A 57,671-nucleotide genomic window follows, 5' to 3' on the forward strand; every position below is an offset into this window, starting at 1 on the left:
GCATCGGCAGCATCGTTCTTGCCGCGCTTCACATAGGGCTTCACGTATTGCGGCGGCATCAGCTTCACTTCGTGCTCCAGTGCAGTCAGCTCACGCGCCCAGTGATGGGCCGAGGCACATGCTTCCATCCCAACGAGGCAGGGCGGCAGTTTCTCGAACAGCTTCACCAGCTGACTGCGCGTCAACCTGCGCCGAAACACAGCATTACCCTGCGAATTGACGCCGTGAACCTGGAAAACCGACTTAGCCAGATCCAGCCCAACAACCGACACTTGCTCCATCTCCAATCTCCTTTCCGGCTCATTCGCAGAAAATATCACGCGGGGTGGAGAGCCGTCCAAGACATCAATTGCGGACCTTTGCGTCACGTAAAGTGAAAGCTGCCTCACTTTCTGTGATCTGGCTTTCCTCGGGCGAGGCGGTGTAGACGTCACGAAAGCTGTCCGGCACCTTGATCTAGATGCGGAGCCCTTTCGCCAAAGACTTTGACTTGGAGAGGCTGACAATTCTTTTCGCGCGCCTGCGGCTATTCGTGATCGCGACAGAGATAAGTTCTCCTTTGAGTATTTATGTAACTCACTTAAGTGTTCCTTTCGAGAAGGCTCACCATGCCATGGTTGGGTGTTCGCCAATCGTGTCCGGGAGACGCTGCTTTGGCGCATCAGGCGGGGAAGGTTATGGCCGCTCGTATCGCCCTCTGCCCATCGCCTCGAACAGAAGCGCGCGCCCGGCGATGAGGAGCCTGAGCGTTTCGAACGGGGGTGCGTTGATCTGCCCGGAATCGATCGTGACATGGATGATGCCGGAAGCGGTGGGCGAGATGGCGATGGTCTGGTCACGACCTGGCGCATAGTCAGCGCCGAGATCTACCCCGACAACGGCGCTCGATGGCTTTTCGGCCACCAAGGCAAGGCCGCGCCTGGCCGTAACCAGCGCAATCTCATTGCCATCGGCAAGGTGCAGCCGCACCCTGACATCGCGGGCTCCCTGGCCGGATGCCATGTCGAAGACGCGCAGGCCCAGCCCACCGGTCCACTGGCTTTCGAGAAGGTCGCGGGCCGAGCGTGGCACGGGCAGCGTGCAAGCTGGAGGAAGCGCAGGCGGCGCAAATTTGGGCTCGGGCAGGCCAGCCTTGCGGGCGGCGTCGACGGCGTCCCATCTTGCTGCTTCCCAGACGCTCATGGCCTCGGCGGCAGTAAGACGGCCCGGCGCCCGATCCTTGTCGCCCGTCCCGTCAAACTCTGCAACGACCAGCTTTTCAGCGGTGGCTCTGGCAGCAATCGCGACGTTCATAGCCTTTGCCGCATCCGCATTCAGCGCTTCCGCACTGGGCGGAGAACCGGGGCTGTCCATCGCGATAGCGGGGGCAGCAGCGACATCAGTTGCTGCATTGAGGAAGGGGCAACGGGCGTAGACCTGCTCCTCGGCTTTCTCCTGCAGCCGCCGTAAGAATTCGTCTTCCGCAGCCTCGCTCCACGGCTCGACTTTACGGAAGGTGAACAGTGGCTTGTCTGTCGACGGCGAAGCGGTCCGCAGCACGATCGCATCCGGTTCGCGCGCCCAGGCGCCTTTTGCAACCTGATCCACCGCGCCATAGGACATGAACCATTCGAAAGTGCCATCTTCGCGCAGCAGGAGTTCCGAGCCGGTTTCCATCACGCCTGACAGGTAGTAGTGACCGACAAAGCCAGGATCGACTTTTTGGACGGCAGCATGGGTGGCCTGTGTCTCGTGCCGGTCCGTGGCTCGAGCAAGGGCTGGCGGTCCGAACAAGACCGTTGCGGTCAAAGCCGGCAGGATGAGCTTCACAGCGGTTTGCCCTCCTTGTCGATCAACTCGATCCGGTAGGAGCAACCGTAGAGCGTCTTGCCCCGATGGGTCGTCACGTTCGAGATGGTGCGGGCAATGGTGGTATGTGCTCCGAAGCTTTCGCCATCTGCCGGCAGCTCTGTCACGTCGACCATGACCCGCTCGCCCAAGAACTTGCGGAAAGGCAGGTCTGCTTCGATCGCGGCCCGGGTTGCCTTCCCCGATGCCACAATTTCCGCGATCAGTGGCTCGGGGTCGGCGGCATTGGCAATGCCTTCTGCCTTGGCCAGCGGAGCAGGATCGGAAAGGTCGAGAATGGCTAGCACGCCGGTGGACGAAAAGGCGATCCGGCGGGTGGTATAGGTCCCCGTCACGGCGATCGGTTCGGGCAGTTCGTACTCGTCGAGAAAGGCGTTGCCGGTGGCCACCTTGCGCCAATGACGCCGCCGTGCCTCGCCGTCATCACCGCCAACCGAAAAGGCAAAGCCGTTGTAGGTCGGCGCATCGAGATGGCAGTTGATTGCATCCACGATGCTCACGTCGGCGGGGTCGAAATCCTCATTGTCCTGCGCATGAGCAGGCCGGGCCATAAGCATCAGCGCGGCAGCGAGAAACAAGGCGCGGGCAGGCATCACGCGCGGCATGGCTTCAAACGATCGCGCGCGGATGAGGTGACGGGCTGCCCTTGAAACAGTCTCCCCTCGAACATCCAGTGTGCCGTTCGTAATGCTCCATGTGGGCTTTTTGGCCATCCTTGCCGGCCTTGTGGGCACGAACGCGTCCATGGCATTCCGGGCACCGCATCCGCCGGGTCTTAGGCATCTTGAGTGCCAGTTCGATCTCGATCGGCTGCCAGATCCCGTTGGCATGCAGCTCAGCAGCGATATCGGTCAATTCTTTCCTCTCCAACGGCACGAAGCTCATGGCAGAAAAAACGGCATAAATGAAATTTCCTGCGTATCTGCAAGAAACATACTCCTTCCCCCAGCACGCTAAACTGTACGGGGTAATATGGTGAGCTTCAGAAAGCATATGTGATTTTTGGGCAGAAGTTGCATATAAACTGCCCAAAACTTTAATTTAATGGCCAAATGCGCAAGCTTGCACCCTTCCTCATGAGCTGCAGTCGTCGCGCGCATGTTCTCGATCCCCAAGTTGCATGGAATGTCGATCGTATAACCACTAAGATTCGCGACGTAGGTTTGCATTGCCTTTCAATTCCGCGGTGTTGTTGAAGGACAGTTCACAGGAGCCGTAAGGCGACATCTACCTATACGATTTGTCGCCTTGGCCTGATCGATTTCCCGGCGGGTAGTCTTCCGGGAGAGGACGATGGGTTGTCTCGATGGCGAGGCATTGACGGCGATGAGTGTGCTGTTGAAGCAAGGGCATACGTAGAGTGCGGTTGCGCGACTGCTTGGGATTACAGAGGGCGCGGTCCGTTATCACCGCCGCCGGCGCGCTGAGGGTGCGGTGGATAGGCGGAGCCGGCAGATCGGCAAGGCGGCCGAATATGCTGAAGCGATCGCGCACTGGCGCGGCGGCCGTGGCGATGGTGCAATCGACATTCCGCGGTCCGGGGATTCGAGTCCCTCCTCTGGCGCCATATTTTCTTGAATTAAATCAGTAACCTGATAAAATTTCCTCTGGGCAAACTTTAACGTGTTTCTCAATTCTGTTTACCACGAAATCCGCCGATTCCCTTGGATTTACAGCGACTTTGGCAAGTCCGTGCAACATGGATGCAACATCGATTGCGCGCGTTTAGGCCGTCACTTTCTGGCGAGTGCTGAGATACGCGGCTGTCGCTCGCGCTCTTGCTCTTCTGCCTCTCGGCACGTCTTGCCTTATGCCGATTCATCCAGTGCCGCTCTGCCTGCCGTAGCGTTCTCAATACGTACGACTGGGCACTTGGGATCTATCGGTGCACGATGAGCGACCTCCTGAAGGCTCACAGCTAGAGCGGCCCGCTTGGGATTATTGCTGGCCTAATCCCAGACCAGCAGGCTCATCTGTCCGGGGTAGCGGATGGGTCACTACAGGCAGCTTAGCAAGCGAGAGTGAGATGAAAACCCCCGGCCGGTTTCAAGGGGAGCTGCGGCCGGGGGAGTGCGCTTGTGTCCGAGCGGTTCAAGACTGTGATCGCCGTTCGCATGATCAATTCGGGACCCTGGGTAGAGTTCCTGCAGAAAGGTTCTTTCGTTGGGGAAATCGGGCTATGATCGCAAAACCCCCCGGCGCGGCTGACGGACTGGGCTCCGGCCGGGGGTAGTGGCCACGCGACGACGGTCTTTGCAGTCCTGGCGGGTTCGATAGGGAAGTTGGCCTGCGCTCGCTGCGTCATATGTTGCAGGAATCCAGTAGTTGCAAACGTCAGGCGTCGTTCAAAGCCTGCATGACCGATGGCCATTATGCAGGTCATCGCGCACGAAGCATTTGCCGGTAAGCATGGTGATACGTCCGAAATGGTCATATCCGGCAGAGTCGGCCAAGGGTCATGCTGCGTCCGCCTTGCCAACGCGTTAAGCGCACTCCTCGGATGTCGATCCTAAGGGCCGTCTCTACAATGGCTGACTTGCGAAAAGGCTCTTGGATCGATCGTGGCGTGGAGGCGCTCAGACGGCGCTTCGCTGTCCCGGAGAGCTTTCGGCTTGTCGAGCAAGCTTCCGCCCACGCTTGCCGCTAGTGCGATGGCCTGCAGCGCCTTGGCGCCAATGCCAATCGCGGTGCCAATGCCCGGGATGAATGACGCGACCGTTGCGATCGCGCTGACTACTTTAGGGCCTTGCCAATCTTCTACTCCTCAAATCAGCGCGGTGATGTCCTATTGGTAGCCACGGCACTTAGTTCGGAGAGCGCCCACACCAGTGAGTCGGCTTGGTCTGGCGAGCCCTTCCCGACGTATCCAGCGCCGGTCATGGCGCAGATTTGGTCTTTGAGGTCGTTGAAGGCGCCGCAGTGGCTGACCTTGCCTTGTTCGTAGAGCGCCGCGATCGGCTTAGCCCGAAGAACGCTTTGGAGCGAGGCGCAATCCCCGCGTGAAACGGGCCTCTACGAAGCAGGAACCGGACAGCAAACTCGCCGCATAGCTTTAATCAACTGCGGTGAGGTATGTGTGGGTTTCGCAGAGCGGTGTTCGACTTGAGGTGCAGCGTGCCATTAAGCCGCTATGGAATGCTATGCTGACGGGCCAATGCTAGTCGATCAGACTGATAAGATCCGAGCCACAAATCCGCTCCCACCAAGGCGGCCGCAGACAGGCCATTATATTCAGCGCGGGGGGTGCCATATGCAAAGGTGGCAATGCGAGCGGAATTGATGTCGAGCTCACCGACCACCCAACCTCGGTGGCACAGCATGGAGTCAGCCTGACCGTTGACGATCTTGCGCAACCCTCCACACGCAGGTTCGTCGAGCCGCATTCCGGCCAGCAGAAGATGTCCTCCAGTCCAGTGGATATTGTCCGGCATGAAGTCGGGCGCGATGATCTGGGCAAGAGCGCGGCGCGTGTCGGTGCGATCGAACACGACGACTGCATGCCAGCCAAACGCGACAACATAGAAGCGGCGCTGGTCGGGATCGACCTCGATCCCGTTATTACCCGGAAGATCAGTGCCAGGAAGAAGTTCGAAGCTTCGGTCGGCAGGGCGGCGCTGCCAGACTGCGCCTGTCCTGCGGCCAAGCATGAAGTCGCCGATCGTGGTGCCGGGGCGGGTCAGCACAGTAACCAGCAGGGTACCATCGTCGAATTGCGCAACACTGTTGCCGACCTGCCCTTGCGGCATGAGCAGGCAGCCACGCCATTGCAGTTTCGGTTCTTCGCCCTGTGCCAGCGCAACATCGAAGGCCTCGATTGATTCACGCCCGCCGTGATTGACAACGAGCAGCCGGTAGCGGCTCTGCGCCAAGGGGCGGAGGGACAAGCCACGTGTGTTGAACAGGTCAGGATCGGGCGGGCCGGGGCAGTCCGGAAAGGCTTGCATATCGAGAGCGATCTGACCTTCCGTACCGTTGTACCATTGCCGATAGGTGCGAGTGGGGGTGTCGACCAGTTTGAGCCCGGCACCTTTCGAGAAGCCACTGGCTATCAGCAGCGACGTGCCGGGCAGGGCGAGCAGGTCTTCCGGCTTTTGCGCTCCGCAGATGTAGCCAAGCTCGGTGTCCGCGCTGCAATCGGCAGGCTGTGCCGCGGCAGCAGGAGAGGTGAGCCAGGCTGCGAACGCGGCGAAGATCAACCGGAGAACTGGGCGCATCAGTCCCTCGGGCGGCTAGACGCGGGACGGCTTGGCGCGGTGCCTCCGCGCAATAGCGGAAAGTCCTTGAGATGTGGCCAAGTTGTGATTGATGACTTTTCGCCGAGCCATACCAGTTTCGGACGGTCAGCCGAGAACGCGGGCCACGTGCCTAAGGTGGCGCTGGTTGGCACGCCGCTTCGAGCAAAAGAGAGCAAGGCGCCGGCCATCTCGTTCTCAAGTGACTGGTCGGCAGGTTCCCAGATGCGGGTCTGACGGAACAGGTTCAGGGAATCACGCGTGCGCAGCCAGTAGGGCACGTCGCCGGTGTGATAGGCACCAACAATGGCCGGGTCGTGATCGCTGAAGGTGATGCCAGGCGCGTAAGGCTGGCGGCGCGTGAACAGGTAGGCATAAGCGGGCGCCTTGCCAAACGTGGTTTGCACCTGTGCCCAGCGTCCCATTTGTAGCCCGACCGTTCCATCGCGGGCGATGTCTGCAGCCATGCGCGGCCCGCTTGATGCGTAGGCCTTGAGGATGGCATCAGCGGTTGAGGGATAGCGTTGACGCACTGAGGAAATGACGTTCGCGTTGGGCGCGAAGGACTGGAAGCTTTCGTCGCGGGTGTAGCCGATCAGGATGGGGACATCGGATTGCTGGCGCGCGGCAAAGACGTCTTCGTTCGATCCAATGACTACCTTGCCATCGAGGACGATGGGGCTGCGCGGGGTGGTGGCGGCAATGACGCGGTCACCGGGGAGGGAGCGCAGTTCGGTGAGCGAGGCAACGCCCAGTTCCTTCTGCAATGCGAGGCCCTGATCCTCTGCCTTGGCCAGCGGTATGGGGGCGAGCATACCGCCGAACGCACCCCCGCTCATCGCCACGGCCTTGGCGAACAAGCCCTTGGCCAACGGGGAGGCCTGCAGCAGCGAGACCGACATTGCTCCCGCCGACTGTCCGACGATGGTGACGTTGGCAGGATCGCCGCCAAACTTCGCAATATTGCGCTGAACCCATTGCAGCGCGGCAATTTGGTCCATCAAACCATAATTGCCAGAGGCACCGGCTTCGGCCGTAAGATCGGGGTGAGCAAAGAAGCCGAGCGCGCCGACGCGATAAGCAAGGTTAACGCGGACCACGCCGTCGCGCGCCAGAGGCGCGCCCGAGTAGTTCGCCATCGAAGCCGAGCCGACGTTGAAGGCGCCTCCATAAATCCACACCACGACGGGCGCGTTTGCGGCGCTCTTCGGCGCCCAGATGTTGAGATAGAGACAGTCCTCGCTGCTGGCCTCGTTGCCGAAGTAGTGGTTTTGCAGCGAACCACGCAAGGGCTGCAGGCATTCGGGGGCGAAGCGGTCAGCATGGGCCACGCCTTGCCAGGGCTGCACCGGCTGAGGCGCTTTCCAGCGCAATTCACGCAAAGGCGGCGCGGCGAACGGCACGCCGAGCCAGGCATCAACGCCTGAGGGGAGGGTGACGCCTTCAATCTGGCCACCATCAACCGCGATCGGTTCGGCATGGGCGGACGTTGTGGCGGCGATAAGGAGCAGCGGCGCGATCAACTTGCGGATCATTTCCGGGGCACGCCCAGCTTGTCGTGGAAGAAGTCGAAGGTCGCGTTCATCGCCTTTAACGAGGTGCGGCGGGTGTCATCAGGCGTCTGACCCATGAAGCTGTGGTCGGTGCCGGCATAGTAAGTGGCGCTGACCGGGACGCCTGCGGCCTTGAGAGCAGCTGCCAGTTCTTGCGACTGTGCAACGGGCACGACCCTGTCGTCCACGCCGTGCAAGAGCAGTACGGGAGAATCCTTGGCGTCGACGTAGTTGATCGGGCTGGCGGCGCGAATGGCCTCGGGCGTGCAGACACCGTCCTTGCAGCCGAGCAGGCGCTGTTCGGCAGAGTCCTTCTGCGTGATCCGCGGCATCGAGGCGAAATCATGGATGCCGTACCAGGCAGCTGTGGCCTGAACGCAAGTGTCGTCGGCCGAGGCCGGGTCGAGCTTGGCGTCTATCCTGCCATCGGTGCAGGCGAGGCCAGCGAGCGCGGCAAGGTGCCCACCGGCCGACCCACCGAATACGCCAACGCGTGCGGGGTCAATGTGATACTGCGCAGCATTCTGGCGCAGGAAGCGCAGCGCGGCAAAGACGTCCTTGGCCTGTGCCGGGAAAGCAGCCTCGCCCGACAGGCGGTATTCGACGCTTGCGACGGTAAAGCCTTCAGCGGCGAAGGCGGCAAGCATCTTGGGGAAGTTCTCGAAGGCACCGGACTGACGGGTGTGCCCGCCCATCCAACCACCTCCATGGATATAGAGGACAAGTGGATGCGGGCCCTTGCCGGAGGGTACATAGATATCGACAATCTGTGGGCGGTATCCGGGATTGACCTGATAAGTCACGTCGCGCCACGCCTGCACCCCACCAGGAAAGGCGACCGGCACTTGCGGGAACTTGTCGGCCATTGAAGGCTCTGGATTCACCAGGACGGAGCGCTCAGCCGGTTCCTTGGCGCTTGCGGAAGTCGCGGCGAGCGCGGCACAGGCGAGCGTTAGCAGCAGGGTGTAACGGGCCATCTTGTCCTCTCCTTGATCGGTTTTCTTTGATGTTCAGATGACGCGGTAGAAGCGGATGCGTACCGCTCGCTTGCCGTCTGGAAGGCTCACCGGATCGAGCGTGCCGACAAAGCAGCCCTGCGAGAGCCAATCGTACTTTCCCTGAGGTGCTTCGAAAACCGGGTGTGTGCGGACGACGGCCTTGGGGTCTTTGGCCCGGCAACTGACTCCGGTGTTGACAACGTTGATCACCGCACCGTCGTCGGTTCGCAGCATGTAGTCTGCCTTGATTTGCAGGCAGCCATCTGCACGGCGCAACTGCCAGTCCCAGCCGCCACCCATGATCGTGCCGCGGATGCGCGGTCCTTCAAAGGTGCCGCCAGTGATAGGCACAATGTTGCGCGTACCGACAGAGGTCGCGCCAACCAGCACGTCGGCATCGAGCATCACGGTCTCCTCGAAAGCGAATTCGAGTGTGGGTTCTGCAGCGTGGGCGGTAATCGGTGCGGCCAGCGCGAGCGCTGTAAGTGCGGTGGTAAAGCGCATTGGCTTCCTCAATCAATGAATTCGGGTTTGTGGCGGGCTTGCGCGGCTAGACGGATAGGGGCGTTTGCAGCGCCGTATCCTGCGTAGCCGCGACGTTCGACCACCTCAAAGAATACGCGGCGAGCAAATGCACGGCTGTAGAACTGGAAGTATTCGGCTTCGCCATCACGGTCATAAAGGATGCCGAGGCGAGCCATTTGTTCGATTAAGTCAGGCTCCAGACCCCAGCGCGCTTCGAGATCGTCGTAGTAATTGCGCGGAATGTCGAGGATGGGCAGACCGTCGGCACGTGCGGCCTCAGCAGCGGCAAAGACATCGGGCGTCGAGAACGCGATGTGCTGTACGCCCGCACCGAAGTAATTCTGCACGAAGCGAGAGGTGAGCGATTGGCTGGCGAGCGAGCCGTTGAGCGTGAACCGCACCGAGTGGTCGGCATTTTCCACCGCTTGGCTCTGGACAAGACCCATCGGGTCGGCGATTTCCAGCTGGGGGGTCTTGCCGACGTCGAACAGTGCGACGTAGAACAGCAACCAGCTCAGAAATTCCTCGTATTGCATCGTCTGAGCAATGTGGTCGACGCCCATAAGCAGCGGCTCTGGCGCGGTTTCCAAGGCATGCGGGAATTCGTGGGCCCACATCGCATCGCGGGTGGCTTTGTCTACAAAGTAGATCAGGCTGCCGCCAACGCCACGCACGCTGGGGATAGGCCATTCGTCTGGACCAACGGCCTGCGCGAAGCGTGGAACGCGCAAATGGTCGGCGCGGGCCAGCGCTGAGGTCACATCGGGCACGGCCAGCCCGAGTGCGCATACGGCAGCCCCGTGGACGATGTCGAAGCTATGGGCGAGGCCTTCGGGTTCACAATTGATGACAATGCTGGCCGAACCTTGCGTCCACCGGACGACATCCTTGCTGCGGTGGCGAGCGGTTGGGCGAAAGCCCAGGGGGCGCAGCATCGCGCCAAGCGCGTCGGCTTCTTCGTGGCTGGCGGCAAATTCGATGAATTCCACCCCGGTGGTCGCCGTGCGAGGGGGGAGGGCGATCGCAGCGGGAGACGGTTTGGCAATGCCACCTTCAAGCAAACGAAGCGAGCGATAGCCGTCCAGCGCTACGCCGCTCGCCGAGCCTGCACGGAAGCGGTCGTTGAATATCTCGAGGCTCCAGTAACCATCGTAGCCAATCTTGCGGATGGCTTGCGCCCAGTCATCAAGCGGGAAATCACCCTGCCCCGGCATCGAGCGGAAATGGCGGCTCCATTGGAGCAGGTCCATGTCTAATATTGGGGCGTCGGCCACCTGCACGATAAATAGTTTGTCAGCGCGAATGTCGCCGATGCTGGATGAGGGGATGCGGCGCGAGAGCGAATGGAAGCTGTCGAGCACCAGTCCGATGGCAGGGTGATCGGTGTCGCGCACGATGCTCCATGCATCGCGATGATCATTAACATGTCGGCCCCAGGCGAGCGCCTCGTAGCCGATGCGCAGGCCCCGCGCGTGGGCGCGCTCGCCTGCCTCATGAAGGTCGGCGATGGTGCAGGCCCGATCGGCGGAGGCAAGAGGGGAGCAGCTGGAGCAGAGCAGGAGCAGGTCGGTGCCGAGCTCTTGCATGACATCAAACTTGCGCTCTAGCCGGTCGAAGGCGCGAGTGCGTTGCGGCTCGGGCAAGCCGTCGAGATCGCGGAAAGGCTGGAACATTGTGCAGGCAAGACCAAGGTCGCCCATCATCGCGGCGATCTCACGCGCCGAGAGGTGTGTGGAGAGAAGGTCGTTCTCGAAGATCTCCGCTCCATCGTAGCCTGCAGCGGCTATGGCCTGCAGCTTGGCATCGAGTGTGCCGCTGATCGAAACCGTGGCGATTGACGTTTTCATGTCGGCTTCAGGCTCTCCGTCGCCTCGGCTCTTGCGAGGTTGACATATCTAAATGTTAGGGACTAGTTCGTTACACAAATGCGGTTTGGGCGCAAGGGGAGGATTGTGAACGGAAAGTCCGACGGGGTGCCCACTGAGGCGTTAACAGGCGGGGAAAACCTGCACGCGCGCCATGTCACGGGCAGACCGCAGTCGGAAATGCCGCTAGCATTACGTGGAACCGGGCGGGGCGCTTCAGGTGAAGTAGCAACGTCTCGTGTCTGTCGCGGAGAATGCCATCTTGCCTAAGACCGAACTTAATGGGCTGCGCGCCGAGGAGCTGGCCACGAAGCCAGAACGCCGCAGCCGAGCTGAGAGCCGCGAGCAGGCGATCAACCAGATCATCGACATTGCCACCAATGAGTTCGTCGAGAAGGGCTTGGCTGGCGCGCGCATCGACGAGATCGCGGGCAAGGCGACTAAGCGCAAGATTTACTACTACTTCGAAGGCAAGGACGAACTCTACCGCGCTGTTCTGCAGCGTGCCTATACGCGCGTGCGTGAGAGCGAGGCAGAAGTCGACATCAAAAGCGGAAGTGCCGTCGATGCCCTACGCCGCCTCATCGAGCATGACGTTCGTTATCATGCCCGCCATCCCGAACTTGTCCGGCTGGTGATGAACGAGAACATCCACCGCGCCGAGCATCTGAAGCAGATAGAGAGCTTGCCACAAGGCAACCGCAAGGTGATCGGCATTCTCGAGAGCATCATCGCGCGGGGGCAGGCAGAAGGTACGTTTCGTGACGGCATTGACCCGGTTGACCTCCATCTGAACCTTACAGCATTGAGTTTCTACAACGTCTCCAACCAATTCACCTTTGCGCACAACTTCGGGGTCGACATGACCAGCCCCGAAGCAATCGAGCGCCGGGCCGGGCAGGTGGCAGACATCATTCTGGCCTGGGTGACGAAGAAGGACTGACCGGGCGGGCAGCGAGAAGCTGCTCGTCCATGGATCGGCCGGACGTCTGCTCTTGCGCCAAAAGGAGAGGACGAATGGCACTTCCCCCCGCTAGCGCCCCGAGCGCCAAAGGCCCCGCGTCGTGGACGCGCACAGGGCTTGGGATCGTTGCACTGTGTTTTGCGATCAACATGGCCGATGGCGTCGACGTGACGATCCTGTCGTTCATTGCTCCTCGCCTGCAGACGGAGTGGAATATCGACTCCGGAACAATGGGCAACCTGTTCAGCGCAGGGCTGATCGGCATGGCGATCGGCGGCATGTTCATTGCGCCCCTGGCGGATCGGCTGGGACGGCGCGCGGTGATCCTTGCCGCACTTTGCCTGATGTCGGTGGGGATGCTTGCCAGCAGCTTTGCAGCTAGCGTGCCAATGCTGTTTGGAATGCGGGTCATTGTCGGGTCGGGCATCGGCACGGTTTTGGCGGCGATGGCGGCGCTGGCGGCCGAGAGCGCGCCACCGGCGCAGCGCAATCTGGCGGTGGGCGTGGTCCAGGCGGGCTATCCGTTTGCGGCAGTGTTTACCGGGCTTATCGTGGCTCACGCGCTGCCGATTCATGGCTGGCAAGCGATGCTGCTCGGCGCGGCGGTGCTGACAGCGGTGCTGCTTCCGGCGGCGTGGCTGGTTCTGCCGCGTGCGACACCGGCGATTGGTAGTGGATCATCTGGAGATGAAGCGCCAGCGGCGGGGAAGGTGGGCCAGTTGTTTGCCCCAGAACTGCGCGCTCGGACCATCGCGCTTTGGTGCGCGGTGTTCTTTGGGCTGATGGTGCTTTATTTCATCGTGAGCTGGATCCCGAAGCTGTCGATCGCGGCTGGCTTGTCGGAGACCGACGGGATCTATGCGGGCGCGCTCTACAATCTTGGAGCTTTCATCGGGACAATGGCGATGAGCTTTCTTGCCTTGCGCGTACCGCTGGGCAAGCTGGTTCCTGCGATGCTCACCTGCGCGGGGGTGGCGATGGTCGTGTTTGGTTCAATCGCGATGCCAGTTTGGCTGACATTGCTCGTGGCCTTTATGATCGGGGTGCTTCTGCAAGGCGGATATAACGGCGTGTGGCCGATTGCGGCGGGCGCCTATCCCGGTGAAGTGCGAGCGACGGGCGTAGGCTGGGCGATCGGCGTGGGCCGGGGCGGTGCGGTGATTGGCCCCATGCTTGGAGGCTATCTCATGGCCGCGAACGCCCCGCTTCCTGCGCTGTTTGGAGCCTATTGCGTGCCACTGCTAATTTGCGCGGGCGCCGCTTTCCTCGTTGAACGCTACAAAGTGTAACCAACCAGTCACAAGTTATTTGACAGGGACTAGTTCGTAACATAAATGAACCGCCGGTGAAGGGCGGCGAATCCAGCTGCCCGAGGAGGAGGATGACCATGACTTTGAGGGGCACTCGCCTTGCGCTTTCCGCGTCCCTGTTGACCCTAGCCGCGGCCATGGGCACGCCGGCATACGCACAGGACGCTGCGCAGGACCAGGCTGCGGATGAAGCGCCGCTGTCGGACAAGGAGATTATCGTTACCGGCTCGCTGATAGCGCGTCCTAACAATACGGCAGTCAGCCCGATCGTCAGTGTCGGCGAAACTGCGCTCAAGGAGACCGGGCAGGTCAATCTGCAGGACGCGTTGAACCAGTTCCCAAGCTTCACCACTGCTGGCAATGCCAACACTGGCGGGCAGGGCACTGGCGGGCGTGCCTCAGTCAACCTTCACGGACTCGGAACCAACCGCAACCTGGTGCTGCTCGATGGGAAGCGACTGCCGCTGTCCGACATCAACGGCAACGTAGATATCAACATCCTGCCTGAATCTATCATGGGTGGCGTCGACATCATTACCGGCGGCGCTTCGGCGATCTACGGTTCGGACGCGATCTCGGGCGTCGTTAACTTCAAGACGCAGCGCGCCTTCGATGGCGTGCGCATGGACGTCCAGAATTCGATCAGCGAACGTGGCGATGCCTACAAGTTCAACGGCTCGCTCGCCTTTGGCTCGAGCTTTGCCGAAGATCGTGGCCATGTCATGGCGGCGTTCAGCTATGCCCAGCAGGATCAGGTCAACGGTTCGACGCGCGACTTCTTCTTCGACAAGACGCCCTCGTCGTTCATCGGCAACGGTACTTTTGTGCCTAGTGCTACCAACGCACCAAATGCCGCGGTCGTCTCGGGAGTTTTTGCCGGCTATGGCGTCAACAACCTGCCGGCAAACTTCCAGCTGCTGAACCTCGGCTTCAATAATGATGGCACGTTGTTCACCCAGACCGGCGCACGCAACTACAAGGGGCCGAACGGCTCGAGCGGTTACCTTATTGTCGGCAATAACGTGCGCATGCCGGTTGGCCAGCAGATTGATTTTGCCAACGGCCTCAAGCGCAAGACCGCTTTCGTGAAGGCGGACTATGAACTGACGCCCGGTCTGACAGCCTATGGCCAGTTCATGTACGTAGACCTCTCGGTGAAGACGGCCTCTGGCGGCAGCCTTACCCAGTTCGGCAACCTGACGACCATTCCGGTCACAAACCCGTTCATTCCGCAGGATCTGCGCACGATCCTCGCCTCGCGCCCCAATCCTAACGCGCCATTTACCTGGAACGGCCGCTATGTAGGCGTGCCCTACAAGAATTGGGACGAGAACTACGTCGTCCAGCAGTACATGGCCGGCGTGAAGGGGGATATCACTTCGGGCTGGTCCTTCGATCTTTACGCATCCTACGATCAGTCGGTCCATGACCAGCAGCTCAACGATGCGGTGGTCAAGAGCCGCGTCCAGACACTACTCAATGCAGCGGATGGTGGCCGATCGCTGTGCACCGGCGGCTTCAATATCTTCGGCGATGCCAACGCCCGTTCGCTGTCGCAGTCGTGCGTCGATTACATCACCAAGACGGCATTCTCGAAGGAAAAGCTCTCCCAGACCCAGGCGCAACTGCAGGTCAATGGCAAGCTGTTCGACCTGGGCGCCGGGCCAGCACAGATCGCCTTCGTCGCGGGTTATCGCAAGAACAGCTACAACTTCATTCCGGACAGCGATCTTCGCGCCCAGAATATCGAATCCGTGATCGCCTCGCAGCCCGCCTCGGGTCGCATCTCCGTGAAGGAATTTGCTGCGCAGGTCGACGTACCATTGATCGCTGACAAGCCGTTCATCCAGGAATTCGGCATCGGTGGCGCGATCCGTTACTCGGATTATTCGGTGACGGGGGGTGTGACCAGCTACGAAGTTGATGCTCGCTGGAAGCCTGTGGAATCACTGCTGTTCCGTGGCAGCTACCAGCGCGCAGTGCGTGCGCCCAACATCGGCGAACTGTTCTCGCCGCAGCAGGGCAACCAGTTGGTGATCGGCACACCTCCGGGCGCTCTGGGCGACCCTTGCGACATCCGCTCGACAGCGCGCACCGGGGCCAATGGTGCGCAAGTCGCAGCGCTGTGCGTAGCGCAAGGCATTCCACAGGCAGCGATCTCGAGCTACACCTTCCCCACTACCGCCACGGGACAGCTGGTTTCTGGCAACACCAACCTCACGCCCGAACGTGCCGATACCTACAACTTCGGGATCGTTCTAAATTCACCCTTCCAGAGCGGTCTGCTGTCCGATTTCACGCTTTCGGTCGATTACTACAACATCTCGGTCAAAAACGTGATTTCGACGGTGCCTGGCCTAACCGTACTGTCGAAGTGCTTCAACCTGGATGGTTCCAACCCGAGCTACGATCGCAACAATCTGTACTGCGGTCTTCTCTCGCGCGATAACTCAGGGCAGCTTGTCAACGTCGCGACTCCCTTCCTCAACCTCGGCTCGGTCAAGACTGACGGTGTTGAGGCACAGGTTAACTGGACCGTCCCGGCTCCATTCCTGCGCGGTAACAGCGGCAGGCTCTTCGTGAACGCAGCTGTGGGCTGGCTGCACAACTACAAGCTGCAGCTTATCCCTGGTGCGGCAGAACTCGACTATACTGGCATCAGTAATGGTGCAGCTGGCGTCAGCAGCCTGCCTCCGCGCGCTACACCGAAGTGGAAGTCAGTCACCAGCTTTGGCTATCGTTCCGACGTGACCACGCTGGGCCTTCGCTGGCGCTACCAAAGCGCGATGAAGGACACGACGTCGGTCCTGACCCCTGCCACTGCTCAAGTGGGTGTTGGCGCCTATGCGCTCTGGGACATGTTCGGGACCGTTCGCGTCAACAAGTCGATCGAGTTTCGCGCAGGTGTAAACAACCTGTTCGACCGTGGTCTGCCCTTCGTGGCGAGCTCGCAGAACGGAACTGACGTTGCGCTTTACGATCCGATCGGGCGTTCGTTCTACCTCGGTGCTCGCGTCAACTTCTGATTCACCCTATGTCCCGGCATCTTTGTGGTGCCGGGATCTTTTAAGCAGGAATCAATGATCCGCTCAGGCCTAATAGGACGCTCAATCCTCGCTTCTCGCTCACCTGAGTTGCATGAGAGGGAAGCGCAGGCGCAAGGCCTCGAACTGACCTATGAGCTTATCGATTTCACGGATCGCGGTTGGCCGGATACCGATTTGCCTATTGTGCTTGATCGCCTCTTGGCTGACGGTTTCAGCGGCTTCAATGTCACTTACCCATTCAAACAAGCCATTTTGCCGCTGCTCGATGATCTCGACGATAGCGCAATAACGGTGGGGGCTGTAAATACTGTAGCGATCCGACAAGGCAAGCTGATCGGATACAACACCGACATGGCAGGGTTTCGAGACTCGCTGATCCAGGGTTTGCCGGACGCCAAGCTGGATTGCGTCATGCAGTTTGGTGCAGGAGGTGCCGGCGCTGCCGTTGCCAGCGCATTACTTTCTATCGGCGTGCGCCATCTTGCGCTTGTTGATGTAGATGAGGGCCGGGCCGTTGCATTGGCAGCTGATTTGGCGGTCCGCTTTCCGCTCGCAAAGATCACTGTAAGCCGCCCAGAACTGGCCGACACTGGGGCTGCAAACGGCATTGTAAATGCAACCCCGATCGGCATGAAGGACAAGCCAGGCTTGCCCCTTGCAGCCAATCTTATTCACTCAACTCACTGGGTGGTCGACATCATCTACTTTCCCCCCGAGACTGAGTTGCTCCACGCCGCAAGAGAGTTGGGATGCAAAACTTTAAATGGAATCGGTATGGTTGTAGGCCAAGCCGCGCGCGCCTTCGAAATTATAACCGGACATATCGCTGATAGTCGCCGGATGTCCGAGAGTCTTGCATAGCGAAACGTCAGAAAAGCTTGTGTTGGCCCCCAGCCCCACCGATGAAGGTAGGCAAACCTAAAGCTATGAGGATCATAGCATTGCCGCTGGTATGATGCGTAAGCTGCTTCAGGCACGATACCATGTGCAAAGCTCGTGCAAAGATCGATTTCATTAGTGCAATCGCTAATGACATGCAGCCTACGCCTCCTGCGTGCCTTCATTCATTTCCGGAGCACACCCTAAACGTTTGCGCTCAAAGACTTAAAAAAGAATAAGTTTATAATGAGCTGTGCGATATCATTTGTTCGTGCACTAGGGAAATGGCGCGTAGACCTTGAGCTCAGGCGCCGCTCATCCGGCACGCGCAATCTGGCTTCCTCAACGCTCTGAGGAAGGCCCTGAGGCTGTGATATCTCGACGGCGATTGTGGCGAGGTGGTTAGTGAAGACGGCTGGCCGACGATGGCGCTTGCCAAGTACGGAAGAGGTGCTTCGTAATTGCTGCTGAGCAGCAATTACGAAGTCATGGAAGCGCCCTCGGCAAGGGCCATATGATTCCTGCACTGTTGCTGCCAATATTCCCCTTACGGCCTAAGTGTGGTGTCGCGAGGCCCTCTCCAAGGATCCCCCAAGGCCATGCGATTGTACGAGCTTCCAACAACTTAACTCGAGGCATCCCAGCCATTTCGGAGACTGTTATAAGCCTCGACAACTAACCTGTTGAGCGTGACGAACGTGTCACGGGTGTTTCAGGGAAACCAGCCTCCAAAGCGGCCATGTCCATGAACACTTAAAGGATTGGCACCGCTTGGAATAACAGCAGTACATCCCGGGCCAAAATGAGGCCGTTATCATCCGTGGGATAAGGCAGACGCCAATGTCGTTTCCGCGCAACTCCTATTGCCGCAACACAAAAACTAATGCTAAGCGGCGCGGCCATCCAAGGCAGATACGCCATCGAGTTTTCAGCTAATGCAAAAAATCAAACTAGTCTCCTTGGTGGTCATCGCCAGTCTTTCAGGCTGCGCATCCCTTCCCAGCAGCGGCCCAAGCGGCAAGCAGATAATGCAGGGTTTCAAGGACCCGGAATCCACTCTGCCCGTCCAGCTTGTTGAGCTGTCTAGCGTAGCAGATTTGCCTGTGGCTGAGGCAAAGCCTTCGACATCTCCTCTACCTAGCCTCCTTCCTCCGCCAACAGACATGATTGGTCCTGGCGATGTTCTGGACGTGACGATCTACGAAGCAGGCGTTGCATTGTTTTCCGGTGCAACGGGCGGAGCTGGCGGTGGTCAGGCAGCTAGTGCATCGGTAAATCCAGGTGTGCAGGCGCAGAAACTCCCCCCAAGCCGGGTGGATGACAATGGCGATATTGTAATCCCCTATGCTGGCAAGCTGCGCGTGATGGGCCGGACCGTTGGCGAGGTCGAGAGTCAGATTCAGCGAGCATTGCGCGGCCTGTCGCAAAACCCTCGTGTCGTTGTGACGCTTAGCCAGTCTATTACGAACTCTGTCATTGTTAGTGGCGAGGTGAACCGACCAGGCCGCTTGGTCCTGCAGACCAATCGCGAGACACTTTCTGATGTAGTGGCTTTAGCTGGAGGCTACCGCGGCAACGCTAAGGACCTCACACTTCGCGTGGTCCGCCAGAACCGCAATGTCGATGTTCGATACAATGACTTAGTCGACAATCCTCTGCTGGACGTCGCAGCATACCCTGGTGATCGACTGATGCTGATCAGCAGCCCACGGTTCTTTTCCGTTCTGGGAGCGTCTGGGAAGGTTGATCATATACCGTTTGCCCGCACAAGAATGTCCTTGGCTGAAGCGATCGCCGCGGCAGGCGGCGTGAATGCCAATTCAGGTGATCCAAAGGCAATATTCGTGTTCCGTCAAAATCCAGAAGCCGGAGAAGATGCCAAACCTGTGGTGTATCATTTAAATATGATGCAGCCAGGCTCTTATATTCTGGCGCAACGTTTCACGATTGATGATCGTGATACATTGTATTTCGGCAATGCTGCCGCAAATCAGCCAGGAAAGCTGCTGCAGTTGGTTAGCCAATTGTTCACACCTCTGGTAACTGTAACTGCTGCCGTCCAGACCTTGCAGAACTAAGTGGCAGGCATGGTCGGGTCTCATTTACTTGGCTGTAGGTCCGACCTTGGATTGCGGCGCTCGCGGATGGCTGTGAGTGTTCGTTACAAAAGCGCTGTGGCCAAGCCACGTTGCGCCTTTGGCAGATAACAGCTTTAATTAGATGGTTTGAAGTCGTTTTCAGCGGATTTTGGCTGGGCTTGCAGCGGCAAGCTCATATGCAGCATCCCATTTCTGCTTTAGCAAACCTTGTTGCGCCGCATCTGAGCGGCCGTTTTCGCTCGTGGCCTGTGCGATCATAAGATTCATAAACTGTGCAAGGTAGGAACCGGTTTGTCGCGCTACAAAAAGCAGCCCGAAGAGCTGGCGGCACCTGAAAACGGCGGGATTTTCTTGCTAGCGTTTACGCGCTTCTGTGTTTGCGCATAAGGTGAGTAGCTAACCTACGGTGCTTTCAAACCTCTGCCGGGCTACTTCTCATCCAACGCAAACGGGCATTCGAGATAATTGCACCGACCAGATTCTGATTTGCTCAGCCCTCGGTAGCCGCTCCTGAGTCTGGTTCCCAATAAGCGGAAGCCACAGTTGTTGATCACGCAGGACAAGCGGCCCCTTGACCGTTATTGTCTCTCAATACCAACGCTTACCGTTGCTTGTCCCAGACTTCCAGCGACAGGCTCGTAGTGTTGCTTTCGGCCTGCCGATTAGTCTACGTGGAAGGGCTTCACCCTCATCACTGGCCGAAGCCTTTCAAATCTGGCGGTTTGGCTCGAAGACCTCATGCAAACCCTCTTTGCCAAGAGGAGCCCTGAAACGCGCAACGGCATGTTTAACTACTGTACTGATTGCAATATCTGAGAAAAAGCCACCAGGAATCAGGCACCGCTCAATCAGTACTCGGCGGAAAGCCTGAAAGATCTCCATGTCTGGGGGAGTGCGCTCCGTCCAGAACTTATCTAGTCCATCCTGACAAGTAATCCCCGCAATGTCATAAATCGCCGTTCCGAGCACGACAGCGGGAATGCCCATCGACAACCCGAGTGTTCCGCTAGTGCTGTTGATCGTAACCATGCCGAGTGATGCTTGCGCAACAGGGACGATGTCGCCGCTTGGCAGATAGTCAACGCGGTCGGCAACGCCAAAGCGCTCAGCTAGATCATGCGAGATCAATTCCCAATCGCGCACGCCATTATCAAGTGGATGCTCTTTGATGACTAGCCGTGTTTCCTTCGGCGCATTCTCGGCGAACGACGAAACCACCAGCTTGATTGCTTCAGTGATGCCAGCGAAAGGTGAGTGCAGGCGGATCTGGGCATCAGAGTCGAGCTGCAGTGGGAAGAGAAAGTAAGGAGACGCGCTCTCTTGCAGCCGCCTTATGAGCGCCGCACCCTGCTCTTCGCGCTTTTTGCGGCGGCGTAGCTTGCGAAGCCAGCCCATGCCTTCGACCAGAGGGTGCCAAGGACGATGATTGTCCCAATTCTTGTAATGCCACCGTGTAAACACGTCGGCAAAGTTATAGGCCAGCCCTTCCAGCGCGCGACGGCGAAATGAGGACGGTACCGGCGGATGCTGTTCCACCGGCGGTAGTTTTCCTGCCGTGTCGAGGTACCACTGTGGATCACGTGGCAGTGACGAATGCCCGTTGACGCCGCCACGTTCGAACGTGACCCAATCAGGCCGGATGTAGCCTTCTTCAAAGACGTGGACGGGGATCTTGAGTTCGCGACAAACCCGTGTCGCGATAATGTGGTGATCGCGACAATCACCGAAAAGCATGACGTCAGTAATCTGCTTGTCTGCGATGATTTGCGCTAAAGCTGCCGGCCATTCCTCCTGCGTGCCTAAAAAATCGACGCCGCCCGGCAAGCGCCAAAACAGCCGGTCTCCGCCATTGAAGTTCACCTTGTAAACGGTGTGGCCGGCCTTGGTCAGGCCCTGTCCTAGATGGCGGAACAGAGGACCCATCAGCCCTTGGAGAAGAAGAACACAGCGCTGCTGGCGCCGCGACGGTTCAGAATGCAACGGCAATACACTTGGTAACGACATTTCCCCGCCCTACCGGGAGTCACTCAATCGGTCGACAACAATTCCAACAGCAAATACACCGGCTTAGGTAGGGTGAGCAATCTAGCAATCGCTGCCAGGCCGGCATTGCAACAGCAAGTCATTGCTTGATAGGGGCAATGGAGGGCGGTCTGGGCAAGAGCGGGCGCGGTCGTCAACTTGCAAGACACGCAGAAACAAACACTAGAACACGGCCCCTATTCGACGCGTTGGTCGGCAGCTGGCAAGGATCTCGATCAGATCGAGGCAATTGGACCAGCGCCAGCGCCAGCGCAACCGGAACCGCAGTACTCAGTTCCGATTGCGGCGCAGCAGTCACAAGATCAGACAAGCCCACTGCTAACGAAATCTATGTAAGGACAACGCCAGCAGGCCAGTTGTCTTAGACGATGTGAGCGGTGCCGTAGCGCTTGCGACTTTCTGCATGACGCTCTTGAGTGCGATATCGGGCTTTGAGATCGGTGCGCGGCCGCATCAGTGCCCATTATCTGATTTGCCACAAGAAGCGATGCACCCTGCCTCCCATCGGCACGGAACAGATTTGTTCTGCACCCGAGTGAGCTTTCGATGATAGTCGGGGCGGGGCAGTGATATGCGATGAGGTACAATCAATGCCGCCGCCCGATGTAAAGGATAAAGGTCTCTACGCACAGTAAGAGGTCCGGTGTTGGAACTCAGTAAGTATGTAAATTTGGTCAGTTTTTTGGCAACTGCTATTTCAGCCTGTGCAAAATGAGCATGTGTCTAGCACATGGCATTTTAATTGTTTATTTGGTATCCTGAGAAAGTGGTAAGGTATGGAGGCAAGTTTTGGAAGATGGTTGGTGTCATCTACCCGTCCTCATCGAGAGGAGCAGTTCCTTTGATGTAACTCTTGCCATGGAGATTTTATCGGCGATGAACCCGGGCGAGCAAGTGTACCTCGATTTCGTGGACGCGGCTTCAGATGGAAGATCACCTTGGGTACGAGACGGCGCCAACAACAGGTTAGGCCGTATACCGGCTAGCCAATGGCAAAGGTTCTACCTGGTGCACGGTGACGACCAATCCACGGTGGGAGAGTTTGCAAGAAGGCTTGAATTTGGCTGGCTGCTGCGCTTGCCAGTGAAATCGCGCGGAAACCCTGAAAGGCTTTCGAGCATCCTGTAAGTTGCGAGCTTAGACACATCAGGTCATAACGTCGAAAACTTGTGAAGTGCTTGCTGTGCTACCCGTATTTTTAAAGCACTGTCGATTTTGATTGGGCTGAACGCGCGTAAGGCGACATTGAGCAAAATTTCTTAGATTTTGCAGTCTATTGTTAGGTGTTTGTTCGCCTTGAGTGAAGGTTATGAGAATGTTTAAAAGCGGTCGAAATTTTTGCGTCGACGCCATCTCAATAACTTCCTTGCAAACATTGCGGCAAGGCCCAAGGCCAGCAACCTCGGCCAGAACTCCGAAGAGAAAGCCGCAGGCGGATCAATCTTCCAATGCGTACCACCACTTTTTTGATACTTTTCGACGCGATTGGATGTTTGTTTTTTGCAGTCCGATACCTTCTTTGTTGAATTTTTCGACGAAGCCGTAGCTGTGCAGGAAGTGGAGCAAGCGATTTATACAACGGATATTAGCTGACGGGAGCAGCGAAAAACCGAGGCTGGGGCTACAATGTAAAAAGTTTGCTAGGCCTGTCCATTTTTGATTGAATATAAGCGCCAAAAAGGCAGCCAAGACAGTAGCTCCAAATTCACATTTGTATTAGCCCAAATCCAAGACGATACAGATGCCGATGCTGGCTCTTTTTAGCCAGAACAGACTTGGATTCTGCTAGTTCCGCGACCGGAAGGTAGGACCTCGATCTTCACCGGGATGCGCTCTTTAAGCTCCTCGACGTGGCTAATCACGCCGACGCGCCTGCCAGTCGCATGAAGGTGTTCGAGCAGAGCGACCGCCTGCCCCAAGCTTGCCGGGTCAAGCGCACCAAAGCCTTCGTCGATGAACAGGCTCTCGATCCGCACGCCGCTGACCGTCGACATCTCGGCAAGGCCAAGGGCCAGCGCGAGACTGACGAGGAAGCGCTCGCCACCTGACAGGTTGTGAAGCCCTCGAATTTCACCGCCCATGTCGTTGTCAAGTGCCTGGATCAACATGTCGCCCCCAAGGGCGCGCTCCAAGGTGTAGCGCGGCTTGAGTTCGGCGAGGCGTGTATTGGCATGCTCGAGTAGGCGATCGAGCGTCAGGCCCTGCGCAAAGCGGCGGAAGGTAGCCCCAGTCCTGTCGCCGATTAGATCGTTGAGGCGCAACCAGACGTCGGCTTCGGAACCACGCTTCTCGAGTTCGGCACGAAGCTGCGCTGTCTGAGACCGGACTTCGTTGTCGCGGCGCAAAACAAGATCAGCTTCGGAGCAGCGCTCGGCTGCCTGACGGCAGGCTTCGGCCGCGGCCTGTAATGCATGTTGCAAGCTTTCGCCAAGCAGGGCAGGGGCTTCGCTGGCGTTGTGCGCCACAAGATCCTGCTCGCGCTGGGTCAGCATGGCTTGCGCAATGGCGGCAGCCTTGTCGAGGTCCGCCAATGCCTTGGCCTCTATTTCAAGCGCTACAGCACCACCGCTAGCCACCCGGGCGACGTCATCAACAGTCAGATCGCTTTGGGTCAAGGAGGTAGCAAAGACCTTCGCGCGCATATCGCGATCAGCCTGGGCCTGACAAACAGCATCCCGGGCACTGTCGAGCCTGGCTGCGATCGCAGTGCGCTCGCGCGCAGTCAGTTCGCGGCGCTCTGCGGCTTGGCACTGCGTAGCTGCTGCGCGCTGCTGCCGGTCTTCAACGGCTCGCTCTGCATCAACTACCGACTGTCCGTCGAGCAATAATCCGCGCTCGTTCGCAAGCGCGGCGAGATCGGCTTCGGCAACGGCGAGCTTGTTAGTGCTGTCATCGGCCCGCTCGCGGCATCCTGTCAGAACTGCAGTGGCGCCCGCAGCCTCGGACTGAAGCGAGGGCAGGGCTGCGGTAAGGTCTTGTGCTTGTGCATTGCGCGACCGCCAGGCACTTGCATTGTCTGCGATCCAGCGGGGAGCATTGGTCAATGTTCGCCAGTCCGTAAGGGGCGCAAGATACCGATCAAGGGTAACGGCAAGGCGTGCGAGATCTTCCTCGCCTGCAGAAATTCGCTTGGCGTGCTCATCGACTGCGCGGCTTTGAAGAGCGAGTGTATCGCGAGCGGCGGCATTGCGATCCTGCGCTTGGTTCAGCGCCTGGCGTGCTTGCTGCTCAGCCTTGCGAGCCCGGTCGGCAGCTTCGCGCGCATCGTGCAGTTTGACAACGGCATCGTCTGCTTCCTGCCGCCTAGCAGCAAGCAAGGCCGGAAGCTCCGCAATGGCCCCAGCAATGCCGATTTCTTCGGCAGCGCGGAGCAAGCCTGCCGTTGCATTCTTAAGCTTGGCTGTCGCGCTTTCAAGCTCCTGCGTCAGCCTGACGTGCTGCTGGGCGTGCTCGACAAGGGATGTGCCAATCGAGGCAATCTGTCCGCCCAGTTCTGCTGCTTCGAAGGCCAAGCTCCGCTCCTCGGCGGCGATGGCTTTGGTCGCAGCCTCCCGATCGCGCAGGTGCTGGCCAAGTTTGCCCTCGAACAGCGACAGCTCGTGCTGTGCCGAGCCACAGACCGGGCAGGGTTGCTCGGGCTCCAACTGCGCGCGAAGGGCTTCGGCTGCTTCTGAAGCAGCACTGCGCAGGAGCGCAAGCTCGCTGCGCCCATGCTCGACTTGCCTCGAAAGGTCCGGCAGGCGAGCAGTGATCTCACCTTGGCGGTTCGCCAACTGGGCCTGGCGAGCCGTCTCGGCTTCGATCCGCCTGACAATAGCGTCAAGTGAAGTGCGAGCGGTGGCCAAGGTCTGGGCCTTGCTGTCGTGGTCTGTCACCAGGGATGCCACGTGCAGCAGGGCGTCGCGCTTTTCACTCAGGGCCTGAAGAGTGCCTGCTGGCGGTAGGAGAGCGTCTGCCTCCGCCAAGACCTCAGAGGCATCGGCATGGACCTGGGTTGCCTTCGCCAAAGACGCCTCGGCCTCGTTCCACTTCTGCAAGGCAGCGCGCTCGGCCTGCTGAAGCGCAGGGTGCTCAGAAACAAGCATCTGCAACTGCGCTGTTGCGGCAGCATGTTGGGCTAGCCCTGTGGTGAGTTCATCCTCCCGCAGGTCCAGCACCGACAGAGCAGCGTTTCGCTCCAGCCAGGCGTGCGCTTCCTCAAGTTCAGCAACAGCCTTGGCATGAGCGTCGGCTGTTGCTGCGTGCTTGCTGGTGGCATCGATGACCCGCTGGGCGGCGCTGGTTGCTTCGCTGCGCAAACCTTCGACCTCGCGGGCGGCTTGTGCCATGCGCAGGTCCAGTTCGCGCGCGGACAGGAGGAGAGGTGCCAGCGCCTTGGCGTGCTCTGCCACCTCGGCAGATCTGGCAGCAGCGGATTGCTCATCCACCTGAGCCTGCTGTTCGGCCCAAATGGCGCTGGCCAGTGCCTGTTCGCCTTGTGTCACCTGCACCAGCACTTCTTCGACGCGCCGCTCGGCGTTTCCGAGCTCCGTCCAGTCAGGAACAAGAGCCATTGCCACCCGGTCTCGAGCCAGAATATCGCGACGCGGGTTTGCCTCGGCCTGGTCTGCCTGCGCCCGAGCAAGCGCTTCGCGTGATGCTTCGATCAGGCCATTGAGCTGGACCGAGCGCTCTTCCCACTGCCGCGCTGACTTAAGGCCTTCATGCCCAGCAAGCGCCTCGGCTTCTGCGGACCTGGCCTGCGTTAGCTCATCCTCAGCTTGTCCCCGCTGCGTGTCGTCGAGCCCGTTTTGCCGAGAGATCTGCTCGCGCAGGCCGTCAAGGCCGGCTCGAAGGGCACTGGCTTTCTCGAACGCCCGGGCACCGAGCGTGGTATAGATCTCAGAGCCGGTCAGTCGCTCCAGCAATTGCGCGCGCTCATTGGCGTCGGCACGGATGAAGGCTTCAAAGTCTCCCTGCGCCAGCAGTACCGCACGGCCGAACTGCTCGGGCGTCAGGCCGATGACCTTGCGAATGGCATCCTTGGTCTCGCTGCGGGTTCCACCGAGGCGCTCGGCCGTGTCGAGCCGCTCGAAGCTGTGATCGTAGTTCTGGATCTTGCCGTCAGCTTTGCCGCGGGCGCGCTTGACCGACCACCGCGCGCGATAGGAGGCACCATCGGGCATCGCGAAGTCCACCTCGGCGTAGCCCTCGGCGGTTCCATGGCGCAGAATCGCGCGCGTGTCCTTGAGCGACAAGCCGTTTTCGTCCTGATCGCCGATCTTGCCACTCGATGGTGCGGCCCTGAGGCGGGGAATCTCGTTGAATAGGGCAAGGCAGACCGCATCGAGCAGCGTGGACTTGCCCGCACCGGTTGGCCCGGTGATCGCAAAGATACCGGATCCCGCCAGCGGCTCGGCGGTAAAGTCGACGATGAACTCGCCGGCAAGGCTCGCAAGGTTCTGCCCGCGGATGGCAAGGATACGCATCAGGCTTGCTCCCCGGCCGTGTTCACCTCGACGAGGAGCCTGGCAAAGGCAGCGGCCAGGTCATCGCTGGGTGGACTGCCGGCATAGCGCGCAGCATGAAGGGCAGCGAAGACATCTTCGGGCTTGAGCTCGCCCAGATCCGCTTCAGTCACCGCCTTGGCGGCAAGATCTTCCTTCGTCACTGTTCGTCGCACTATGCGCGTAAGGCGAACCGGCTTATCGGCAAGGGCGGCCAGCACGCGGGCTTGCAAATGCGGCTCGGGGCCGTCGACTTCCACAGTCACCTCAATGAATGGGTGCTGCTCGCGGGGCAGGGCGGGATCGAGATCGATTGCCTCGATCGCAGTGACAACTTCGTCGAGCGGTGCTGCACCTTCTGGCGGGACGGCCATAAAGATGACCGGCCGCGGAATGGCGACCTCGCGAACTTGCGCTGGTTTACCTGCTGCCAACTCCACGACGCTGATCGAATGGCGGTAATTGCGCTCAGTAGCCGAAAGCGGGAAGGGGGAGCCTGAATAGCGGATGGGGCAGAGGCCGGAGATGGTCTGCGCCCGGTGCAGGTGGCCGAGCGCGACATAGGCGGCACGCTCATCGAATAGCGATGTCGCCTGTGCCTCCTCGCCGCCAACGACAATGCGCCGTTCGGAAAGTTCAGAGACGGCGCCGCCAGCCACGTGCAGGTGACCAGACAGCACGAGGGGCAGGTCGCCAGCACGCACAGCGGCGTGATCGGCAACGCACTTGTACAGCGAGGACAGGTCGTGCGCGCCAAGGTCACCCGGCCGACAGAATGGAACGGCAGCGAGCCAGGCGGCCGTCTGTCCGTCGTTCCCCCGCAGCGGCACCATGAGCGCCTCAAGATCAGGTTCAGTGCCGCCACCCTCCGCCGCCGTACGCGGCAGCTGACCAACGAAACGGACCCGCGCCGGATCGAGCAGCGGGGCAGGGAGGTCGATGCGTGCCGCGCTGTCGTGATTGCCGCCTACGATCACGGTTTGCAGGGCAGGGCACTGCCGCGACACTGCCGCAAGGAAGGCATAGAGCCGCCGCATTGCCGACACCGGCGGGTTGGCAACGTCGTAAATGTCGCCTGCAACAAGCAGCACATCTGCCTTCAGTTCCTCCAACTGATCGAGCAGCCAGGAGAGGAATGCGTCGTGCTCAGCCTCTCGGGCGTGACCTGACAGCTCGTGGCCAAGATGCCAGTCGGAGGTGTGGACGAGCGTGAGGGGGGCGGGAGCTGTCATGGTCTGGGTCATTGCCCCTCGGGTCTGGCAGGCACAAGCGACAGATCCGGTCGCGCTGTGGAAGAAGGAATGGGGGAGGTTGTGGCGCCGGGAAAGCGATCAACCGGTAACGGCGGAGTTACGTTGCGCATGAAAGCCCAGCCACATGATCTGGACGCACTGCCGCGCTTCGATAAAGGTTGCGAAATCACCGGCCTTCAACGTGGCAATTGGCGATCGGCCAAGGAATGGTGCCTGGAGGTTGGAGAGGGATGGCCAGATGGCAGCGTCATCGCTGCCGAAGATCGGCGCCAGCAGGTTGTAGATATCAACGAGGATCGCGATGCGCAGGATCTCGTCCTGGTCGAGCGGCGGACAGGTGCGGCGCTCCCACAACGATAGCAGGCGGGCAAGCGGCATGGCAAGCATGGCCGCGGCGTCGGCAGGGCTGAGGCGCCAGACTTGCGCAAGGCGGGCATAGGCCTCCACGGCGTTCGAGGTCAGCACTTCTTCGCTGCCCCCGATGTCCAGCAGCACCCTGTCCACTGCATAGTCAGGCCACAGGCTGTCGGCGCCGTCTTCGTCCTTATCGCACATTGGTAAGATCTCCAGATGAGAACATAATGGCAACATTGGGAAGTGGTTCCAAGCGGAAACTGCAGGACTGTTACGCCAGACCGGCAGATGGGCTGGCGCGGCTGCGCCGATGACGGGCACGAGGGAAGGGGAGGCACGGGTGATCCGTGCAGTTGTTTGAAAATGGGGAAGAGCGTCCATGTACGGGTGCCGGCGGCTTCTCTGGAGTTACACCATGAAGATCAAGGCGAATGCGCAGACGCGCATGGGCAAGTGGACCGCGCCGGTCCCGGCAGGCAAGAAGCCGCTGGTCATGCTCGATGCAGGGCCCGAGGTGGGCTGGGGCGTGCTGCGCCGCAAGCTTGCCAAGCACACCAACGACCTTCGCCAGTACACCCACCAGAAGCTCACGCACGGGCGGGGACCGGACTATCTCGGCGACTGGCAGGTCGATGCGATGCACTGTGTGTTCCTGCCCGAGCAGGCGCCGGCCGATCTGCTTGACGCGCGCCGTCTTGTCGAGCGCTACGAGGCCGACAGCTTCGACGCCATCAAGGACTTGGCCTGCGTGGTGAAGATCGCGATCCCGGACCCTGCAGACGTGGTCAAGCAGTGGAAGCGCATCCGCCGCTTTGCCGAGTACCAGTTCGTCCAGCGTGACATGGCGTGCATTGCCATCCTGCACCAGCCGTGGCGCTCGGGCGTCAAGGCTGATGCCCACGTTCACCTCATCGCACCGGCGCGTGAGCTTGGCCGCGATGGCTTTGGCGCATTCGTCCGCCCGTTTGCGACCGATGCAGGCGCGGCGGAGATCTACACGGCCTGGTCAAACTGGCGCTGATAGGGTGGGGCGGAGCGGCGAAAAGTCGCTCCGCTTGCCCTGGGTCTCGCGAAAAACACTCTCCCGCATTCCACTATTACCATGAAAATCTTGGAGACGCGTGTCAGAGTGTATTATCAGCTTAGACTTTCAGCTCTTGGGAAGTCGTAAACGCAACGTCTGCCGTCTTGGCAATCTTTCGTCAATTCCTTCCTCAATATGTGCCTCTTTTTCAACTAAGCTGGCGGTAATGACACCGTGTTGTTTTCTTGTCTTTTGTTTCGTGTCATATTTTTTTGGGCGTTTCTTTTCCTCTAACTCAAAGGTCCTTCTTCCTGCTGCGTGTTCAGCAAGTATGTGTCTAAGATACGCATTCCTCGCTGCCTTTGCGATCTGCTGCTGCCGTTGTACCTCGTTTTCCTGCGCTTCTTTCTGGCGATCTCGTTTCTCATAAAACTCCCTTAATATCGAGCGAACATCGGTACCTTGACTTGCTCTGGGCGCCGTCACCAGTCCTTCGGGCAAGTCTTCTAAAGATGCGGCTTCAGCCAGCAGTAAAAAATAAACCAGCACGGCATTTGTCGGCCACACCGCCGTTTTCTGCATGGAGTTCGGTTTACGCGCGGGCCGAATCTTTGTTCGATCATTACCGGGGCGGCCGCGCTGAAAACTGCCGATACCGTCAGTCTTAACCCTGGGCGGTTCGGCCCGCAGTTTGCGTGCGACCTCATTCTTCACGTTCTTTATGTGAATTGCTCCGTCCTGATGTTTACGTAGAAACGTCCGGGTCATTGCCAATTCGGTCGGTTGTTGGCGCAGGTTTTGTAGCTTGTTCCAGAACTGGCTGAGTTCGCTTTGATGAGATGGCGATGGTTGTTTCAATGGCTGATACCAGCAAGAATTCTCAGCATCAAAGTCGCCTATCACGGCGTCCGGCTTTTCGAGGATGAGCCCGTGACGAGGAAGGCCTATCCCCCTTGCGGTCGTTCGCCGCTTGAGGCTCAGCAGTTGATGAAACCGGCGAGCCAGTCGCTCGACGTGCACAAGGCGTATCCCGAGCTCATCCGCGATCAATCTCGCAGAAACGCCACGTGAGGCCATCTGCACGATCTGATTCAAGCTGTAGTAGTCTGCGACCTCATCTCGGCGCCATTCAGGGATCGCCACGAGACGCTCCTTAGCGTCAGGAGGTGACTTGCTGCGAAGCTGAGACAGGAATGCATTGCCTTGCGGCATCCACGCCGGGAACGTCTTTCCCCGCGGTCGCCGCGCGCGCGGCAACACGAGATTTATGACTTCTTGCTCGTTCTGCAGTGCGTCAACGGCTGTTGCTATTGCAGACTGCTCCGCCGAACTTTCCTTGCGAGCGTAATGGCTGAGTGTTTCCGCCTTGGGCTTGTCAGGTGCCAATTGGCAGAGCACTTCTGCGGGCAGCGAAGGCTCACACGACTGCCGCCAGCAGTAAGCTGCGGCCACCAGATCCATGAGATGGGTATAGGTGCCGATGGTGCGTTGGAACCTCGAGTGACCCGTCAATTGGCGCACGGCTTCCAAGGAGGACAGGCCCAGGTGTCCATCGTTGAGCAAGGTGCGTTCCAGGCGCTCACGACGAGCCAATGAAACAAGATCCGAAGTTATGCCGGCTGGCAGCCTGAATTCATGGGCATCTCTCGGAAACAGCATGGTTGCTACCGCGTAGGACACGAAACTGTGACGCAAGATGCTGCAGCGACTGAAGATGTATGCTGCGGTTTTTCGCTCGTCAGCAGTAGCTGGCGGTTGCCTACAGACTGCGCGGATCGCTGTCTCGATCCGGTCGCAGAGATAGGGATAATCTGATGGGTGGTAGATCGTCTCGAACAAGAGCCGGGCGTGCTTTCGCTCACCAGCACAATCGCGAATGCGCAGTGCCCGCCATTTGAGCAACTCAGCCAGTTCATCTGCTGAAAGCAGCGCGTGCAGGGGCACTACCCTGCCACTCGTCTTGTTCTTGAGGGTCACATATGGCGTCGCGGCAACTGTCAGCTCTACAATCTCATCAGCAATGATGATGTGATCTATTTCCAAGGCGACCACTTCACGGGGCCGCAGGCCGCAGCGGAACATGAGGAGGGCGGCAAACCAATGAGTTTCACGCCGGCCCGTCGCATGCTCGAGTTGCGACAGTAATGCTTGAAACTGGGGCCTGCTAAGGATCTGGCTCTTGATGTTGACCACACGGTACTGCGTTTGCAGGCCCTCAGGCCGTGACAGGTTGCCAAAGCCTAGGTAGCTGAAAACCCGTTTGGCTACTCCGAAACCGTCGGGTCTATTCTCCAAGACGGAATGAAGTATTATTTCTATCTGTATTGGATCGGTGTACTGAAGTGGCAGATTCCATACATCAGACCAATCAATTGAGAGACCCAACGCGTACGCATGATCAAGTAGTGTAGAAGCACGCTTGTAATTTGGCTTATTCTTAGCCAACAGAGGCTTTTCTGGACAGTGTTCTAAGAACCATTGGCGTATCCACCAGCCAATGTTATTTTGGCGGTGATCTTTGGCACCGTCCATATACAACATGCGCTTGCCCAAGCCGTGTCTGATAGCCCAGTTCAGTTCGAGCCGTTCGTGAGCTAACGTAGGATTGGCACTAGTAACATAGCTGTCGACAGCCTTCTCGATTGCTTTTCTGATTAAGTGGAAACCGCCGTCTTTAAACCTATGATACCTCGGTTTTTGAGCGAGCGGCGGCAAAGATGCGCGACTAAGTTCGTAAGGGGCAGGCGTTGAGCGGCGAGGTTTGACGTAAAGTTCGTTTAATTGACTCCAACCGTCGCGGGACAACGACGCGGAGCGAAGCGAGCCAACGCAATGCTCGACCACCGCGGGTGGCCAAAGGAGGGCCATCTTGATTTTGGCAGCAGGTAGCACCCAGTTCTCGAGTTCAGTTGTGAGTGCTGTTTCTTCCAGCTGTATAATTCGCGTGTAGTCGCTGCCTTGGCTGATGCAGGGTTTTATCGCGTCGCAAGATTTCGTTGCCACCTGCCGGCTTAGCAGGTTCTGGGTAATCGGATCGGCAAACCAGTTTCGGCCCTTTCCCGAAATGAAGACGGCTTGCGTCAGCCGGGCGTCCAGCTTTTCTCCGGGCGCTAGGCTCCGTAGGTGTCCCATGACTGACCTGATCCAATCTGGCCAGGTCTCTGCATCAAGCAGCCCACCGAACAAGACTGCAGACAGGAGCAGTTGGTTTCGTCTCACAGAAAGGTCGCGCTCGCTGCGACCTAAGGCAGCCAGGAAATCATTCTCGAGCGTCCAAAACCGTTCCATCGATGGCGCGTCGAAGGCGAAACCGGGTCGCGCTCTAACCCTTCCTGCCATTGCACGCCTTTCGATGCGACTTGACAGGAGGCCGATCAAATTCGGCGGCGGCCCCAAAATGCGCTTCGAAGGTCACGTTGAGCAGCGCACGATATGCTGACGGGTCGAATGCAGAGCCATTGCTCCAAGGCTCTGTACCGAGATCAAAATGTCCGAGCCAGGCGTCAATGACTGATTGGGGCAAATGACCCACCAAGCCCGAGCGCAGAGTATGACGGGCAAAGTTGGCCGGTACATCAGCGAGTCCAGCGATGGCTTCCTTCAACCACAGGACTTTAGCTTGCCGCACGACCAGCCCTTTTTCAGCCAGGCCTTTCGGATGCTCCTGCAAAATCAAAAAGGGGAGTACATCGTCAGCCTCCAGGCCCTTAACATGGCGATCGATCACTGCCTTCGAGCGTGTGTGAATGTTGTTGCGGCCAGAAAGTGTGCGCAATTGGTCGATGTAAAACCGTAACATTTCCTGCACCGCAGGCGGGAGAAAGACCAGACGCGCACGCCCGAGCGATGTCCCGAGGGTCTGGTCAGCTACTTTTCCCAAAGCACTCGTACGATCTTTGTCGAGGACAATCAGGCCACCGGTGCGAGGTTCAATCCGCCGCAGCCCCGGCACCCAATCAATGACGGAACGGGTTGCCGTAGACAGGGCCAGCAAAATCCACAGCCTGGCTACAAGTTTATTGTGAGATGCGATGAGCTCGCCGTCTTTTTGGCGCTGATCGGGTTTCGGTCCTAATAACTCCAGCGTGCTTCTTATGTCGCAGACTCTGCCGCTGTCCGACGCGCGCGTGAACGCGGATCTTGCAAAAGAAGGGATCGAGATCCTTCCGCGATTGTCGGCCTCGGCCGCCAGCGACAGATCCGATATTGGGCTGGCCATGGCCTTTGCATATAGCATTGCGGCCTTCGAAACAGGGAGGCTTGTGTAGTAGCTGCGCGCTGCGCTGTGCTCCAGGTCCTGCCCTCCGATTTGCCTTCCTAATGTTCGGTCGCCTGTCGAAGCCCAGGCTAATTTCTCGATTACGGTGCCGGGCAATCTGTCCACTCGCGGTAGTGCTCTGGCTAAAAGGCCAAGGGTGGCCTTTGCCCATGCCTGGAAGGCTGCAGCATCCAGCTTAGCCTCTCGTGGCGTCGCCGCCAAAAGCGGTGTCGATGCACAGCAGCCCTCCAGCAACCCAGCCATCGCCAACCAAGGGCTCGTTCGTTCTAGCAGAGGCAGCCACACGGCTCCGCGATCCGTAATCTCGGAGCGCTTGGGATCGATATGTACACCCGCTGGCAGCCACCACCCGAACTTTGGAGAGCCTTCGTTTGCCCACGTGACAAGCCCCCATTCGGCTGCCGGGCAGCTCTTTTCAGAAGCAAGAGATATGCGGCGCAATCCAGACAGCTGAGCCGCGCTACGCCCCAGGTCTAGCATCAAGCGTATCGTCAGGCCCGCTCGCAATAAACTCGGATCCAAGCGGGAGTTCCGCAATGATCTCAGCAAGACGCTCAAGGCGTTCTCAGTAGCTGCAACCTGTGCCGGGGTCGCGACGCCTTTGCGTAGAGGTAGGGAATGGTTCTCTCGATGCACGCGCGCTCGCGCGCCCTGCAATTGTGCCGGGTGCTGGACATGCGGTTCGACCGGATTGAACTGGTCGTCCTCAAGCACACAAGGCTCTCCCTGCGCACAATCAGCCATGTGGATTTTGGGCGTCTGAACGACTGACCGCACTGTGAACCGAGAACTTGGGCATCATACTCGAGCTTCATTCCTATTTTTGTTTATCGGATTGTCGGGCCGGCTCTTGTGCCTCAAAATCAGTGCCACGCCGCAAACGGTATCGGGAAATTCAGCTTATGAAAACCCAGCATCGTCAATATTTTAGGGTAGAGGTCGGCGGTAAATTCCGATGGTCCGATAACCGGCCCGCCCGCAGAACAATATCATTTGCTAGAATCGACGGGGCGTATATCCGCGACGCCATCGCTGTCGCTGAGGCAGCAGGGAGATCCATTCCCGTCAGCGAGCAATTGTGGTCAGAAGCTGGAAGAATCGACTTCCTTCCGTGCTCACCTACGACGGATGCCGATAAAGCTCTGCCGGCCTGAATGATGTGTCGCGCTCCCGCTGCCCTGTCGCTTCGAGCCACCCGGTGTCGAGCATGCGGCGGCGGAAGGCTGGCTTGTTGAGAACGGTGCCGGTGATGGCCTGGTGCAGGGTCTGGAGGTCACGCAAAGTGAAGAGGTCAGGCAGCAAAGAGAAGGCAAGGGGAGCGTAGTCGAGCTTGCCGCGGAGCCGCTCATAAGCTGTGGTAATGATGGCGGCGTGGTCGAATGCGAGTGGCTCGCCAGGTTCTGTGACCGGGCGTAACGCGAGATCGGCTTTCGAAGTAACGGCTCGCTCCAGAACCGCATGTGGTAACAGAGCGAAGTAGGCGACGCTGACCGTGCGCATCCGTGGATCGCGCTGCGGATCGCCGAAGGTGTAGAGTTGCTCCAGCCAGGCGCTGTCCTGCGCGGCAACGCCTGCCTTGCCCACCAGCACGCGCCTTGCGGCATCGTCCAGCGTCTCCTCGATGCCAACGAACCCGCCCGGCAGCGCAAGCGCGCCGACGTAAGGCTCTTCGCCCCGGCGCTGCATCAGAACCGACAGAACACTGTCGGCGACGGTCATCAGCACGAGGTCGACAGTCACGGCGAAGGGTGGATGGCTCATGCGATTAACTTATATCTTGACTGGATATAAGTCCAGTGCGCATAAGGTTGCAGTGAGTCGGGGAGTCCGCCACGCTACGATCATCTGGGGGAGCCTCGGATATGAGCAAGTTTGATTTCGGCGTCTTCATTGGACGCTTTCAGCCACTGCACGTCGGCCACGAACACGTCATCACGCGCACGCTTGAACAGGTCGAGCGACTGATCGTGCTGGTGGGATCGGCAAACGTCGCGCGCGATCCGCGCAATCCCTTCACTTATGCAGAGCGTGAGACGATGCTGCGTTCCGTCTTCCGCCACGAAGTGGCACAGGGCCGCCTGATCATCGCCCCGATCGACGATCACCATTATTCCGACACCGCGTGGGTCACGCAGGTCCAGCGCAAGGTTCGCGCCCTGGTGCTCGAGCATGGCAATGGCCATGGCTTCCAGATCCATGGGCTCACTGATTTCCGTGTCGCTCTGGCCGGCTACGGCAAGGATGCCTCGTCCTATTATCTCAAGCTGTTTCCAGAGTGGGAGAGCCTGCAGGTTGAGAGCCAATACGGCACCTTCTCGTCGAGCGACGTACGCCAGCGCTATTTCCAGCGCATCCCTGAAGTGCCTGCCGCCATCCTCTCTGCAGGTGTTGCGAACTTCCTGCGCGAGTTCATGCTGGGCGAGACCTTCAAGGCGCTGCTTGAGGAAGCCGAGTTTCTGGCAGCTTATCCGGCGCAGTGGGGGAGGGGGCCCTTCATCACCGCTGATGCAGTCGTCGTCCAGTCGGGCCACATCCTGCTGGTCGAACGGGGACGGGCACCGGGCAAGGGTCTGCTTGCGCTCCCGGGCGGTTTCGTCAATCCGTCCGAGCGCATTCGCGACACCGCCATCCGCGAGTTGCGCGAGGAGACCGCGATCAGCGACGGCAAGGGCCAGATCCCGCCGGCGATGCTCGCCAGCTTCATCGAGGACGCGCGCACGCGAGTGTTCGATGCGCCGAACCGGTCCTTGCGTGGTCGTATCATCACCCACGCCTTCCTGTTCCGCCTGCCCGAACGTCGCAAGCTGTTCAGCGTGAAGGGTGGTGACGATGCGGCGCACGCGCAGTGGTACCGCTTTGGCGATCTGTCGCCTGAAATGCTGTTCGAGGACCACTGGGCCATCATCGAGGAAATGGCCGACCTTTGAAGACGGAAGCGCCGCGCAGGGGAGTCCTGCACCCGGCGATAATGTGAGGAGTTCACATCATGACCAACCTGATCCTGGCAACCGACAGCTACAAGCACAGCCACTTCCTGCAATACCCGCCCGAGACCCGCGCGATAAGCGCCTACATCGAGGCTCGGCCAAACGACTTTGCTGACGAAGTGCTGTTCATGGGCCTGCAGCCCTACCTCATGGACTATCTCGGGCGGCCGATCACCCAGGCTGACATCGACGAGGCCGAGGCAGTCTGCACCGCGCATGGCGTGCCCTTCAATGGTAAGGGCTGGCAGATCGTGCTCGACGAACATGGCGGCTACCTGCCAATCGAGATCCGCGCTCTGCCTGAAGGCATGATCGTGCCGACCGGGGTGCCGATGGTGCAGGTCGAGACGACGGACCCGCGTTTGCCATGGCTGGCAACCTTCATCGAGACTGCCCTGCTTCGGGCAATCTGGTATCCGACCACGGTCGCCACTCTCAGCCGCCAGTGCCGCCTGATCATCCGTGCAGGGCTCGAGAAGACCAGCGACGATGTGGAAGGCCAGCTACCATTCAAGCTGCACGACTTCGGTGCCCGCGGCACCAGCAGCGGCGAGAGTGCAGGCCTTGGCGGCATGGCCCACCTTGTCAACTTCATGGGCACTGACACCATGGAAGCGCTGATTTCGGCCCGTCACTACTACGGCGCGGACATGGCCGGCTTCTCGATCCCGGCGGCCGAGCACAGCACAATGACCAGCTGGGGGCGCGAGCGCGAGGAAGCTGCCTATGCCAACATGCTCGATGCGTTCGAGGGTGAGGGCAAGATCGTTGCCGTCGTTTCGGACAGCTATGATCTTGATGCGGCGCTGACCGGCATCTGGGGCGGAAGCCTGCGCGACAAGGTGTTGGCTCGGAAGGGCACGCTGGTAGTGCGGCCCGACAGCGGTGATCCGGTGGAAACCCCGGTGCGGGCGGTCAAGACCCTGTGGGAAGCCTTCGGCGGTACCGTCAACACCAAGGGCTATGGTGTGCTCGATCCCCACGTCCGTGTAATCCAGGGGGATGGCATGACGCCTGCCACGATTGCCCGTCTGATCGACCGGTTGATCGAGGAAGGCTTCGCCATCGATAACATCGCCTTCGGCATGGGCGGTGGCCTGCTCCAGCAGGTCAATCGCGATACCTTGCGCTTTGCGATGAAGGCCAACGCCATGCGCGATGCCGCCGGGGTATGGCGCGGCGTGGCCAAGGCTCCTGCCACCGACCCCGGCAAGAGCAGCAAGGCGGGAAGGCAGGCTGTGGTGCTGGAGAACGGCGGCATGGTGGCGCGGCGGATGCATGACGTGGCCGATGCCGATAACTTGCTCCGCCCGGTCTGGCGCAACGGGACCATGCTGGTGCGCCACAGCTTTGACGAATTGAGGAGCCGAGGAGCGTAAACTGTTGGATACGGCAGGAGTGCGGCAATCGGAATGTACCCGCGAGGTTAGCAGGCAAGGCACTACGGTGCCCACGTATTCGCTAATCCTGCTGTCCGGGTCCTGAGAACCTGACGCGCAGGAGCGGCGAAGGCTTCACGCAACGTAGTCCATCCTCGACCGGATTTGAACAACGCGTAACTGGCAGTCGCAGATTACGAACATGTTGCTTCAAAACCGTGTCGGTTGCCAGATTTCCAGAGGGGACCCGCCATTGGGTATGTCTATCGTGGGTGGGTGCGCAGACCGTCAATTCGTTGGTCGGTTGGCAGTGCGGCTTAGAGCTCCGAACAGCTTCATGAGGGAGCCGGAAATCAAGAGGAGCGGCATTGACCGTCAGGGATTCAATAGAGAATGCCGCGATGGTTAGGAAGGCCAGCATTTAAGAACCCTTTCCTTTTCGCAAAGTACCGACGTTTTGATTAGTCTGGCGGCGCTGCATCGATTGCAGCAGGCCGCCAGTGACCCAGGGCCCTCGGTCGACCGCTTCCGGAAGCGGGCCAGATCAGGCCATGGCGTGCTGCGCGCCTGAAACTTGGCAGACTAGCGTGCAGCGCGTTCAAACTGTTTGGGGGCGGCTCTTAGAAGCGGGGCGGCCGCCCCCAGCAAGGACATAATGGCAGTTGATGGCGCTTCAGCGGGGGCTCCTTGAACAAGCGACCTTCAACAAAGCCATTTGCGGGGACATCCTCTCTTTCCTTGCCTGACCAGTCTGCAACACTGAAACTATTGCGTCCAATCGAAAGATAACGCACTTTTCAATCGAAATCGTCTATCGGGTGAAAAGTGCCAACACTTCGCCAGCTTGAATATTTCGTGGCTGTTGCTGAACAGCGTCATTTCGGCCGAGCGGCGCAGGACTGCAACATTTCGCAACCGACGTTAAGTCATCAGATACGAGCGTTGGAAGATCGCCTTGGTGCGACTCTAATTGATCGTACGACTTCAAATGCTGAGCTGACACCAATCGGCCGAGAGGTTTACGAGCGGGCAAGGAAAGTCTTGATGGGCGTGCGCGACATTCGTGCGCTGACCGCTAGGTCCGCCAAGCAGTTTTCAGGTATCGTCCGCTTCGGCATTACACCGACATTGGGGCCTTACCTCATGCCTGCGCTTATTGGTGCTTTAAAAGTCGACCTTCCGGAACTGCGATTTTACATTCGAGAGGGCATTCCTGCAGAGCAGGCCAAAGATTTATCGTTGGGGCGGCTCGATCTCGTGGTCGGTCCAGGACCAATGGCGGGTGAAAACCTAGAGGTAATGCATCTCTTTGACGAACCTATGAGTATCGTGGCGTCGCCAAACCACCATTTAGCAGATGCAGGTCAAGTTACCCGTGCCGATCTTGCTGGAGAGCGCTTTTTGACGCTCGACCCGCGTCATCACTATCATCAACTCGTCGGCCAGGCATGCGCCGAGTTAGGTGCTGAAATTCTGCTCGATTATGAGGGTACGAGCCTCGATAGCGTACACCATATGGCAGGTAGCGGTGTGGGGCTCGCAATTCTGCCTGAACTGTATCTTCGCTCTGAGGTGGGCGGTGATGCGCTTGTGGTTCGTTTACCCATCGACGAATGGCAATGCAGCCGGACAATTGTTGCAGCGTGGCGCGCTGATTCTGCAAATGCGGGGGACTATCGAGCTTTGTCCTATCAAATAAAAGATAAAGCCGAGCGGCTGCTTTCTTACTAGACAGCGTCTTGCAAGCCTCTGAGGCCGTTAGGACTGCACTCGGCGTTTTGGCTCAAACCGGGATTCGACCGATGGACTTGCGGCCGCCCACTATTGCTGCGGCGCTGAGCCAAGGCCTGTTTAACTTACCCAATTTCGCAAAACCTTCTGAGTCATGCGCCATGAACTGGCTGCGTACATCGAAAATAGCTTTCGCGTCATTAAGTTAATCAAAGCCTTAAGATGGTGCCATCAAAGCTTCATGCACTACCACAATGAAAATATTATAATCTTTGAACTCTGCATTGAGTTAGCCATCCGCAGCTTAAGTCTCTTGCTCGATTGTTGGTTCAGTGGGCGCTGTGATGAGGGGGCCATGGATTGAATTTGTAATATTCTGGTGGGTATTGGCTGTCTTGGCCTGATCTATCTCGGCTCATGCGCAATGGTCGGTGCGGGTACCGTGGTCGTAGCCTCAAAAAACAATTCTGCCGTCTTCGAGACTCCTCACCGATCCTAATCGCATCGGCATTTCGTCAGTGTGAGCAGCATGCTCAAATGGTCGTATGGCAAAAGTCTGATGGGCAGCTCGCCGAGGCAGTGATGACTGGCGTAATTGGCTTGCACGAATACGGAGCGGTCTGTGCCGGAGTCATTCAGCTCCGCTGGGAGTTAGACGTAACCAACAACCATGTTGGCTTGGTGCTAGCGCTTTCCATTCCATTCTAGGGTTCCGTTCCGCTGGCAATTCGACGATTTGCGGCTGCGGCCTTCGCCCCTTAGGAGCAGAGCAACCGTTTGCCAATCATTCTCCAGTTTCAGCGCAGCATCTCTTACGACAGCAAGTTTCAATTTGGCAGGAGGTGTTGAAAAGAATGGCAACATCTCGCTGATATGTTGCCATCTGGCATTAAATCGCATATATGTGTGTTATGGAGAAATGCCATGCTGGCTTTGCAACCCGTTGATACTGCCGTTACCGCCTTCCGTCCTGATCCGATTACGCAGGATGAAGCTGCTGCCATGTTCAGGGCAGTCCTCAACCTGTTCAGCAAATGGAAACTGACCGACGAGCAGTCTGCAACGCTGCTCGATATGCCGCTGCGCTCTTTCCGTCGCTGGAAGGCAGATGGCCCGGGGCGCATCTCCCGTGATGGGCGTGCAAGATTGTCTAACCTCATGGGCATCCACAAGGCGCTCCGCATAATCTTCTCGGAGGTAACGCGGGGTTATGCCTGGATTAGGGCGGCAAATGACGCGTTCAGTGGGGCCAGTGCGCTCGATGTGATGCTTGGAGGTGAACTCACCGATATCTTTCGAGTGCGTCGCTATCTTGACGCTGAGCGTGGTGGCTGGTGAACGAATTAGCGGACATCCCCATATCTCGAATTGGGTGGAAAGGAGCTGTCAGGATTATCCGCAGTGTCTTTCCGCCGATTGACCTGTTTGAAGACATTGCTGATCCAGCTGATTGGCCGCTGCTGATTTCCGCAGAGCAGAAGACCAATCCCCGCATCATGGCAGCGATTGGCAATCTTGATCTCGTTCCAGTTGACCGGCGTGTCGGGGGCATTGGGGCCTCCTACCTCATGGCACCATTTACACACGTCAGCATCGACCGACCGAGCCGCTTTACTGATGGCAGCTATGGCGTGCTTTACGTCGGCGACCGCTTTGAAACTTCATTGTTTGAGACAATCCACCATCACAGTAGATTTATGGCTCGTACGAAGGAGCAACCTGGATGGACGTCGCAGTTCCGGGAGATCATGATGGCGGTCGATGCAGACTTGCACGACATCAGATCGGCTGCGGTCGAACAATCCTCTATGCTGGAGCCTGACGACTACGCAGCATCTCAAGCTCTCGCTGCAAGTCTCCGGCGTAGGAAATCCGAGGGCATCGTTTACATGAGCGTCCGGAATCCTGGCGGGGAGTGTGCCGCACTCTTTTACCCGGACTGCGCTTCCGATCCGTTGCAGGGGCGACACCTTGACTATCACTGGGATGGCCAGCGGGTTGATCTTATCCGCGATGCCGGTTCTGGAGATGTGTTCCGCATCGTCGATGTCGCGCCTGGTCCAATCTGATCGTATTGGGGATCATACCTCGTAGTTTAGGCTCTGTGGAGTTGCGAGCACATAAGATCCCGCCAAAATCCAGGAGCCGATGGCGCTCTCACGCCTTGGGACATAGTAACTCGAGGCCGAGCGCAAACGCGGCCGCATCCACACATGCATCGGCAACTGCTTGAGGGTAGAGCGCGCACCGCGATATCAGGACAGCACGTGTCGCGGCAGGAAATGGGCAGGATCGATCAAGCTACGATTGAACGGATCTGGGTCAAAAGACATGCCGGCCATCCCAAAAACGAACGGGCGGTTCAACTGGTCAGCGACGCCGCGCTTGCTCCGGAATAGAGCCTCAACATGGAAACGTCAGAATTTTTGCAACCGGAACAGGTCGTAAACTGTGCCGATGTATCAATCCGGACATGTCATCAGTGCGGCTCATGTTTGCCGGCTTTGCCATCATGGCAGGGATCACTTGGCTCGAACGCCTCCGTAACCCCGGGCCAAGCGACTGGGTTCGCAACCTGCAGGCCTATGCCCTCGATTTCGGCATCTCCTATTTCGTCCACGTCTACTGGCCGAAGTGGATGGGCGGATCGCTGCTCGATGCCGCCGCGATGCCCTATTGGCTGGCCCTCGCGCTGGTTTTCGTCACGCGCGACTTCACCGAATGGCTATTCCACATTGCCCAGCACCGTCTGCCATGGCTCTGGGCCATGCATTCGCTGCACCATTCCGACACGGAGATGACCGCTCTCACCACCAACCGCCACTTCTGTGGAGACCGGCTGATCAAGGCGCTGACAATCTGGCCGCTGGCGACGATGATCATCAATCCGACCTCGTCGATGTTCGTGATCTACGCTGCGTTCTCGCTCTATCACTACTTCGTGCATGCCAGCCTGAAGGTGGACTTTGGGAAGTGGTCATGGCTGCTCAACAGCCCGGCCTATCACCGCCGCCACCATTCGCGCCTACCAGAGCATTACGATACCAATTTCGCCACACTGTTCCCGGTTTTCGACGTCATTGCAGGCACCTACCGCCGCCCTGACGGCTGGCCACCGTGCGGGCTGGACGAGGCACCGCGCAGCTTTGCCGACCTCCTCGACTGGCCGGTCCGCGCGCCCTTGCGGCGCTGGCTGGCCAAAGTGACAGGCAAAACTGCCGAAATACCCGCAGCTAATGCCGAGGCCTGAGGTCTGTTCATTCCCCCAAAAAGGCGAAGATACCGGCGCTTTGCGCAATTGCCTTGTCGGTCGGCTTGCCGAACCCATGGCTTCCCCGCGTTTCCACCCGGATCAGATGCGGCTACGGCCTAACGTCTGCCGCCTGTAGCGCTGCCGTGTACTTAAACGAGTGGCCCGGAACGACCCGGTCAGCCGTATCTGCACTGGTGACGAGGATCGATGGGTAAGGCGTTCCGCTGCGGATGTTGTGATAAGGAAAACGGGGTTCTCCGAAGTATCAGGTCGGTGGCCAAGCGGCCTTAACCGATCCGGTTTCTCGCAACGCGGCCGTCAGGCCGCGAGGAACGTTTCGGCAGCACGCCTTGCCGCAATCGGCTACGTTAGGCTGCCCGAGGGGCTGAACCCCTCAGTGGACAATCCTCATTCGAGGATGACCCGCGCTGCAGGTCAAGGACGCAGGCACAGGTGTGCCGACGTTGGCTGAGCGGCTTGGGCACCGATGCGCGACAGCCGCTGCAGGTCTGGCTAGTGCCCAAACGCCTTGACTGCGATCAATGTGCTACCGGTTTTCACAGCTTTGTAGCGCAGATAGGTAATGAACTTGTCGATCCCGGCATCAAGGATCGCGCAGTTGAGGCCAGCCCTGGCGGCTACCTTAGTGCCTGGCTCCCCGATAGTACTGACGTCTGAACGCGTCGTGTTGTGTAGCTGCAGCTTCTCGACGACGATCACAGCCGTGATTACAACATTCATATCGATCGGAAGGGGTGTGCAGTTGGACGGATCGCAGCGAATTTACGCATAAATCCCATTGGGAAACCCAAGGTTCATACTGCCGTTGTATTTTCAAGAAAGGTCGCAATCGGAGAGAACTTATGGAAAGCAAGGTCGTGCGTGGCATGATAATCGCCGCTCCGCCGGCAATCCTCATGTGGTTGGCGTTAGCCGAAGTTGTCCATTTGGTCGGCTGATCGGCTGTTCGAAATAGCCCGGTCAGCAAAAGGGTGACTGACCGGGCTTAGAGGCACTGCACTGGCAACGTGTGAGCTGCCGGCAGAAAGCGTACGCAGGTCATCGGCATTAGCAACGCCTTTGTTGACTGGAGGCTATTGCCCCTGCAGTTGATCTCTCGTCGAAGGGTCTTTGGCCAAAACTTTGACCTGGAAATGGCAGCAGTGTGGATGAATCCCGGCCGATCACCAAACTCTGCGCGCGCAATGCATCGCAACTCCCAACACACTAGAGCTTACACTTCGCGAGCCAGTGCTGGTTTGCTGATCCATAACGTCAGTGGCAAAATGGCTAGAGAGCCAATGACAAAGGGGATCGGAAGCACCGATCCCCAAAGTCTGCAGAAAGCTGTTGCGTTAGATCTCCAGTGAAGATCAACGTTTACGCTTCTTCCGCCACAGTTGATGGCTTGCGACCAAGCCCGATTTTTTTGGCCAGGTCACGGCGTGTTGCAGCGTAACCCGGCGCAACCATGGGGTAGTCTGCCGGGAGGTTCCAACGCGCGCGGTACTCCTCGGGAGTCATGTTATAAGCAGTAGCCAGATGACGCTTGAGCATTTTCAGCTTTTTCCCGTCTTCCAGGCAAACGATGTAGTCGTTCTTTACCGAGGCGCGGATTGAGACCGCAGGCTCGCGCGTTGGGGCAGGTTCTGGTGCTGCCGGCGCACCGAGCGATGATAGCGCTTTATAGACGTTGCTGATCAGGCTTGAAATGTCCGCAAGGGCCACGCTGTTGTTGCCTACGTGAGCCGAGACAATATCCGCTGTAAGCGTAATCAGATCTTCGTTCTCTTGAGTCATTGCGAACCCTCTTGCATTTTTGATGCTGGCATCAAAAGTCAATTTTCAAACCGCTGTATACATTTCGCACAGGGGGGTAGACAAGCGAAAATGCTACCCAAGCCAGACAGCGCAATTCCGTGAGTTCGTAGCCCCTTATCCGGGCCTCCGACTTAGATCACCGTTGACTGGACTAAAACTTCTTTCGGTCAGCGCGCCCAATTTCTCAAAAGCACTTGAGGGGCATTTTGTCCGTTGCCTAGCACATTTCAGCGACCGTGATGATGAACTCGAGACGTAAGCCATTCTGTGGGCAGCAATCTAAGTTGCATGTGTGACACTTTGCCCGCGAGAAAGTGTCACACATGTCACCAGCCAGCCGCGAAAGTCGAACAGGTGCTTGGCTAATCACAAGACTGCCGCCAATCTGGAGACAAGGCGAACCACGACACAGACCAGGGACAGGATAGGCTGCTCAAGGCGGAGTGTCACGATTGACATTCGACAGGTGATCGGATTTGGGGGATTCACAAGATTCACGGTTTGTGCTCAATACTGATCGATGAGCACAGAATTTGGCTTTGGAGGGCTTGGTGGCCTTTACGACATACTGAGCAAATGCTCAGCACGTCCGCGCTATGCGTTGCTGTTGTTGCAACTCGTAGCCGAACTCGCCGATGGAAATGGTCAAGCTGGACCATTCATCGACACCGGCAGCGAGAAGTTGCTACTGCGGGACTGGCTTAGCATCCAGTTGAATCCGCTCAGTGAGCGATGTGGCAAACGGCCTATCATGGAAGCTCGCATCAAAGCTGAGGCTGCGTCCGCCCTGACGGGGGATGCGGAAGAGGATGCTGCTATGATCCGTCGCAGTATGGAGCAAAGAGCGAGGGTGGTTGGACGGGCAAACGTAAGTCGCAGCATCTCAGACCTGGTCAAGGCCGGCCTCATGACCCGATATTATTCGGGCTATGCTACCGATCACTGTAACAGGGGTGGGGGGCGCCATGCCGTTTATGTGGTCGCGCCCAACGTGCTGCGCCTGTTACGGCCCAATGCGAGGAATGTATCCAAGCGACCATCCCCGCTTGCGCGGCAAGGCGACCTTTTCGATCTTCGCCGAAATCCAGTTTGAGAACAATCACCCAGTTATCAGCGATACGCGCTTACACTGCAGCCCAAACAAGACACCCTCTCGAAATTTGGCGATTGGCTGCCCTTTTGCTGGTGAAACGGCGGGGCCGGGCACCCTAGCTTTCCCAAGGCACGACTACGTTAGCAATATGTTAACCATGCGCAGTCAGAAAGGATCTGATCAGCGAATGTCTCGATAGCTGATAGATTCGGTCAGTCTCGCCTCGGTTGTCCTCTGCCGGGGCGAGATGTCCACATCTTGGTACTCACGTCTCGGACAGCGCTTTCCTGCTATCACCTGGACAGCTTCGGCCATCATCATTGGCGCTGCTTCAAACACATTTCGGGTGGACAACACAGCGCCAGCAATGTCGCCTGCTTGGCTTCAGATGGTTAATGTGCTCGAAAGACTTGATATCTCCACGCAAGCGTTGGGAGTTCTTTCGGAACGCCAAAACAGCGAGCCGCTGAAATGCATGTTTGTCGACACCCCCATGATACCATTGCCGTGCGGATCGAAAATGTTTTTAGAACAGCATTTTAACAGAACGGGAACATACATAACTAACCGTTTACCAGAAAGCAAAGCACCTCTTTAAAGCCTTAATGCGAACTTTCGCAGCAAGCGCAGTCCTATGCGCGCTCAAGAAAGGTCGAAACAAACGTGGCTCTCACTGCAGCTCTTCAAAGCGTCGTAGCCCTTGGCCAGACGATCCCTTTCTCAAGCGCAAAACCGAATACAGTTGTTTGGGTGTCATCATTAGCGCCAAGCGGCGGTGACGGGTCGAGCGAAAGGCCGTTCAATACGATCCAGGCGGGCGTGAACGCAGCCCAAGCTGGCACAGCAGTAATGGTCAAAGCCGGCACCTATGTAGAGAACGTAAAACTTCCGTCGTCTGGGCCAGGCACGTCATCTGCTCCTGTCTGGCTTGTCTCGGCCGATGGAGCGCAATCGGCAAAGATCATTGCAGCTGATCCTGCGAAATCCGTCATTACCGGATTGGGCACGGACAATTTTGTGATCGACGGATTTGAAATCCGTGGAGGCAATCGCGGAATCCAGTTTAGCCAATCAGGTTCGAGCTTCACCAATATGGTGAGCAACATCGTCATCTCCAACAATGTCATTTCCGGTACGAGTGATGACGCGATTAAGATCAGCCAAGGCAATCGCGTCTTTGTCGTCGGCAACACTACAAGCAATACAGGCGGAGAGGGGATCGACTTCCTCGCCGTGAATGATTCAGTGGTAGCCGGCAATGAAGTTTCTGGCGCTCGTGGAGCGGCAGGCATATTTGCGAAGGGCGGGTCCACGAATGTCCTGATGGACGGAAACTATGTCCATGATATCGGCAAGGATGGAATTATCATCGGAGGGTGGACCGAAGATCAGTTTTTCCGTCCTGGCTTCACAGGATATGAAGCAAAGAACGTCGTTGTCTCTGGGAATCAGATCGAGAACATCGGTCAACGCCCTCTCAATGTTCTGGGTGGCCAGTCGTCTGCGGCATTTGGCAATTTCTTTGAGGCAAACCCCAATTATCCCACAGTCATCAACGTCGGTAGCGGATATCCGCAATCGGCGAACGTAGCGTATTCACGGGACATCGACATCTTCGATAACTTCATTAGTCGTGGTTCGAAGTTGATAACGGTGCAATCTGGAAACAACAACGACATTGTTTTTTCGGATAATACGTTGAATCAAATTACCAGTCCTATTTCCTATACGAAGGATGACGTTATCGACGTCGCAGCATTTGCTGGAGCACCGGATCTGCTATCTACGATCCCAGTTGATATTTCGACAGCAGCTGCGTCTTTCAACCTAGATAACCGTCAAGTCAGTGTGACCTATACAGGTTCTGCAACATTCCGGGCGAATGGAAACCACCTTGATAACGTACTTATCGGTGGATCAGGCAATGACATACTTGATGGAAAGCTCGGGGCTGATCGTCTTGTCGGCGGCGCGGGAAATGACAAATACATCGTGGACAATATCAACGATGTTGTAGTCGAACTGCGTGATGGCGGACAGGATATTGTCGAGACCACACTCAACCGCTTTGTGCTCCCGGAGAATGTTGAGGTTCTGACCTTCAAAGGAAACGGTGCCTTCACTGGCGTTGGGAACGACGCTGCTAATACCATCTCAGGCGGTGTCGGTGACGATTTCCTCGATGGCAAGGGGGGGGCGGATCGCCTCTTGGGAGGTGCTGGAAACGATACTTACGTGGTCGACAATACCGCAGACTCGATTGTCGAGTACGCGTCGGGAGGCACAGATACAGTCCTTTCATCAGCCACAGATTACACCCTGGCAAAGTTTGTCGAGAACCTGACGTATCTTGGCGAAGACAACTTCCGAGGGATCGGAAACGACCTCGCAAACACCATTACCGGCGGGATTGGCAACGACGTACTCGATGGTCGTGCTGGCGCAGATACTCTGGTCGGCGGGGCAGGGAACGACGTCTATTACGTGGATGATGCAGGTGATCTGATCGTAGAGAAAGCTGGACAAGGCCTGGACGAGGTTATCTCCAAGATCTCTTACACCCTCCAGTCGAACGTAGAAAACCTGACTTTGACCGGCAAGAACGCCATAGATGCGTTCGGGAACAACTTGGCGAACATTCTCAAGGGCAATGGGGCCAGCAACAAGTTGGATGGTGGTGCAGGGGCCGATATTTTGACCGGTGGGAGCGGGGCGGATACCTTCATCTTCAAGAAAGGTGAGGCCAATGGGGACCGGGTCACAGACTTCTCAGGGGCAGGAAAAGTACTCGGCGATACGCTCATGTTTGTCGGGTACGGAGCAGGTACACTCTCTCAGGTCGGGAAAAGCGACTACTATGTGATCACGCCAGATAGCGCCCATGGTGGAGCGGCGGCTGCCGAAACCATCCATTTGGCAGGCGTCTTCAATCTGGATCTTACCCATGGCCAGAACGACTACAGCTTTGTGATCTAAGGTCGAGCCATTCGTGGACGTGGTATATCGGATTTCAAGGATATTGCGTGCCATTGCAACGAGCATAAAGCTTCGATCGGAACGGCTGTTTGAAATCTAGTCGCCCTTGAAAGCCCGCGATATCTGATCTCGCAGCGGTTTGGTGATGTAAGAAAGCAGTGAGCGGCTGCCAGTGGAGATGAAAACCTCCGCTGGCATCCCGCTGCGTAGCGCAATCCCTTCGCTACGCGTTGCTTTTTTGTCGATGGCGATTCTTACGACATAGAATGGCTCGCGTGACTGTGGGTTCTCAGAGCGATCAGCCGCCAGATAGATCACCCGGCCCGGGATTTCAGGCGTGACGGCTTGGCTGAATGAACTGAAGCGTATGCGTGTCTCTTGTCCAACGCGCACCTGATCGACATCGGTTACCCCAATCGACGCTTCGACAATCATAGCATCGTGGTCCGGGACAATTTCCATTATCGGCTCGGCCGACCGGATCACTTCACCGGTCGCTGAGAACGCCAGCTTCTCTACGGTACCACTGTAAGGCGCTCGTATCTCGCTTCTGGCGTTCTGATCGACTGCCGTTGCTTTGCGCATCCTCTGCTCGTTGAGAACGGCGTTTGTGCGCGCAAGCTCTTCCCCTGCGACAGAGCGTTTGCTCGCCTCCAGCTGTATGATTTGCTCGCGAGTTTCGCTTATCCTTGCACCAATCTGAGATAGTTCTGCCTGTTGGGCAGCAATGCTGCCTTCCAGATCGACCGCTGCCCTTTCCATCTGGTTCGTGCGGCTGATGGTGACTAGACGCCGTTCCCAGAGTTCTCGGACGCTCTTGAGCTCAGGCTCGATCAGATTACGCTGCTTACGCAATGAAGAGATCTGTGCATTGACAGCTCTGATGTTTTGGCCGGCTTGCGCAATGCGTGATTGAAGCTGTGCCCTGAGCTGTATTCGCTCCTGTTGATGTAAGTGGAACAGACGGGCCTCATCAGCCATAGCCTGTTGCGCGCTAGCTGAATTTGCTTGCAAAAGCTCAGCCGGAAAAACCAAGGTGCCTGAACCGGTGCGTTCAGCTTCCAAGCGTGCTTTTTGCGCTAATAACTGCTCGACGGTTAGCGATGAATAGAGCGCGTCCGCGCTTGAAACTTCATTGTCTAACCGAACGAGCAAGTCCCCCTTCTTCACGTGCTGGCCGTTCTTCACCAGTACTTGTGAGACAACGCCGCCCAGAGGATGTGAGATGCGCTTGACGTTCGTTTCGACGCCAACCTGGCCATGTCCGATAACCGCCCCGGACATGGGAACGACTGCCGCAAGGGCGAACAATATCCCGAAGACACCGGCAGATGCCATCAGGGTTTTCCGAAGCAAGGTCGGAGGAGTTTTTACGTCTGCGTCCAACCCACCGAAGCTTGAAGGGAGGGCATGCACAGATGATTGAGTCGCCATCATGCCGCAGCCACCCTCTTCTGACTTTCAGGAAGGTGCGTGGTGATAGGTTTGGCCAAGCCGAGTTTGCTGAGAACCTCATCTCGTTGACCGAACTCGACAACTCGACCGCTATCCATAACGGCGACGTGTGTTGCTGGTGCTAAGGTCGATGGGCGATGTGTGATCATGATCACAATCCCGGAGCGTGCTTTAACTGCTTCGATCGTGGCGGCCAAAGCTGCATCCCCGGCAGCGTCCAGGTTTGAGTTGGCCTCATCCAGGATGAGTATGAAAGGATCACCATATAGGGCTCTGGCAAGGCTCAGCCGCTGGCGCTGACCAATCGAAAGTTCGCCACCATTGGAAGACAAGAAGGTGTCGTATCCGTTTGGCAGGCTCAAGATCGTCTCGTGTATGCCCGCCTCGCTTGCCGCACGTATGATGTCTGCTGCCACGGCCCCAGGCTCGAAGCGGGCTATGTTCTCGCTGACGGTACCATCGAGCAGATCGACGGTCTGGGGCACATAGCCGATCGCCTTGCCAAACACCGCTGGGTCCCACTGATCGTAAGTTGCGCCGCCAACCCGCAGCTCTCCTCGCGCCGGCATCCAGATACCTGCCAAAGCCTTTGCGAGACTGCTCTTGCCCGCTGCGCTGGCCCCAATCACAGCGATCGCTTGGCCAGGTTTCAACTTTAACGTCACTCCACTTACCACAGGGGTCGGGTTGCCAGGCGGTGTCAACCAAACGTCGCGCAGCTCGACTTCACCTGCAGGTCGGGGTAGTTTGGTAGTGCGCGGAGCGGGGGGCTGGAAGGCGGTAAGCGCCTCGGACAGCCGACCCCATCCTGCCTTTGCGGCCGTGACGACGCGCCAGTTTCCGATCAGGGTATCGATGGGGGCAAGAGCACGACCGCTCAGAACCGATGATGCCAGTATGACGCCGCCGCTCGCCTTACCAGAGATGACCAAGAGCGCACCGACTGTGAGCAGCAGGGATTGCAGCAACATGCGTGAGATCTTGCTTGCACTGCCCAACCGCAAAAGCACGCGCGAGAGAACAGATTGGCTGGAGATATAGTCATTTTCGAAGGCGGCGCTGCGCCCAAGCAGGGCGGGTTGCATGCCCAAAGCCGCCGCTGCATCGGAAAAACGGATCTCCTGGAGTGTCGCTGCCGAGCGTGCGCCCAACACGGCGTGGAGGTTGGCAGAGCCTCTTGCAGTTTGCCTGTTCGAATAGATCGCCAATGCAATCATGGCTAACGTGCCGCCTAGAGCGGTCACACCCAGAGCCCAGTGAAGCGATGTGAGAACTAAAAGGAACAAAACCACCCAAGGCAGGTCCATGATAGCCAAAGGAGCTGGGCCAATCAGAAAGCCGTGCAGCTGATCAAAGTCCCGGATGAGCTGAAGTCCGTCTGAATTGCGCGCAATTCCATGTCGTGCCGCGGCGCTGGTCGCATAATGGAGATCGGAGTAAACCTCGGCGTGAATGCCGTTCGCTATGCCCAGCATGGCTTCTCCGCGAACGAACTCAAAGACTGCCTGAAAGCCGTACAGAACTACAAGCATCAGGAAGAGTCCAAGAAGCGTTGGCACGCTGTGGCTTGGGATTACGGAGTCGTAAACGAGCATCATGTATACGGAACCTGAAAAAACTATCAGATTCAGTAGGATGCTGGCCCAAATCACGACGGCGCCGTACTTCCTGTAACGCTGCCAAATGTTTGGAACCGCTAACTTCTCGTAAGAGCCGGAATTGCCAATTGCGAGGCCGGAGGGTGCGCGGCTCATCGAACCGCATCCTGAGCAGCACAAACGCAGGCATTGTTTATCGCGCGGAACATCATGCAGGTGACTCGTCAATCGCTTGATCGCGAGCCTTGATCTACGGTTAGAGCTGTTAAGAGATTCTAAACCCTGTCTGTTACCCCTCCGGTAGGGCTCTTAGCGCGCTGCATTCTGCCCTTCCGTACTTTGAGCCAGTTGCCAGTTGCCAGGAGGCGAACACGGTTCGCCGGGCATGCCGGCTCAGAATTTGCTCACCACTTTAGCAGCCGCATTTGCCTCGACACTGAGGGCCTGCGCGTAGCGTGCCGGCTGTTGCGGGCTTTTCCAGCGTAGAGCCTGCATGATGCCAGCAAGATCCTGACCTGCAGAAAACAGGTCTTGTGTCAGGCCTACTCGTGTTGAATGCGCCGTAAGGCTGCGGCGCCAACTCTCAAACTCGGCGTGCTCGAGATTGCCCAGAAAGCCGGCATCACGTGCCCGATCCAACATGGACCTGTAAATGAGCGTCACAGACTGTGCCGACAGTTGGGCTCCTACCGTCCAAACATCTTGGCCAGACTTCTCTCGGGCTTTATGCACCCTCCTGAAAACCGGCCCATCATTGCCAGAAACATCCCGCCATTGTCTGAGCGCTTCCATGGATCGTTGAGACAGATAGGCGAATGTGCCTGCTCCCTCTTGGTCCGACTTGCTACGCGGGATGAACAGGCGCCCTGCGCCTGACGATCCCTTCTCAATATGCACCCAGCGAATGGCGATGATTTCGCTACGCCGCAGTCCGGTATCGAAAGCAACTGACAGAATTGCGCGATCACGCTGACCTTGGATAGTTTGCGGGCAAGCGCTGAGCATGGCTTCCACGCAGACGCCAACTGGACCTGTTGCAATGAGAGGATCTGAAACTTCACCCTTGAATCGAAGGCCTTTTGCCTGCCTTTGGCGCACGCCCAAGGCGCGCCGCTGAGCCTTCAATTCAAGGCGGACCCGTTCTGACTTGGTGGGATCTGGCAGGTTTGCCATCAAATGCGCACGCGCGATGGAGCTTGCATATCGCGATAACGTCGCTGCTTTCTTGCCGAGCTCAGCTTGTGATTGCAGGAAAGTGGCGATGGCATCCGGTTCGGCCGGTAATGATTTCATCTGCATGCTGGTGGCCCAATCAGCAAACACTTTTAGATCCGCACGCAAAGCCCGCCATGAGTTTGCGCTCATCGCACGACGTGCGACATCCAGAAGGGCATCATCGATAACCGCATCATTACGATTGGCGTGTGTCAGCGAAACTGGAAGATCGAGCGGTGTCTGCATGATTGAAACATGCCCCCTCGACGCTCAAACTGCAAGCGCACTAGTGATAGGAGGTATTATCGCTAGTGCGATTTCGACCTGTTTTCTGATGGCTTGTTAATTGGAGGATTCATCTTGCTGCTATCGGCACGCCTGCACATACGGTTGGTCCAAGTTCGCTCATAAAGGGAAAAGACTTTGCAAGAGCATTATTGAAATTGATGTTAGTATCTGTCTTGGGCACTTCTCGTTGAGAGCGCTATCTCCTAGCATTAAATCAAGCATATTTGGATATATGGCGGATGTATTTTTATTTCCCCCTTCGTCCATTTAATGCTTGTCGCAAGGATCAAGCGCCCTTTCTCAGAAGGGAGAATTTTACAGATAGTTTTCAGTCACTTTCTTATTGATCGTACTGAGGCGGAAGTCCTAAGCGGCTATTGAAATTAATCGTAAAAGCTGTCAATTAGGTCAGGTCCCGGGGAGATTAATTGAAATGAAGTGCAAAGTTTTCTAGTTTGACATTGCGCAATGCAAGGAGGAATCTTCGGCTCTAACTTTTCTGAGATCTGTCAATTGTTGCTGGGGGCATAAATGGATCAAATCGAGAGGATACAGATTGCCAATGCTAGCCGTTTATTGACGAAGCTTCTGGAATCGCAAGAGAAAAGAGAAACGCGCGACGCTAATCGGCAAAGAGTCGCGTTAGCTGCAGCCAGAGGTTTGCGCTCCAACTTGGTCGAACGTGAAAAGTTGCTTCCGTTCATGCCGGCTACTAGTCCGGGCTGGCGGATACTTCTTGAATTGTTCATCGCTGAGGGTGAGCACCAGCAGATCAGCGTTACGGATATAGCGGTTGTTGCCCAGTTGCCGGGCGCTACGGTGATCCGGTGGCTCCGCCTTTTGGAACAGCACGGGTTGCTGAGCCGGCGTCCAGACGCTTTTGACAAGCGCCGCACCTGGCTGGAGTTAACCCCGAATGGATCGGGTGTGGTCTTGGCGATAGTGCAGGATGTCGCAGCCAAGGTTGCGCCCGCAATCGATATCGCTTCTTTTGGGTAATTCAGAGTTTGCGGATTGTCGCTGCGTCTTTTTCCCGAGTGTGAGCATCAATCAACTCCAGCGTTGATGCCACTTGGGCAGCCTCAAACCACAAGCCGGCGTTATCCAACTCGACAATAATCTCTCTTAGCTTCTGGATCGTTGCCAGCAAGGCGCGGGCTCTCGTTTGAGAGTTCACGGTTCACCTGCGCCGGTGAAGATTGAAGTGCCTTTCAAGCGGCCTCGCTTACTTTGTTGGTGTCTGTGTAACTCTTGGCCTTCTGGCGGGCGAAGAACACCTCTACCTTCTTCCAAGCTTCATTCGTTAGCGAGATCCAGGTGCGACGCCCGTCGAGCGGATCGGCAGTTCTCACCAACATTTCATTGGCACTGAGAACATTTAGCCAGCGGATCACAGTGGCAGCCGATATTCCCGTGGCGTAGGAAACGTCTGTTATGCTCATGCGGGTCTGCGAGCATTTGGATAGATACAGCGTGACAATAACGTCCCAGCAATGCTCGCTCGATAGTTCAACACCGAACATCCGACGCCGAAGTGCTCGCAAGGCGAGATGGTCTTGCGCAAGGGCTGCATAGTCTGAACGGCCGGACGACATCGCAGACACTGCTTTTGGGCAGTTATCTCGATCAAAATAGCTTTGCAAAACAGCCAGCGCGTGAAGCGCCTGCGATGTATCCAATTGTTCCACGATACTGCGTCCCTGTCTGTGCCCCCTTCCCGAACATGGGCGCCCATAGTGCAAGCCGAGGCTGTTTGACAGCGCAATCAGCAAACGATTGCGAATTTTATTGATTAGTGCATGGTAGTTTCTGCAGAAACTATTGAGAAAGCTGGATTTAAGTTAAGGTAACGCAATCAGTAGCATTTCACTTGGTGAAATTTCTCCGATAATGAGCCTTTTGGCTGGGTAGAATCCAGCAATTTCTCGGGTTTGTTGGCCCAGCCTTCGTATACGAAAAAGGCCGCCGCATCTAACAGATGCGGCGGCCGATTCGTGGGCGAATATCTGCAACTGTGGTATCGATCACAGCATTCCGTCAGCCTCGAGCTTAAAGCGGATTGCATCGGCAGACGTTTTGGCACCAAGCTTCCCCATCATCTTCATGCGATGAATTTCTACAGTGCGGGGGCTAATAGACATGAGTCGCGCCATCTCCTTGTTGGAGTGCCCTGCGGCAAGATGGGTCAACACTTCGCTTTCTCGAGGGGAAAGCATCGCGATTGACATCTTGGCGCGGGTCTGACGCTGGCGCGCCATTATGAGGACCATGCCGTCATGCGCGGCCTTTTGCAGCTTTGCACTTACAACGGTTGGCTGCCAATCACCGACATAATAGTCCAGAATGCCATTCTTCACACCCTCGACGATAATGTCGCAGCTGATGGCCTCTGCAAACCCAACGACAGGCAACCAAAGTCCGTGCGACTGCAAAGCATCGAGCAGAGCTTGGACACTGCCAGTGCCATCTTCGCGGCTCATGATGATGCCTTTCTCAGGAGCATGCATGCACAGCTCGTGGACGTCGCTATAGACTTCGGCATGATGGCCCATCGCGAAGATGGACCTTGCCGTTGACGCGCGCTCCAGCTGGTTCTCGACAACGACGTGGATATGCAGGCGCTCGAACGCTTTTGCACCGTCGTCAAGATTGTGGCGCACGGCAAGTTCCCTCCCGCTGAGCAACTTTGCGATAATAGCGCGGTCAGCGATTTTGGCGCCGTTTGCACTTGCTGCACCGAGATTAGCCATGATGAGTCCCCCTTAACATATTCGTCCGACCCCGTGAGGTCTACGTAAGGGATCATGGAGGTTTGAGGTTAACGGCCATCCTGTGGTACGGGTACGATCATATACTAAGGGTTTTTAACTATGTTGAGGTCGTTGGGCTCTTGAAAATGGCAGAAAAGTGCGCGTACTGGACCTCGTGCTACTTGCATTGAAGGCGTCCTACGCGAGAAGTCCGGCGGATAATACCTTAATGGTTTCATACTGTTAACCTCATCGTTTGACCAAAAACATGCAGCCCGCACAAAGTGTTAGAGGGGGAGAGACGGGATGGATCTGGCGCTGAGCAACCGGTCGCGGACATGGTTTGCAAGCTGATTAGGCATGCGTGCCTACGGCCTCGCGCGACGCCGCCTCTGAGCGTCATACGAAGGTCTATCTGCCTTGCCAGCGGGTGGACGCTTGTCTGGGGCAGCGTGGAGGCCAATGCCCAGACGCTCCCATTTTTACGTAATGGAGAGTTAAGCGTCAAAGAAGAGTCTCCGTTAAGCTTCGGCAGCTTCGTGGTCATGACCTCGGGCACGCGGACGATAAGGCCAGACGGGGCCTTGGCTGACATTGGAATAATACCTGTCTCGGGCTCTGTTATACGTCCCGCTCAGTTCAAGGTCACTTACGATAGAGGCAGCCCAAGCCGTCAACCGCTGGACATCGAAATTGCGGTTGCCCTTCCCCGATCATTGAACTTCAACCAAGAGGGTCTCGTCGCCAGTTTGGCTGCGCTCCAAACTGACCTGTCCACGCAAGGTGGCAACTCAGGTTTTGTATTGCGGATAGCACGTTGCCAGACGCGGCTTTGCTCGGCTTCCTTTCGGGTAGGCGGCAGTCTGACCGTGAGTCAGGCCCGAGGAAGTGGCAACATAACAATATCCCTGCCGGTTACCGCAACTATAGCCTCGCTGGGTGGATCACAGGGAATGTAGCTGTCGGACAGCGATCGCTAGAGACGGTGGATCATAAAGCCAGTACGCGCCGCACTGCGCTCAATCGGAACTTGAGATTACAAGACAACGGCCTGCCTCGTCACTAGGGTCGGTGCAACCCAGTTTTGTTTCTCAGCAAAGCGCGCTGACATGCTGTTCAGTGCCGTGAGAGGTTCCAGCATGCCAATCAGACAAAGCCGGTGCCCAATAATGGAACATCGCCAGCTCGGGGACCCCGTAGGCGACTTAGCAGTTCGTGCTTAACATGATCCGTAGCCACGCGGACTTGTGCGTCGCAAGCCGGAGGATACGGTCGCCAGATGTTGGAGAACCGCAAACGTCTTGCAAGCAAGAGCGCTGTTAAGGTCGCTTGCGCGCTATCGGCAAGTTATGTGGCAGCAGCATCG

Annotated in this window: 41 protein-coding genes and 2 pseudogenes; 18 read left to right on the plus strand and 25 right to left on the minus strand. The window is 57.7% G+C overall.

Annotated features, from left to right (window positions below; genetic code table 11):
* From B9A23_RS17830 to B9A23_RS17870, 10 genes and pseudogenes are all read right to left on the minus strand, one after another.
* On the minus strand, positions 1-281 hold a 281-nt coding region (locus B9A23_RS17830), incomplete at its 3' end, for an IS110 family transposase (RefSeq protein WP_139797539.1).
* 394 nt (positions 282-675) lie between these two features.
* Positions 676-1,809, minus strand: a complete 1,134-nt coding sequence (locus B9A23_RS17835) for a hypothetical protein (RefSeq protein WP_084280443.1) — start codon at positions 1,807-1,809, stop codon at positions 676-678.
* The gene (locus B9A23_RS17840; RefSeq protein ID WP_139797540.1) at positions 1,806-2,444 is read right to left on the minus strand and encodes a hypothetical protein; all 639 of its coding nucleotides are present in this window, start codon (positions 2,442-2,444) and stop codon (positions 1,806-1,808) included. Before B9A23_RS17840 ends, B9A23_RS17835 begins: the two co-directional genes overlap by 4 nt.
* Positions 2,445-2,457: 13 nt before the next feature.
* Complete coding sequence (locus tag B9A23_RS17845) at positions 2,458-2,733, minus strand: hypothetical protein (protein WP_084280447.1); 276 nt, start codon at positions 2,731-2,733, stop codon at positions 2,458-2,460.
* A gap of 1,884 nt (positions 2,734-4,617) precedes the next feature.
* Positions 4,618-4,821: pseudogene (locus B9A23_RS23360) on the minus strand (ATP-binding protein); the annotation flags it as partial.
* Between the two features lie 155 nt (positions 4,822-4,976).
* Complete coding sequence (locus B9A23_RS17850; RefSeq protein WP_084280448.1) at positions 4,977-6,062, minus strand: SMP-30/gluconolactonase/LRE family protein; 1,086 nt, start codon at positions 6,060-6,062, stop codon at positions 4,977-4,979.
* On the minus strand, positions 6,062-7,615 hold the full coding sequence (locus B9A23_RS17855) for a carboxylesterase/lipase family protein (RefSeq protein WP_084280449.1): 1,554 nt from the start codon (positions 7,613-7,615) through the stop codon (positions 6,062-6,064). Before B9A23_RS17855 ends, B9A23_RS17850 begins: the two co-directional genes overlap by 1 nt.
* On the minus strand, positions 7,612-8,610 hold the full coding sequence (locus tag B9A23_RS17860) for an alpha/beta hydrolase (protein ID WP_084280451.1): 999 nt from the start codon (positions 8,608-8,610) through the stop codon (positions 7,612-7,614). Before B9A23_RS17860 ends, B9A23_RS17855 begins: the two co-directional genes overlap by 4 nt.
* Before the next feature lie 33 nt (positions 8,611-8,643).
* Positions 8,644-9,135 (minus strand): DUF3237 domain-containing protein, encoded by a 492-nt coding sequence (locus B9A23_RS17865; protein WP_084280453.1) that lies wholly within the window; start codon positions 9,133-9,135, stop codon positions 8,644-8,646.
* 8 nt (positions 9,136-9,143) lie between these two features.
* Positions 9,144-11,003, minus strand: a complete 1,860-nt coding sequence (locus B9A23_RS17870; RefSeq protein WP_084280455.1) for a bifunctional sugar phosphate isomerase/epimerase/4-hydroxyphenylpyruvate dioxygenase family protein — start codon at positions 11,001-11,003, stop codon at positions 9,144-9,146.
* Positions 11,004-11,283: 280 nt separating this feature from the next.
* Between B9A23_RS17870 and B9A23_RS17875 the strand changes: the two genes are divergently transcribed.
* The 5 genes from B9A23_RS17875 (at position 11,284) to B9A23_RS17895 (ending at position 19,299) form a co-directional block, all read left to right on the plus strand.
* Positions 11,284-11,964 (plus strand): TetR/AcrR family transcriptional regulator, encoded by a 681-nt coding sequence (locus B9A23_RS17875; protein ID WP_254895182.1) that lies wholly within the window; start codon positions 11,284-11,286, stop codon positions 11,962-11,964.
* Between the two features lie 74 nt (positions 11,965-12,038).
* Positions 12,039-13,274: an MFS transporter gene (locus B9A23_RS17880; protein WP_084280459.1), complete on the plus strand. Its 1,236-nt coding sequence runs from the start codon at positions 12,039-12,041 to the stop codon at positions 13,272-13,274.
* 158 nt (positions 13,275-13,432) lie between these two features.
* Positions 13,433-16,321 carry a TonB-dependent receptor domain-containing protein gene (locus B9A23_RS17885; RefSeq protein ID WP_254895183.1) on the plus strand — a complete coding sequence of 963 codons (2,889 nt, stop codon included), beginning with the start codon at positions 13,433-13,435 and terminating at the stop codon, positions 16,319-16,321.
* 54 nt (positions 16,322-16,375) lie between these two features.
* Positions 16,376-17,203, plus strand: coding sequence for a shikimate dehydrogenase (locus B9A23_RS17890; protein ID WP_084280461.1), 828 nt, complete (start codon positions 16,376-16,378; stop codon positions 17,201-17,203).
* 953 nt (positions 17,204-18,156) lie between these two features.
* Positions 18,157-19,299 carry a polysaccharide biosynthesis/export family protein gene (locus tag B9A23_RS17895; RefSeq protein ID WP_084280462.1) on the plus strand — a complete coding sequence of 381 codons (1,143 nt, stop codon included), beginning with the start codon at positions 18,157-18,159 and terminating at the stop codon, positions 19,297-19,299.
* A 729-nt stretch (positions 19,300-20,028) separates the two neighbouring features.
* Here the strand turns inward: B9A23_RS17895 and B9A23_RS17900 are convergent.
* Complete coding sequence (locus B9A23_RS17900; RefSeq protein ID WP_084280464.1) at positions 20,029-21,243, minus strand: capsule biosynthesis protein; 1,215 nt, start codon at positions 21,241-21,243, stop codon at positions 20,029-20,031.
* A 978-nt stretch (positions 21,244-22,221) separates the two neighbouring features.
* Between B9A23_RS17900 and B9A23_RS17905 the strand changes: the two genes are divergently transcribed.
* On the plus strand, positions 22,222-22,491 hold the full coding sequence (locus B9A23_RS17905; protein WP_084280465.1) for a hypothetical protein: 270 nt from the start codon (positions 22,222-22,224) through the stop codon (positions 22,489-22,491).
* 632 nt (positions 22,492-23,123) lie between these two features.
* On the opposite strand, the gene B9A23_RS17910 is transcribed toward B9A23_RS17905, so the two are convergent.
* The 3 genes from B9A23_RS17910 to B9A23_RS17920 all read right to left on the minus strand — a co-directional run bounded on the left by B9A23_RS17910 (position 23,124) and on the right by B9A23_RS17920 (position 28,657).
* Positions 23,124-26,831 carry an AAA family ATPase gene (locus B9A23_RS17910; protein WP_084280466.1) on the minus strand — a complete coding sequence of 1,236 codons (3,708 nt, stop codon included), beginning with the start codon at positions 26,829-26,831 and terminating at the stop codon, positions 23,124-23,126.
* Positions 26,831-28,081, minus strand: coding sequence for an exonuclease SbcCD subunit D C-terminal domain-containing protein (locus tag B9A23_RS17915; protein WP_084280511.1), 1,251 nt, complete (start codon positions 28,079-28,081; stop codon positions 26,831-26,833). The genes B9A23_RS17910 and B9A23_RS17915 overlap by 1 nt, the downstream gene beginning before the upstream one ends.
* A 99-nt stretch (positions 28,082-28,180) precedes the next feature.
* Positions 28,181-28,657 carry a hypothetical protein gene (locus B9A23_RS17920; protein ID WP_084280467.1) on the minus strand — a complete coding sequence of 159 codons (477 nt, stop codon included), beginning with the start codon at positions 28,655-28,657 and terminating at the stop codon, positions 28,181-28,183.
* Positions 28,658-28,871: 214 nt separating this feature from the next.
* On the opposite strand from B9A23_RS17920, the gene B9A23_RS17925 reads away from it, so the two are divergent.
* Positions 28,872-29,477, plus strand: coding sequence for a MobA/MobL family protein (locus tag B9A23_RS17925; protein ID WP_176218052.1), 606 nt, complete (start codon positions 28,872-28,874; stop codon positions 29,475-29,477).
* Positions 29,478-29,606: 129 nt separating this feature from the next.
* Here B9A23_RS17925 and B9A23_RS17930 read toward each other — a convergent pair whose 3' ends face one another.
* Both B9A23_RS17930 and B9A23_RS22385 read right to left on the minus strand, forming a co-directional pair.
* Complete coding sequence (locus B9A23_RS17930) at positions 29,607-32,819, minus strand: site-specific integrase (RefSeq protein WP_139797542.1); 3,213 nt, start codon at positions 32,817-32,819, stop codon at positions 29,607-29,609.
* Entirely contained in the window at positions 32,803-34,002 is a 1,200-nt protein-coding gene (locus B9A23_RS22385; RefSeq protein WP_139797543.1) for a hypothetical protein, read from the minus strand. The genes B9A23_RS17930 and B9A23_RS22385 overlap by 17 nt, the downstream gene beginning before the upstream one ends.
* A 387-nt stretch (positions 34,003-34,389) precedes the next feature.
* On the opposite strand from B9A23_RS22385, the gene B9A23_RS22915 reads away from it, so the two are divergent.
* A complete protein-coding gene (locus B9A23_RS22915; protein WP_217806622.1) occupies positions 34,390-34,530 on the plus strand; it encodes a hypothetical protein in 141 nt (46 codons plus the stop codon).
* A gap of 348 nt (positions 34,531-34,878) precedes the next feature.
* Here B9A23_RS22915 and B9A23_RS17945 read toward each other — a convergent pair whose 3' ends face one another.
* Positions 34,879-35,520 carry an NUDIX hydrolase gene (locus B9A23_RS17945; RefSeq protein ID WP_084280474.1) on the minus strand — a complete coding sequence of 214 codons (642 nt, stop codon included), beginning with the start codon at positions 35,518-35,520 and terminating at the stop codon, positions 34,879-34,881.
* A 101-nt stretch (positions 35,521-35,621) separates the two neighbouring features.
* Here B9A23_RS17945 and B9A23_RS17950 point away from each other — a divergent pair, with 101 nt between their 5' ends.
* The 6 genes from B9A23_RS17950 (at position 35,622) to B9A23_RS17980 (ending at position 43,106) form a co-directional block, all read left to right on the plus strand.
* Positions 35,622-36,686 carry a bifunctional nicotinamide-nucleotide adenylyltransferase/Nudix hydroxylase gene (locus tag B9A23_RS17950; RefSeq protein ID WP_084280475.1) on the plus strand — a complete coding sequence of 355 codons (1,065 nt, stop codon included), beginning with the start codon at positions 35,622-35,624 and terminating at the stop codon, positions 36,684-36,686.
* 59 nt (positions 36,687-36,745) lie between these two features.
* On the plus strand, positions 36,746-38,125 hold the full coding sequence (locus B9A23_RS17955; protein WP_084280476.1) for a nicotinate phosphoribosyltransferase: 1,380 nt from the start codon (positions 36,746-36,748) through the stop codon (positions 38,123-38,125).
* Between the two features lie 825 nt (positions 38,126-38,950).
* Positions 38,951-39,856, plus strand: a complete 906-nt coding sequence (locus B9A23_RS17960) for a LysR family transcriptional regulator (RefSeq protein WP_084280477.1) — start codon at positions 38,951-38,953, stop codon at positions 39,854-39,856.
* A gap of 924 nt (positions 39,857-40,780) precedes the next feature.
* Positions 40,781-41,194, plus strand: coding sequence for an MbcA/ParS/Xre antitoxin family protein (locus tag B9A23_RS17970; RefSeq protein WP_084280480.1), 414 nt, complete (start codon positions 40,781-40,783; stop codon positions 41,192-41,194).
* Positions 41,191-41,925: an RES family NAD+ phosphorylase gene (locus tag B9A23_RS17975; RefSeq protein WP_084280481.1), complete on the plus strand. Its 735-nt coding sequence runs from the start codon at positions 41,191-41,193 to the stop codon at positions 41,923-41,925. The genes B9A23_RS17970 and B9A23_RS17975 overlap by 4 nt, the downstream gene beginning before the upstream one ends.
* A 443-nt stretch (positions 41,926-42,368) precedes the next feature.
* Positions 42,369-43,106 carry a sterol desaturase family protein gene (locus B9A23_RS17980; protein WP_176218054.1) on the plus strand — a complete coding sequence of 246 codons (738 nt, stop codon included), beginning with the start codon at positions 42,369-42,371 and terminating at the stop codon, positions 43,104-43,106.
* Positions 43,107-43,113: 7 nt separating this feature from the next.
* Here the strand turns inward: B9A23_RS17980 and B9A23_RS23365 are convergent.
* Together B9A23_RS23365 and B9A23_RS17995 are read right to left on the minus strand one after the other, a co-directional pair.
* Positions 43,114-43,353, minus strand: a pseudogene (locus tag B9A23_RS23365) (prolyl oligopeptidase family serine peptidase); the annotation flags it as partial.
* A gap of 1,136 nt (positions 43,354-44,489) precedes the next feature.
* A complete protein-coding gene (locus tag B9A23_RS17995; RefSeq protein ID WP_084280485.1) occupies positions 44,490-44,909 on the minus strand; it encodes a Ros/MucR family transcriptional regulator in 420 nt (139 codons plus the stop codon).
* Positions 44,910-45,450: 541 nt separating this feature from the next.
* Here B9A23_RS17995 and B9A23_RS18000 point away from each other — a divergent pair.
* Positions 45,451-46,023 carry a hypothetical protein gene (locus B9A23_RS18000; RefSeq protein WP_084280486.1) on the plus strand — a complete coding sequence of 191 codons (573 nt, stop codon included), beginning with the start codon at positions 45,451-45,453 and terminating at the stop codon, positions 46,021-46,023.
* 663 nt (positions 46,024-46,686) lie between these two features.
* Positions 46,687-48,999 carry a right-handed parallel beta-helix repeat-containing protein gene (locus B9A23_RS23460; RefSeq protein WP_139797544.1) on the plus strand — a complete coding sequence of 771 codons (2,313 nt, stop codon included), beginning with the start codon at positions 46,687-46,689 and terminating at the stop codon, positions 48,997-48,999.
* Between the two features lie 96 nt (positions 49,000-49,095).
* Here B9A23_RS23460 and B9A23_RS18010 read toward each other — a convergent pair whose 3' ends face one another.
* The 3 genes from B9A23_RS18010 to B9A23_RS18020 all read right to left on the minus strand — a co-directional run bounded on the left by B9A23_RS18010 (position 49,096) and on the right by B9A23_RS18020 (position 53,513).
* A complete protein-coding gene (locus tag B9A23_RS18010; protein WP_084280489.1) occupies positions 49,096-50,436 on the minus strand; it encodes an HlyD family type I secretion periplasmic adaptor subunit in 1,341 nt (446 codons plus the stop codon).
* A complete protein-coding gene (locus B9A23_RS18015; RefSeq protein WP_084280490.1) occupies positions 50,433-52,208 on the minus strand; it encodes a type I secretion system permease/ATPase in 1,776 nt (591 codons plus the stop codon). Before B9A23_RS18015 ends, B9A23_RS18010 begins: the two co-directional genes overlap by 4 nt.
* 237 nt (positions 52,209-52,445) lie before the next feature.
* Positions 52,446-53,513, minus strand: coding sequence for a tyrosine-type recombinase/integrase (locus B9A23_RS18020; RefSeq protein ID WP_084280492.1), 1,068 nt, complete (start codon positions 53,511-53,513; stop codon positions 52,446-52,448).
* A gap of 573 nt (positions 53,514-54,086) precedes the next feature.
* Here B9A23_RS18020 and B9A23_RS18025 point away from each other — a divergent pair.
* A complete protein-coding gene (locus B9A23_RS18025; protein WP_084280493.1) occupies positions 54,087-54,554 on the plus strand; it encodes a MarR family transcriptional regulator in 468 nt (155 codons plus the stop codon).
* A gap of 1 nt (position 54,555) precedes the next feature.
* Here the strand turns inward: B9A23_RS18025 and B9A23_RS22920 are convergent, their stop codons facing one another.
* From B9A23_RS22920 to B9A23_RS18035, 3 genes are all read right to left on the minus strand, one after another.
* A complete protein-coding gene (locus B9A23_RS22920; RefSeq protein WP_176218055.1) occupies positions 54,556-54,732 on the minus strand; it encodes a hypothetical protein in 177 nt (58 codons plus the stop codon).
* Positions 54,733-54,766: 34 nt separating this feature from the next.
* Positions 54,767-55,243: a helix-turn-helix domain-containing protein gene (locus tag B9A23_RS18030; RefSeq protein WP_139797545.1), complete on the minus strand. Its 477-nt coding sequence runs from the start codon at positions 55,241-55,243 to the stop codon at positions 54,767-54,769.
* 336 nt (positions 55,244-55,579) lie between these two features.
* Positions 55,580-56,305 carry a response regulator transcription factor gene (locus B9A23_RS18035; RefSeq protein WP_084280496.1) on the minus strand — a complete coding sequence of 242 codons (726 nt, stop codon included), beginning with the start codon at positions 56,303-56,305 and terminating at the stop codon, positions 55,580-55,582.
* A gap of 338 nt (positions 56,306-56,643) precedes the next feature.
* Between B9A23_RS18035 and B9A23_RS23535 the strand changes: the two genes are divergently transcribed.
* Complete coding sequence (locus B9A23_RS23535; protein ID WP_139797546.1) at positions 56,644-57,264, plus strand: DUF4402 domain-containing protein; 621 nt, start codon at positions 56,644-56,646, stop codon at positions 57,262-57,264.
* Positions 57,265-57,671: the final 407 nt, after the last annotated feature.

The sequence above is a fragment of the Novosphingobium sp. B1 genome, from assembly GCF_900176395.1.
Classification (GTDB): Bacteria; Pseudomonadota; Alphaproteobacteria; order Sphingomonadales; family Sphingomonadaceae; genus Novosphingobium.

Bases quoted from the DNA above. Each gene is read 5' to 3' on its own strand.
- B9A23_RS17925 (WP_176218052.1), top strand. From the start codon at position 28,872: ATGAAGATCAAGGCGAATGCGCAGACGCGCATGGGCAAGTGGACCGCG.
- B9A23_RS17920 (WP_084280467.1), bottom strand. From the start codon at position 28,657: ATGTGCGATAAGGACGAAGACGGCGCCGACAGCCTGTGGCCTGACTAT.
- B9A23_RS23535 (WP_139797546.1), top strand. From the start codon at position 56,644: ATGGTTTGCAAGCTGATTAGGCATGCGTGCCTACGGCCTCGCGCGACG.
- B9A23_RS17900 (WP_084280464.1), bottom strand. From the start codon at position 21,243: ATGGGTCCTCTGTTCCGCCATCTAGGACAGGGCCTGACCAAGGCCGGC.
- B9A23_RS17995 (WP_084280485.1), bottom strand. From the start codon at position 44,909: ATGACTCAAGAGAACGAAGATCTGATTACGCTTACAGCGGATATTGTC.
- B9A23_RS17865 (WP_084280453.1), bottom strand. From the start codon at position 9,135: ATGCGCTTTACCACCGCACTTACAGCGCTCGCGCTGGCCGCACCGATT.
- B9A23_RS17890 (WP_084280461.1), top strand. From the start codon at position 16,376: ATGATCCGCTCAGGCCTAATAGGACGCTCAATCCTCGCTTCTCGCTCA.
- B9A23_RS17945 (WP_084280474.1), bottom strand. From the start codon at position 35,520: ATGAGCCATCCACCCTTCGCCGTGACTGTCGACCTCGTGCTGATGACC.
- B9A23_RS17970 (WP_084280480.1), top strand. From the start codon at position 40,781: ATGCTGGCTTTGCAACCCGTTGATACTGCCGTTACCGCCTTCCGTCCT.
- B9A23_RS17980 (WP_176218054.1), top strand. From the start codon at position 42,369: ATGGCAGGGATCACTTGGCTCGAACGCCTCCGTAACCCCGGGCCAAGC.
- B9A23_RS17860 (WP_084280451.1), bottom strand. From the start codon at position 8,610: ATGGCCCGTTACACCCTGCTGCTAACGCTCGCCTGTGCCGCGCTCGCC.
- B9A23_RS17915 (WP_084280511.1), bottom strand. From the start codon at position 28,081: ATGACAGCTCCCGCCCCCCTCACGCTCGTCCACACCTCCGACTGGCAT.
- B9A23_RS17895 (WP_084280462.1), top strand. From the start codon at position 18,157: ATGCAAAAAATCAAACTAGTCTCCTTGGTGGTCATCGCCAGTCTTTCA.
- B9A23_RS17870 (WP_084280455.1), bottom strand. From the start codon at position 11,003: ATGAAAACGTCAATCGCCACGGTTTCGATCAGCGGCACACTCGATGCC.
- B9A23_RS22915 (WP_217806622.1), top strand. From the start codon at position 34,390: ATGCACGCGCGCTCGCGCGCCCTGCAATTGTGCCGGGTGCTGGACATG.
- B9A23_RS18035 (WP_084280496.1), bottom strand. From the start codon at position 56,305: ATGGCTAATCTCGGTGCAGCAAGTGCAAACGGCGCCAAAATCGCTGAC.
- B9A23_RS18015 (WP_084280490.1), bottom strand. From the start codon at position 52,208: ATGAGCCGCGCACCCTCCGGCCTCGCAATTGGCAATTCCGGCTCTTAC.
- B9A23_RS17930 (WP_139797542.1), bottom strand. From the start codon at position 32,819: ATGGCAGGAAGGGTTAGAGCGCGACCCGGTTTCGCCTTCGACGCGCCA.
- B9A23_RS18025 (WP_084280493.1), top strand. From the start codon at position 54,087: ATGGATCAAATCGAGAGGATACAGATTGCCAATGCTAGCCGTTTATTG.
- B9A23_RS17880 (WP_084280459.1), top strand. From the start codon at position 12,039: ATGGCACTTCCCCCCGCTAGCGCCCCGAGCGCCAAAGGCCCCGCGTCG.
- B9A23_RS18020 (WP_084280492.1), bottom strand. From the start codon at position 53,513: ATGCAGACACCGCTCGATCTTCCAGTTTCGCTGACACACGCCAATCGT.
- B9A23_RS17955 (WP_084280476.1), top strand. From the start codon at position 36,746: ATGACCAACCTGATCCTGGCAACCGACAGCTACAAGCACAGCCACTTC.
- B9A23_RS22385 (WP_139797543.1), bottom strand. From the start codon at position 34,002: ATGGCTGGGTTGCTGGAGGGCTGCTGTGCATCGACACCGCTTTTGGCG.
- B9A23_RS18010 (WP_084280489.1), bottom strand. From the start codon at position 50,436: ATGATGGCGACTCAATCATCTGTGCATGCCCTCCCTTCAAGCTTCGGT.
- B9A23_RS17845 (WP_084280447.1), bottom strand. From the start codon at position 2,733: ATGAGCTTCGTGCCGTTGGAGAGGAAAGAATTGACCGATATCGCTGCT.
- B9A23_RS17885 (WP_254895183.1), top strand. From the start codon at position 13,433: ATGGGCACGCCGGCATACGCACAGGACGCTGCGCAGGACCAGGCTGCG.
- B9A23_RS18000 (WP_084280486.1), top strand. From the start codon at position 45,451: ATGAGCACAGAATTTGGCTTTGGAGGGCTTGGTGGCCTTTACGACATA.
- B9A23_RS17950 (WP_084280475.1), top strand. From the start codon at position 35,622: ATGAGCAAGTTTGATTTCGGCGTCTTCATTGGACGCTTTCAGCCACTG.
- B9A23_RS17910 (WP_084280466.1), bottom strand. From the start codon at position 26,831: ATGCGTATCCTTGCCATCCGCGGGCAGAACCTTGCGAGCCTTGCCGGC.
- B9A23_RS17905 (WP_084280465.1), top strand. From the start codon at position 22,222: ATGGAGATTTTATCGGCGATGAACCCGGGCGAGCAAGTGTACCTCGAT.
- B9A23_RS17850 (WP_084280448.1), bottom strand. From the start codon at position 6,062: ATGCGCCCAGTTCTCCGGTTGATCTTCGCCGCGTTCGCAGCCTGGCTC.
- B9A23_RS17855 (WP_084280449.1), bottom strand. From the start codon at position 7,615: ATGATCCGCAAGTTGATCGCGCCGCTGCTCCTTATCGCCGCCACAACG.